At 66.6% G+C, this 54,716-nt stretch carries 55 protein-coding genes (1 of these 55 running past the window's edge); 29 read left to right on the top strand and 26 right to left on the bottom strand.

Annotated features, from left to right (window positions below; all coding sequences use genetic code 11):
* On the bottom strand, positions 1-757 hold the 5' portion of the coding sequence (locus tag AUL36_RS08660) for a DUF1402 family protein (RefSeq protein WP_062219797.1). It extends 209 nt beyond the left edge of the window; the window shows 757 of its 966 coding nt (coding positions 1-757); its start codon is at positions 755-757; its stop codon lies off the left edge, out of view.
* A 142-nt stretch (positions 758-899) separates the two neighbouring features.
* Positions 900-1,361, bottom strand: coding sequence for an Lrp/AsnC family transcriptional regulator (locus AUL36_RS08655; RefSeq protein WP_058602247.1), 462 nt, complete (start codon positions 1,359-1,361; stop codon positions 900-902).
* Between the two features lie 173 nt (positions 1,362-1,534).
* Here AUL36_RS08655 and AUL36_RS08650 point away from each other — a divergent pair, with 173 nt between their 5' ends.
* Together AUL36_RS08650 and AUL36_RS08645 are read left to right on the top strand one after the other, a co-directional pair.
* Positions 1,535-2,287: an aspartate/glutamate racemase family protein gene (locus AUL36_RS08650; RefSeq protein WP_062219795.1), complete on the top strand. Its 753-nt coding sequence runs from the start codon at positions 1,535-1,537 to the stop codon at positions 2,285-2,287.
* A 128-nt stretch (positions 2,288-2,415) separates the two neighbouring features.
* Entirely contained in the window at positions 2,416-3,216 is an 801-nt protein-coding gene (locus AUL36_RS08645) for a class II glutamine amidotransferase (RefSeq protein ID WP_062219793.1), read from the top strand.
* Between the two features lie 59 nt (positions 3,217-3,275).
* Here the strand turns inward: AUL36_RS08645 and AUL36_RS08640 are convergent, their stop codons facing one another.
* Together AUL36_RS08640 and hslU are read right to left on the bottom strand one after the other, a co-directional pair.
* Complete coding sequence (locus AUL36_RS08640; protein ID WP_062219791.1) at positions 3,276-4,586, bottom strand: MFS transporter; 1,311 nt, start codon at positions 4,584-4,586, stop codon at positions 3,276-3,278.
* Between the two features lie 355 nt (positions 4,587-4,941).
* Positions 4,942-6,252, bottom strand: coding sequence for an ATP-dependent protease ATPase subunit HslU (hslU, locus tag AUL36_RS08635; protein WP_058602231.1), 1,311 nt, complete (start codon positions 6,250-6,252; stop codon positions 4,942-4,944).
* Positions 6,253-7,012: 760 nt separating this feature from the next.
* Between hslU and AUL36_RS08630 the strand changes: the two genes are divergently transcribed.
* Complete coding sequence (locus tag AUL36_RS08630; protein WP_244493363.1) at positions 7,013-7,672, top strand: helix-turn-helix transcriptional regulator; 660 nt, start codon at positions 7,013-7,015, stop codon at positions 7,670-7,672.
* A 102-nt stretch (positions 7,673-7,774) separates the two neighbouring features.
* A complete protein-coding gene (locus AUL36_RS08625) occupies positions 7,775-8,383 on the top strand; it encodes an alpha-ketoglutarate-dependent dioxygenase AlkB family protein (protein ID WP_062219789.1) in 609 nt (202 codons plus the stop codon).
* Here AUL36_RS08625 and AUL36_RS08620 read toward each other — a convergent pair.
* A complete protein-coding gene (locus AUL36_RS08620) occupies positions 8,355-9,032 on the bottom strand; it encodes a hypothetical protein (RefSeq protein ID WP_062219787.1) in 678 nt (225 codons plus the stop codon). The genes AUL36_RS08625 and AUL36_RS08620 overlap by 29 nt on opposite strands.
* Before the next feature lie 179 nt (positions 9,033-9,211).
* Positions 9,212-10,771 (bottom strand): glucan biosynthesis protein, encoded by a 1,560-nt coding sequence (locus tag AUL36_RS08615; RefSeq protein ID WP_062219785.1) that lies wholly within the window; start codon positions 10,769-10,771, stop codon positions 9,212-9,214.
* A 227-nt stretch (positions 10,772-10,998) separates the two neighbouring features.
* Between AUL36_RS08615 and AUL36_RS08610 the strand changes: the two genes are divergently transcribed.
* Positions 10,999-12,129 (top strand): epoxide hydrolase family protein, encoded by a 1,131-nt coding sequence (locus AUL36_RS08610; RefSeq protein ID WP_062219783.1) that lies wholly within the window; start codon positions 10,999-11,001, stop codon positions 12,127-12,129.
* Between the two features lie 37 nt (positions 12,130-12,166).
* On the opposite strand, the gene AUL36_RS08605 is transcribed toward AUL36_RS08610, so the two are convergent.
* The 4 genes from AUL36_RS08605 to hisF form a co-directional block, all read right to left on the bottom strand.
* Entirely contained in the window at positions 12,167-12,511 is a 345-nt protein-coding gene (locus tag AUL36_RS08605) for a PilZ domain-containing protein (protein ID WP_062219781.1), read from the bottom strand.
* Between the two features lie 148 nt (positions 12,512-12,659).
* Positions 12,660-13,619, bottom strand: coding sequence for a type I pantothenate kinase (coaA, locus tag AUL36_RS08600; protein ID WP_058635894.1), 960 nt, complete (start codon positions 13,617-13,619; stop codon positions 12,660-12,662).
* A gap of 5 nt (positions 13,620-13,624) precedes the next feature.
* Complete coding sequence (locus AUL36_RS08595; RefSeq protein WP_062219779.1) at positions 13,625-13,954, bottom strand: phosphoribosyl-ATP diphosphatase; 330 nt, start codon at positions 13,952-13,954, stop codon at positions 13,625-13,627.
* Positions 13,955-14,031: 77 nt separating this feature from the next.
* Positions 14,032-14,835 (bottom strand): imidazole glycerol phosphate synthase subunit HisF, encoded by an 804-nt coding sequence (gene hisF, locus AUL36_RS08590; protein ID WP_062219777.1) that lies wholly within the window; start codon positions 14,833-14,835, stop codon positions 14,032-14,034.
* 325 nt (positions 14,836-15,160) lie between these two features.
* Between hisF and AUL36_RS08580 the strand changes: the two genes are divergently transcribed.
* Positions 15,161-15,703 (top strand): DUF4142 domain-containing protein, encoded by a 543-nt coding sequence (locus AUL36_RS08580; protein ID WP_062219774.1) that lies wholly within the window; start codon positions 15,161-15,163, stop codon positions 15,701-15,703.
* A 60-nt stretch (positions 15,704-15,763) separates the two neighbouring features.
* Here the strand turns inward: AUL36_RS08580 and hisA are convergent, their stop codons facing one another.
* The 4 genes from hisA to hisB are packed head-to-tail and all read right to left on the bottom strand — an operon-like array spanning position 15,764 to position 18,249.
* A complete protein-coding gene (gene hisA, locus AUL36_RS08575) occupies positions 15,764-16,498 on the bottom strand; it encodes a 1-(5-phosphoribosyl)-5-[(5-phosphoribosylamino)methylideneamino]imidazole-4-carboxamide isomerase (RefSeq protein ID WP_062219772.1) in 735 nt (244 codons plus the stop codon).
* The gene (hisH, locus tag AUL36_RS08570; protein WP_062219769.1) at positions 16,498-17,151 is read right to left on the bottom strand and encodes an imidazole glycerol phosphate synthase subunit HisH; all 654 of its coding nucleotides are present in this window, start codon (positions 17,149-17,151) and stop codon (positions 16,498-16,500) included. Before hisH ends, hisA begins: the two co-directional genes overlap by 1 nt.
* A 5-nt stretch (positions 17,152-17,156) precedes the next feature.
* Entirely contained in the window at positions 17,157-17,627 is a 471-nt protein-coding gene (locus AUL36_RS08565) for a DUF2628 domain-containing protein (RefSeq protein ID WP_062219767.1), read from the bottom strand.
* Positions 17,628-17,640: 13 nt separating this feature from the next.
* Complete coding sequence (hisB, locus tag AUL36_RS08560; protein WP_062219765.1) at positions 17,641-18,249, bottom strand: imidazoleglycerol-phosphate dehydratase HisB; 609 nt, start codon at positions 18,247-18,249, stop codon at positions 17,641-17,643.
* Between the two features lie 353 nt (positions 18,250-18,602).
* Between hisB and hslV the strand changes: the two genes are divergently transcribed.
* Positions 18,603-19,166, top strand: a complete 564-nt coding sequence (gene hslV, locus AUL36_RS08550; protein ID WP_019994664.1) for an ATP-dependent protease subunit HslV — start codon at positions 18,603-18,605, stop codon at positions 19,164-19,166.
* A 76-nt stretch (positions 19,167-19,242) separates the two neighbouring features.
* Here the strand turns inward: hslV and AUL36_RS08545 are convergent, their stop codons facing one another.
* Positions 19,243-19,878, bottom strand: coding sequence for a LysE family translocator (locus tag AUL36_RS08545; protein WP_062219763.1), 636 nt, complete (start codon positions 19,876-19,878; stop codon positions 19,243-19,245).
* A 416-nt stretch (positions 19,879-20,294) separates the two neighbouring features.
* Between AUL36_RS08545 and AUL36_RS08540 the strand changes: the two genes are divergently transcribed.
* The 5 genes from AUL36_RS08540 (at position 20,295) to AUL36_RS08520 (ending at position 25,924) form a co-directional block, all read left to right on the top strand.
* The gene (locus AUL36_RS08540; RefSeq protein WP_062219762.1) at positions 20,295-21,326 is read left to right on the top strand and encodes an aldo/keto reductase; all 1,032 of its coding nucleotides are present in this window, start codon (positions 20,295-20,297) and stop codon (positions 21,324-21,326) included.
* Between the two features lie 4 nt (positions 21,327-21,330).
* Positions 21,331-22,047 (top strand): SDR family NAD(P)-dependent oxidoreductase, encoded by a 717-nt coding sequence (locus tag AUL36_RS08535; protein WP_062219761.1) that lies wholly within the window; start codon positions 21,331-21,333, stop codon positions 22,045-22,047.
* Positions 22,048-22,296: 249 nt separating this feature from the next.
* Positions 22,297-23,439 (top strand): AAA family ATPase, encoded by a 1,143-nt coding sequence (locus tag AUL36_RS08530; RefSeq protein ID WP_062219760.1) that lies wholly within the window; start codon positions 22,297-22,299, stop codon positions 23,437-23,439.
* 340 nt (positions 23,440-23,779) lie between these two features.
* Positions 23,780-24,685: a GGDEF domain-containing protein gene (locus tag AUL36_RS08525; RefSeq protein WP_244497077.1), complete on the top strand. Its 906-nt coding sequence runs from the start codon at positions 23,780-23,782 to the stop codon at positions 24,683-24,685.
* Positions 24,686-25,102: 417 nt separating this feature from the next.
* Complete coding sequence (locus AUL36_RS08520; protein ID WP_082655722.1) at positions 25,103-25,924, top strand: potassium channel family protein; 822 nt, start codon at positions 25,103-25,105, stop codon at positions 25,922-25,924.
* Positions 25,925-25,966: 42 nt separating this feature from the next.
* On the opposite strand, the gene AUL36_RS08515 is transcribed toward AUL36_RS08520, so the two are convergent.
* A complete protein-coding gene (locus AUL36_RS08515; RefSeq protein ID WP_062219759.1) occupies positions 25,967-28,444 on the bottom strand; it encodes a heavy metal translocating P-type ATPase in 2,478 nt (825 codons plus the stop codon).
* A gap of 190 nt (positions 28,445-28,634) precedes the next feature.
* On the opposite strand from AUL36_RS08515, the gene AUL36_RS08510 reads away from it, so the two are divergent.
* Complete coding sequence (locus AUL36_RS08510; RefSeq protein WP_062219758.1) at positions 28,635-28,835, top strand: heavy-metal-associated domain-containing protein; 201 nt, start codon at positions 28,635-28,637, stop codon at positions 28,833-28,835.
* Positions 28,836-29,272: 437 nt separating this feature from the next.
* Here the strand turns inward: AUL36_RS08510 and AUL36_RS08505 are convergent, their stop codons facing one another.
* Both AUL36_RS08505 and AUL36_RS08500 read right to left on the bottom strand, forming a co-directional pair.
* Positions 29,273-29,809, bottom strand: a complete 537-nt coding sequence (locus tag AUL36_RS08505) for a gamma carbonic anhydrase family protein (RefSeq protein ID WP_062219757.1) — start codon at positions 29,807-29,809, stop codon at positions 29,273-29,275.
* A 181-nt stretch (positions 29,810-29,990) separates the two neighbouring features.
* Positions 29,991-31,181 (bottom strand): M20 metallopeptidase family protein, encoded by a 1,191-nt coding sequence (locus AUL36_RS08500; protein WP_062219756.1) that lies wholly within the window; start codon positions 31,179-31,181, stop codon positions 29,991-29,993.
* A 261-nt stretch (positions 31,182-31,442) separates the two neighbouring features.
* Here AUL36_RS08500 and AUL36_RS08495 point away from each other — a divergent pair, with 261 nt between their 5' ends.
* The 4 genes from AUL36_RS08495 to AUL36_RS08480 all read left to right on the top strand — a co-directional run bounded on the left by AUL36_RS08495 (position 31,443) and on the right by AUL36_RS08480 (position 36,217).
* Positions 31,443-33,113 carry an AMP-binding protein gene (locus AUL36_RS08495; RefSeq protein ID WP_062219754.1) on the top strand — a complete coding sequence of 557 codons (1,671 nt, stop codon included), beginning with the start codon at positions 31,443-31,445 and terminating at the stop codon, positions 33,111-33,113.
* 170 nt (positions 33,114-33,283) lie between these two features.
* Complete coding sequence (locus tag AUL36_RS08490) at positions 33,284-33,988, top strand: GntR family transcriptional regulator (protein ID WP_058635879.1); 705 nt, start codon at positions 33,284-33,286, stop codon at positions 33,986-33,988.
* 259 nt (positions 33,989-34,247) lie between these two features.
* Positions 34,248-35,012 (top strand): GNAT family N-acetyltransferase, encoded by a 765-nt coding sequence (locus tag AUL36_RS08485; RefSeq protein ID WP_062219752.1) that lies wholly within the window; start codon positions 34,248-34,250, stop codon positions 35,010-35,012.
* A 254-nt stretch (positions 35,013-35,266) separates the two neighbouring features.
* A complete protein-coding gene (locus AUL36_RS08480; protein WP_058598872.1) occupies positions 35,267-36,217 on the top strand; it encodes a dihydrodipicolinate synthase family protein in 951 nt (316 codons plus the stop codon).
* Between the two features lie 76 nt (positions 36,218-36,293).
* On the opposite strand, the gene AUL36_RS08475 is transcribed toward AUL36_RS08480, so the two are convergent.
* Positions 36,294-37,337 (bottom strand): Ldh family oxidoreductase, encoded by a 1,044-nt coding sequence (locus tag AUL36_RS08475; RefSeq protein ID WP_062219750.1) that lies wholly within the window; start codon positions 37,335-37,337, stop codon positions 36,294-36,296.
* Positions 37,338-37,588: 251 nt separating this feature from the next.
* On the opposite strand from AUL36_RS08475, the gene AUL36_RS08470 reads away from it, so the two are divergent.
* From AUL36_RS08470 to AUL36_RS08435, 8 genes are all read left to right on the top strand, one after another.
* The gene (locus AUL36_RS08470; RefSeq protein WP_062219748.1) at positions 37,589-38,395 is read left to right on the top strand and encodes an ABC transporter substrate-binding protein; all 807 of its coding nucleotides are present in this window, start codon (positions 37,589-37,591) and stop codon (positions 38,393-38,395) included.
* A 75-nt stretch (positions 38,396-38,470) separates the two neighbouring features.
* Positions 38,471-39,136 carry an amino acid ABC transporter permease gene (locus tag AUL36_RS08465; RefSeq protein ID WP_058598869.1) on the top strand — a complete coding sequence of 222 codons (666 nt, stop codon included), beginning with the start codon at positions 38,471-38,473 and terminating at the stop codon, positions 39,134-39,136.
* A 10-nt stretch (positions 39,137-39,146) separates the two neighbouring features.
* Positions 39,147-39,800: an amino acid ABC transporter permease gene (locus AUL36_RS08460; RefSeq protein WP_062219746.1), complete on the top strand. Its 654-nt coding sequence runs from the start codon at positions 39,147-39,149 to the stop codon at positions 39,798-39,800.
* Positions 39,793-40,515, top strand: coding sequence for an amino acid ABC transporter ATP-binding protein (locus AUL36_RS08455; protein WP_019994681.1), 723 nt, complete (start codon positions 39,793-39,795; stop codon positions 40,513-40,515). Before AUL36_RS08460 ends, AUL36_RS08455 begins: the two co-directional genes overlap by 8 nt.
* 1 nt (position 40,516) lies before the next feature.
* The gene (locus AUL36_RS08450; protein ID WP_062219744.1) at positions 40,517-41,770 is read left to right on the top strand and encodes an NAD(P)/FAD-dependent oxidoreductase; all 1,254 of its coding nucleotides are present in this window, start codon (positions 40,517-40,519) and stop codon (positions 41,768-41,770) included.
* A 45-nt stretch (positions 41,771-41,815) separates the two neighbouring features.
* Positions 41,816-42,817 carry a 4-hydroxyproline epimerase gene (locus AUL36_RS08445; RefSeq protein ID WP_062219741.1) on the top strand — a complete coding sequence of 334 codons (1,002 nt, stop codon included), beginning with the start codon at positions 41,816-41,818 and terminating at the stop codon, positions 42,815-42,817.
* A complete protein-coding gene (gene lhpI, locus AUL36_RS08440) occupies positions 42,814-44,499 on the top strand; it encodes a cis-3-hydroxy-L-proline dehydratase (protein WP_062219739.1) in 1,686 nt (561 codons plus the stop codon). Before AUL36_RS08445 ends, lhpI begins: the two co-directional genes overlap by 4 nt.
* 13 nt (positions 44,500-44,512) lie before the next feature.
* Positions 44,513-45,541 (top strand): trans-3-hydroxy-L-proline dehydratase, encoded by a 1,029-nt coding sequence (locus tag AUL36_RS08435; RefSeq protein ID WP_062219738.1) that lies wholly within the window; start codon positions 44,513-44,515, stop codon positions 45,539-45,541.
* Here AUL36_RS08435 and AUL36_RS08430 read toward each other — a convergent pair.
* Positions 45,538-45,942, bottom strand: coding sequence for a winged helix-turn-helix transcriptional regulator (locus tag AUL36_RS08430; RefSeq protein ID WP_062219736.1), 405 nt, complete (start codon positions 45,940-45,942; stop codon positions 45,538-45,540). The genes AUL36_RS08435 and AUL36_RS08430 overlap by 4 nt on opposite strands.
* Before the next feature lie 73 nt (positions 45,943-46,015).
* On the opposite strand from AUL36_RS08430, the gene AUL36_RS08425 reads away from it, so the two are divergent.
* The 3 genes from AUL36_RS08425 (at position 46,016) to AUL36_RS08415 (ending at position 49,315) form a co-directional block, all read left to right on the top strand.
* Positions 46,016-46,876, top strand: coding sequence for an SDR family oxidoreductase (locus AUL36_RS08425; RefSeq protein ID WP_202814745.1), 861 nt, complete (start codon positions 46,016-46,018; stop codon positions 46,874-46,876).
* A 267-nt stretch (positions 46,877-47,143) separates the two neighbouring features.
* A complete protein-coding gene (locus tag AUL36_RS08420) occupies positions 47,144-48,364 on the top strand; it encodes an MFS transporter (RefSeq protein ID WP_082655720.1) in 1,221 nt (406 codons plus the stop codon).
* Positions 48,365-48,469: 105 nt separating this feature from the next.
* The gene (locus AUL36_RS08415; RefSeq protein WP_062219734.1) at positions 48,470-49,315 is read left to right on the top strand and encodes an MBL fold metallo-hydrolase; all 846 of its coding nucleotides are present in this window, start codon (positions 48,470-48,472) and stop codon (positions 49,313-49,315) included.
* A gap of 97 nt (positions 49,316-49,412) precedes the next feature.
* On the opposite strand, the gene AUL36_RS08410 is transcribed toward AUL36_RS08415, so the two are convergent.
* Entirely contained in the window at positions 49,413-50,075 is a 663-nt protein-coding gene (locus AUL36_RS08410) for an OmpA family protein (RefSeq protein ID WP_058598861.1), read from the bottom strand.
* A 143-nt stretch (positions 50,076-50,218) separates the two neighbouring features.
* Positions 50,219-51,130 carry a DMT family transporter gene (locus AUL36_RS08405; RefSeq protein ID WP_062219733.1) on the bottom strand — a complete coding sequence of 304 codons (912 nt, stop codon included), beginning with the start codon at positions 51,128-51,130 and terminating at the stop codon, positions 50,219-50,221.
* A 290-nt stretch (positions 51,131-51,420) separates the two neighbouring features.
* On the opposite strand from AUL36_RS08405, the gene AUL36_RS08400 reads away from it, so the two are divergent.
* Positions 51,421-52,356, top strand: a complete 936-nt coding sequence (locus tag AUL36_RS08400) for an AraC family transcriptional regulator (protein ID WP_244497076.1) — start codon at positions 51,421-51,423, stop codon at positions 52,354-52,356.
* A gap of 12 nt (positions 52,357-52,368) precedes the next feature.
* Here the strand turns inward: AUL36_RS08400 and AUL36_RS08395 are convergent, their stop codons facing one another.
* The 4 genes from AUL36_RS08395 to AUL36_RS08380 form a co-directional block, all read right to left on the bottom strand.
* Positions 52,369-52,956: a GNAT family N-acetyltransferase gene (locus AUL36_RS08395; protein ID WP_062219731.1), complete on the bottom strand. Its 588-nt coding sequence runs from the start codon at positions 52,954-52,956 to the stop codon at positions 52,369-52,371.
* A gap of 77 nt (positions 52,957-53,033) precedes the next feature.
* Positions 53,034-53,336, bottom strand: coding sequence for a hypothetical protein (locus AUL36_RS08390; protein ID WP_062219729.1), 303 nt, complete (start codon positions 53,334-53,336; stop codon positions 53,034-53,036).
* Positions 53,337-53,543: 207 nt separating this feature from the next.
* The gene (locus tag AUL36_RS08385) at positions 53,544-53,864 is read right to left on the bottom strand and encodes a helix-turn-helix transcriptional regulator (protein ID WP_058636910.1); all 321 of its coding nucleotides are present in this window, start codon (positions 53,862-53,864) and stop codon (positions 53,544-53,546) included.
* A gap of 121 nt (positions 53,865-53,985) precedes the next feature.
* Complete coding sequence (locus tag AUL36_RS08380) at positions 53,986-54,543, bottom strand: helix-turn-helix transcriptional regulator (RefSeq protein WP_156418313.1); 558 nt, start codon at positions 54,541-54,543, stop codon at positions 53,986-53,988.
* Positions 54,544-54,716 lie beyond the last annotated feature (173 nt).

Genomic DNA, 54,716 nt, shown 5'->3' with positions numbered 1-54,716 from the left:
CGCGATACTTGTCGATCGAGGAGCGGATCACCGCCGCCATGTAATGAAGCGACTTGTCGGGGTCCATGATCGCGGCATAGACCTCGCCCGCCCGGTTCATCTCGATGTCGGGATAGCCAGAGACGCGATGCACGATATCGGACACGGCCAGCGCCGTCATCGGGTTGATCTGGCCGAGGCCGAAGGTCTGCCCGGCATAATAAGGCTGGAAGAAGACCGCGCCGAAGCGATTGTCGGGGTAGGAGCGCCCGTCCACTGTCTTGCCCCGGAAGCTCTGCTCGAAGACCTGCTCGCGGCAGCTCCACAGCGCCTCGTCGCCCTTGGCGCGCTGGCAGCGGTTGAACTCGGGCCGCGCCACGAAGCTTTCCACCGGCTCCCCCTTGTAGGAAAAGTCGATGCCGGAGTTCAGATAAGACATGGCCTTGACGTAATAGGTCTGAATCCGGTCCAGCGCGTCCACATTGAACGTGTGCTCGCCCACCAGCGCACCCGCGATATGGATCGGGTCGATTCCGTAGAGTTTTGCGGCCGAGCGGATCTTGTTCTGCAGGTCGCGATTGGTCGCCAGAAGGTCGTGGATCTTCTGATATTTGGACGCGAAATTGCCGCCCGTCGCGGCCGTGCGCGTATAGGAAAAGCTCGGAATGGCGGGCTGCGTGGCGTTGCGATTGCCCGGCGGAACCGTGACGACGGACTGCGCCTGAGCAGGGTGAGCCAGCAGGAAGCCCGCCAGAAGCGCGGCGAGTAAACGGGACATGGATCGACCTTCGATCGGACGGGCCTGCCTATCCGCATGGTTTGCGGCGAGCGTGAGGCGACCGGGCTGTCTTAGATCAAGACGTCGCCGCTCGAAACATTACCCAGCTCTTTTAACGCCAAGCGTGTCACACGTGAAACACTCAGGCATAGCGCGTCGGCACGGCGGTCAGCGATTTCACCGTCTCCATGGAGATGAAGGCCGACATGTCGGCAAGGCTCACCTTGGCGACGAGGCGCTTGTAGATCGTATCGTAATGCTCGACATTGGGCAGCACGATCTTCAGGATGTAATCGACGCTGCCGGTCAGCCGGTGCACCTCGACGATCTCCGGGATCGCGCCGACGGCGGCGTGGAACTCCTCCAGCCAGCCTTTCTCATGCCGCGCCGTCTTCACCAGAACGAAGATCGTGGTTGGCAGGTTGATGCGTTTGCGATCCACCAGTGCGACGCGGCGCGCGATGTAGCCTTCGTCCTTCAAGCGCTGGATGCGGCGCGAACAGGCTGAGGGCGACAGGGCGAGACGCTCGGCCAGATCGGCCACCGAACGGTCGGCATCGTCCTGAAGCAGGGTGAGAAGTTGGTGATCTCGATCGTCCAGCATGGGGCAGGGATGCACGAAGCCGAAGCCTTGCGCAAGAGAAGCGCGCCATTCGGCCATAACGCGCGTTGAATGTGCGCGGATTCGCGTCGATCTCGGAAAGATCGCATCCCGCTTTCGCGGCGGGGGCGTCATCCTGTGTGGCAGGGATCGCACCACCAGACGGGGACGGACATATGAAGCGCATCGGGCTGATCGGCGGCATGAGCTGGGAATCCACCGCCACCTATTATCGCCTCCTGAACGAGGCGGTGCGCGCGGCGCGCTCGCCGCTTGCCTCGGCCGACGTGCTGCTCCATTCGCTCGATTTCTCGGCCGTGGTCGCGCTGCAGAAGGCGGGGCGCTGGGATCTGGCGGCCGAGATGCTGGCCGACAGCGCGCGCCGTCTGGAGCGCGCGGGTGCGGACTGCGTCCTCATCTGCACCAACACGATGCATCTCGTCTCGGCCGAGGTGCAGGCCGCCGTTTCCATTCCGCTGATCGATATCATCCGTGAGACGGGCGAGACGTTGAAACAGGCCGGCCATTCGCGTCCGCTGCTTCTGGCCACGCGCTACACGATGGAACACGGCTTCTATGCCGACCGGATGGAAGCGGCTGTCGGCTTCCGGCCGATCGTGCCGAATGCCGAAGATCGCACGCTGGTGCACCGCGTCATCTTCGAAGAACTGTGCGCCGGCCATGTTGACCCCAACTCGGCCCGTGCCTTCGAGGCGGTGGTGGAGCGCGAACGCGCGGCGGGCGCCGACAGCGTGATCCTCGGCTGCACCGAGATCGGGCTTCTGGTGCGCCCCGACGCGCTCGCCCTGCCGGGCTTCTGCTCCACCGAAATCCACGCGGCAGCGGCGGTGCGCTTCGCCTTGGGCGAGGGTCAGGAAACCGTCATGCAGACGGAGAATGCCAAGCTTCGCGAACGCGTTGCAGCATAGGCTGAAGCGTCACTGACGGCGCGGGGGTCTGTGGCCGCAAGGCCCCGCTTCCCCGCCTTCGGCTGACGGGACGGTTCGGCCGATGCCTCGGTCGAACATCTGCCGCATTCGCCTTGGATTGCCCGCCCATGTGCCGCCTACTCGCCTATGCCGGGACGCCGCTGTTTCTGGAAGATCTGCTGATCCGCCCGGAAGGCTCCCTCGTGTCGCAATCCATGGCCGCGCGCGAGGCGCGCACCGTGGTGAACGGGGATGGCTGCGGCCTTGGCTGGTATGGCGAGCGGGCCGAGCCGGGCCTCTATCGTGGCATTCTGCCGGCCTGGTCGGACGCCAATCTCACCTCGCTCTGCCGGCAGATCCGCTCCGGCCTGTTTCTGGCCCATGTGCGGGCGGCGACCAGCGGCGGCGTGTCCACCAGCAATTGCCACCCCTTCGCCCATGGCCAGCAGCTCTTCATGCACAATGGCCAGATCGGCGGCTATGCGGGCCTGCGCCGGCGCGTCGAGGGCATGATTTCCGACGCGCTATATCCCTCGCGCAAGGGCACCTGCGATTCCGAGGCGATCTTCCTGGCCGCGCTCAGTCGCGGGCTGGAGAGAGATCCCGTCGCGGCCTTCCGTGACACGCTGAGCGAGATCGAGGCGATGCGCGGCGCGGTGTCGGACGAGCCGGTGCGCTTTGCCGCCGTGCATTCGGACGGCGAGCGGCTCTTCGCCTTTCGCTGGGCGAGCGACGACAAGCCGCCTTCGCTCTATGCCCGCAGCGAGGGGGCGAGCCTTCTCGTCGCCTCCGAACCCTGCGGCTGTGATGCGGCGGGCTGGCGCGCCATTCCGCCGGGCAGCGTGCTGGAAGCGGACCGGACGGGACGCATGTTCCTGCGGCCCTTCGATGTCGATGGCCCCCATCAAGGTGCGATCCGGGCCGCCTGAGCGGCTTGGGTTAGACCCGGTCGACCGACCCGAAGGCGTCTGTTCCCGGTTCCTAGGCCTCAGCCCAGCGCGCGGTTGCGCGTCTCGACCCTGATCCGCGTCACCGCGACGGCGGCCAGAACCAGAAGCGCGGCGTAGAGGCCGAGCGCGCCGGCAAAGCTTGCCGCCATGATCGGGGCGAGCAGCGAGGGCGCGACGAGGCCGCCGAGCCGCGCCATGGCCCCGGCGCTGCCCATGCCGGTGGCGCGCAGTTCGGTCGGGTAAAGCTCGGGCGTGATCACATAGAGCGCGCCCCATGTGCCGAGCAGCGCGAAGCTCATGATCAGCGTCGCGCTCGCCACCAGCGCGTCACTGAGGCCGAGCCCGTAGAGCCCGCAGCCGAGGGCGCTGAGAAGCAGGAAGCCGATCAGCGTCGGCTTGCGGCCCCATCGCTCCACGCCATAGGCCGCCAGCGCATAGCCGGGGATCTGGGCGAGCGCGACCAGCACCAGAAACCAATGCCCGCGCACGAAACCGAAGCCTTGTCCCGCGAGCTGAACGGGAAGCCAGACGAAGACGCCGTAATAGCTCATCGATACCAGGAACCAGACGGCGAGAACCGGCAGGGTGACGCCGCGCAGCGCCGCCGAAAAGATCGAGCCGCCCTGGCTGGGCGTGGGCAGGGTCAGCGTGCCGGCGGGAAGCGTGGTGCCGTTGGCGCTGGCGACCTTGTCCAGAATGGCGCGCGCCTCCGCCTCACGCCCTTGTCGTAAGAGATACATCGGCGATTCCGGCACCCAGAAGCGGATGAAGAGCCCGATGATGGCCGGCGCGCCGGTGATGAAGAACAGAACGCGCCAGGGCTCGGCCGCGCCGCTCGACTGCACGGCGAGGGCGGCCAGCGCCACCAGCACGGTGCCCGGCGCCCAGGCCCCTTCCAGCATGACCAGCCAGCGCCCGCGCTTCTGGGGCGGCAGGAACTCGGCCATCATCGCATAGTCCACCGGCAGCGTGCCGCCGACGCCGAGGCCGGTGAGGAAGCGCAGGGCCAGGAGCCAGGTGAAATCGGGCGCGAAGGCCGAGGCGATGCCGAATAGGGCGTCGATCAGGATGGTGAGGATTAGGACGCGCCGCCGCCCGATCCGATCCGCCAGCCGCCCAAAGACGAAGGCCCCGACGAGCATTCCCAGAAAGAACAGCGTGCCGGTTTGCAGCGCTTGCGGCACGGTGAGACCGAAGCTCGCCGCGATCGAAGCGGCGGTGAAGCCGATTGCCAGAACCTGCATGGCATCGGCCGCCCAGACGAGGCCGAAGGTCAGAAGCAGCTTTCGTTGGAAGCGGCCGGTGCCGATGGCCTCCAGCGCGGTTTCGAAGGGCAAGGCTCGGGGCATGGGCTCGGGACCGGGACAAGAGCGCAAGGCGCGCGGGACGGGGCGCTGATTTGGTTCGCCCTTCGCGGCTGCGTCAAGAGACCGCAGTGCAGGAAAAGCAGCCTGCCCCCATCGGTCGAACGTGTGTCTAAGGTCGGGAGGCGGGCTCGATGGAGCATTCAGCCCACCACGCGCCCAGCGAGTATCGTCGTGATTTCGGGCGGTTAGGCTCGGTGCGCACCCGGTCCGAGGTTTGCCTGATATGGGTCGCCAATCTCGTCACAACCGGAAACGCGGCGGGCGATGATCCGTCCTTCAAACACAAAAAAGCCGCGCCCTTTCGGACGCGGCCTGTGAAACAGAAGAACAAACGCCGTCAGAGAATGAAGCGCGACAGGTCGACATTGCCCGCAATGCCGTCGAGCGCCTTGCGCACATAGTCGGCATCGACGCGGAAGGTCTCGCCGCCCTTGTCGGGCGCCTCGAAGGAGATGTCGTCGAGCACGCGCTCCATCACCGTCTGAAGACGCCGCGCGCCGATATTCTCGACCGAGCCGTTCAGCGAAACGGCGAGATCGGCGATCGCGTCGATCGCGTCGTCGGTGATGTCGAGCGTCACGTTCTCCGTCTTCATCAGCGCCACATACTGCTTGATGAGCGAGGCTTCGGTCTCCGTCAGGATGCGGCGGAAATCGTCCTTGGTGAGCGCGCGCAACTCGACGCGGATCGGCAGACGGCCCTGAAGCTCCGGCAGGAGGTCCGAGGGCTTGGCGACATGGAAGGCGCCGGACGCGATGAAGAGAATATGGTCGGTCTTCACCGGCCCGTGCTTGGTGGCGACCGTCGTGCCTTCTACCAGCGGCAGGAGATCGCGCTGCACGCCCTCGCGGCTGACGCCCGCGCCGCCGCCCATGCCGTCCTTGTTGGCGATCTTGTCGATCTCGTCCAGGAAGACGATGCCGTTGTTCTCCACCGCCGCGATCGCGTCGGCAACCAAGGCCTCGTTGTCGAGCAGCTTGTCGGATTCCTCTGAGATCAGAAGCTCGTAGCTTTCCTTGACCGTGGTACGGCGCGTCTTGGTGCGCCCGCCCATCGCCTTGCCGAACATTTCGGAGAGGTTGAGGACGCCGATATTGGCGCCTGGCATTCCGGGAATGTCCATGCCGCCCATCGGGTTGGACGTGTCGGCCACCTCGATCTCGATCTCCTTGTCGTCCAGCTCGCCGGCGCGCAGGCGCTTGCGGAAGCTATCGCGCGTGGCGGGCGAGGCGGTCTTGCCGACGAGCGCGTCGAGCACGCGGTCCTCGGCCCCGGCATGGGCCTTGGCGCGCACCTCGGCGCGCTTCTTCTCGCGCACGAGGCCTATGCCGATCTCCACGAGATCGCGCACGATCTGCTCGACATCGCGGCCGACATAGCCGACCTCGGTGAACTTCGTGGCTTCGACCTTGAGGAAGGGCGCGCCGGCGAGCTTCGCCAGGCGGCGCGAAATCTCCGTCTTGCCGACGCCGGTTGGTCCGATCATCAGAATATTCTTGGGGCTGACCTCCTCGCGCAGCGAGCCCGTCAGCTGCTGCCGGCGCCAGCGATTGCGCAGTGCCACGGCCACCGCGCGCTTGGCCTCGCGCTGCCCGATAATGTGGCGATCCAGCTCGGAAACGATCTCGCGGGGGGAAAAGTCGGTCATGCTTTCAGGGTCTCGTACTGGTCGCCGGAAGGGTCATGGCGGAAGGAAACAGTGCTGCAGATGGGGAGCGCAAGGAGCCTGTGCCAGAGGGCTCCGCGCGGCAAGGCTGACAGCTGACCGCCGTGCCCATCTGACGCACCAAGACCGGGCAGCATCCCCGGCGGAACCCGAGGTCGCTGCCATCCTTGCCCGGCCAATAAAAGAAAACGGACAGACCCAGCGCTTGTGCACGGCACGATCAAGTCTTTCGACAGGGCACGATCAAGGGGTCGCCAGGCTCGAATCGGCGCGTATCCGCCCACGGATTCAACCTCTGCTCATTTTACAGGCGAGCGGATAAAATGAATAGAACGCAATCGATGCGAGTTATCGTATCCCCAAGCTTGGCAAACTTTTCCAACTTCCGAAGCGGAAGATGAGTTTTTTCCGTGACAAATTCCGGCCTATGTTATTTTCCCGGCTCTGGGGGCTGTTCCAACCAATGGTTGTTTGTCATTTAAATTTAATTAACCAAACTGTATGTGCCTGCCCAATTTTATGACCCCACGGGGGTCGAATGGTGGCGAATTTGCGGTTAGATGAATTTGAGAGCCGGTGCGCGCGGCCTCGTCGCCCGGCTTACGCGGTAGTCTGCGGAAGGAATGGCCATGGTTTGTAACTCCTCGTTCTCTCGCCTGTTGATGGTGGACGCGCTGGCGTAATGAAGGATGGGTTCAGCTTGATGCTCGAAGGAGCACCGCGACCATGGACGTTGGAGGGATTGGCGAGCAGTCTTGAAACCATCGCCGTCCAGCATGGATTTACGACGTTCGCTCTCCTTTCGATCCCCTCGTCCGACGATGCGGGGGCGGAGATGCGGCTTGTCCTGTCGAATTGGAGCGAGGAGTTCCGGCGCGGCTTCGAGCGCAATGGCCTCAACCGTTTCACGCCCGTTCTGCGCGCGCTAAAGGGCGGCGTGCTGCCGCTCGTCTGGGACGCCGAAACGCTCTACGGCTATGATCCCGCTGACCCCGACATGCTGCCCCAGGCGCGCTTTCTGGGCGCGACGGGCATGTTGTCGGGCGTCTACTGCCCGGTGCATGGGCTGACGGGCTTCAATGGCGTTCTCTGCTTCTTCGGCGCCGGTCCGCCCATCTCGGAAGAGGTGGCCGACGCGCTGCATCTCGTGGCTTTCAGCGCCTTCGGAATGCTGAGCTGCATCCGCTTCGAAGAGAACCGGCGCAACAATCCGCTGACCGGGCGCGAGCGCGACTGCCTCAAGCTCGCCATGCTCGGCAAGACCTCGTCCGAGATCGGCACCATCCTGAAACTGTCGGAACACACGATCTCGCAATATCTGACCTCCGCGACGCGCAAGCTCGACGCCTCCAATCGCACCCATGCGGTCGCGCTCGCCGCGCAGCTCGGCTATCTTTCGTAAGTCAGCCGCCGCGCTCCCCCTCTTGAGCCGCTCGGGCTTTCCGGGTGGCGGAGCGGTGGCTCGGCGCCTATGTCCTTTGGGATGATAGAAAGCAGACCGACGATGGAGCTTCAGCCGGGCGTGCGCTTCTGGCCGGGCTTCTTCGGGCGCGCGGCGCAGGAAGAACTGGTGGAGACCATCCGCGCCGTCGTTGCAGAGGCCCCGCTGTATCGCCCCGCCATGCCCCGCACGGGAAAGCCCTTCTCGGTACGCATGACCAATTGCGGCTCGCTCGGCTGGGTGTCGGATCGCGCGGGCTATCGCTACCAGCGGGACCATCCCGAAACCGGCGCGCTCTGGCCCGCCATTCCGCCCGTGCTTCTCCAGCTTTGGGACGAGGTGTCCGCCTCGCCCGCGCCGCCGGAAGCTTGTCTGGTGAACTTCTACGACGGATCCGCCAAGCTCGGTCTGCATCAGGACAAGGACGAGGCGGACCTTGCCGCGCCCGTCGTCTCCGTTTCGCTGGGCGACGAGGCGCTGTTTCGCTTGGGCGGGCTGGAGCGCAGCGACCCGACGCGCTCGTTTCGCTTGAAGTCCGGCGATGTGCTGGTGCTGGGCGGCGCGAGCCGCCTCGCGTTCCATGGGGTGGACCGCGTTTATCCCGGCACCTCGACCTTGTTGCCCAAGGGCGGGCGGATCAATCTCACGCTTCGGCGGGTTCGGCCCGCCTGACGGGCGCTTCGCCCCGCCAGAGCGAGGCGACGGGCTCGGTCGCGAGATCAGGCTTGGCGTCGCCGATGAAGACCAATACCGGGCCGGGGCGCTGATTGTCCGGGTCGTAGAAGTCGAGAAGGCCGGGATGACGATGCTGGAAGAAATCCGGCACCAGGCCCCGCTGGCGCAGAAGATGGTCGATGACCACCTGATCGCCATGCACGGCGTTCGGCACCGGCCCGCAGGAGCCCGGCCGCATCCAGCGCTCGGGGTCGGCGCGGAAGGCGTCGTGGACGAAGCCGAGTTGATCGCCCTCCCAGCGCAGAAGCGCGCTCGACAGGCGCGTCTTGTGGAAGTGATCCTCCATGGCGCAGAGGCCGGGTTCGGCGAGCGGGGAGGCGTCGCCCGAAAATACCGTGTCGAGATCGCAGAGAAGCGTCGTGCCCTCCACGAGCCCGGGGCGCAGCGCCTCCATCTTGGACCACCAGATCGGCCATGTCTCGCGCAGAGGCACACGCTCGACGCCCTCGATGGCAAACTCCATGTCGGTGAGGCAGAGGCAGCGTGTGAAGCCCGGCGCGTGACGCCGCGCGCCCGCCCAGAGCCGCTCCACCCAAAGCGGTGTGTAGCGCCCGCCACCGCGCAGCACCGTGACGAGGGTCGCCATCAGCGCCCGCTCACGATCGTCTGAACCCGGCTTATTCTTCGCATCCCAACCCCGCCTGCTCGTCGTGAGAAGGGCGGACATAGGGCAGGGTCCGGCCCCTTTCGTCTGCGACAAAGCGGCCGGAGCGTTCCACGAAAAAGGCCGGCGCATCGGCCGGCCTTCGGAGTTCTGGCAGAACCTCAGCCGGCTTTGGGCAGCGGCAGGAACTGGTAGGCCCAGGTTTCGGTCAGGATCGTGTCGCCCTGGCGCAGGAAGAGGCGCAGTTCCACCGGCTCCGTGCCCTCGGCCGCGACGTCGAAGGTCACGCGCCAGGCGGTGCCGACCTTGACCGAATAGGCGTCCACATTGCTGATCGTGCCGCGCGACGCGGTGACGACGGGCTTCACGTCCTTATCGAAGCGGCCGAGCTTGGCGACCAGCCCACCGTCGAAATCGACGACGATCTTGGTGACGCCGGCGGGGCGGGCTTGACCCGCGACACCGCCGCGCCCCAGGCGCGTGGAAACGACCACGCCGACATCGCCGGGGAAGGGCTGCTTGTTGGCCCAGTAGAGATCGTAGTCGAGGCTGATCGCATCGCCCTTCTTCACGGGCTTGGCCGAGAGCCAGTAGGCTGCGATATTGTCGTGGATCTCGTCGTCGGTCGGGATTTCGACAAGCTGCACGGCGCCCGGACCCCAGTCGCCCTTGGGCTGAACCCAGACGCTGGCACGGCGCTCGTAGAACACGCCGTCATCCTCGTAGTTCTTGAAGTCGCGGTCGCGCTGGAGAAGGCCGAAGCCCTTGGGCGAGTCCGAGGTGAAGGTCGAGGTCATGACGTTGTTGGGGTTGTTGAGCGGACGCCAGATGCGCTCGCCCGTGCCCGTCCAGAGCGCCAGACCATCGGAATCGTGGACTTCCGGCCGCCAGTCGATGCGGCGCTGCTTGTCGGTCTCGGAATACCAGTACATCGAGGTCAGCGCCGCGATGCCGAAGCGGGCGATGTCGTCGCGCGCGAAATAGCGGGCCTGGATGTCCATGACGATCGGCCCGCCCTTCTTGACGTCCATGCGCAGGACGCCGGCCACGCGCGGCGAGTTCAGAAGGCAGGTGATGACGAGCTGCCCGTCCTTCGAGGGCTCCAGGAAGAAGTCGATGAAGCGCGGGAATTCCTCGGGCGTCGGCATGGCGACATCGATGGCGAGCGCGCGCGCCGACATGCCGAACTGATTGTCCTCGCCGGACGTGCGGAAATAGGCCGCCCCCAGGAAGGCCAGCCAATCGGCCTCCGAGCCGGGCTCCAGCACGCGGAAGCCGGCGAAGCCGATATCGTCGGGCAATTCCTTGGCCGGGCTGTCATCGGGGATCTGGAACAGATTGGGGTCGTAGCGCAGCGTGCGCGCCTCGCCGTTCTCCACCACATGGATGCCCACCGGCAGCTTGAAATAACGGCCGAGGAAGAAGAAGCGGATCGGCGCCTTGCCGTTGTTCAGCTCCAGCGTGTCTTCCGACTTGAACTTGATGCGCCAGTGCTGATCGAAGTCGATGCGCTCCAGAATATCGGCGGCGCGGGGCACTTCGGGCACGTAGGGCTCGGCGGCCATCTGGCGTGCGCGCTCCACCAGGCGGTCGAACGAGAAGGGCTGGGGCGCGTCGAAGGTCAGCCCCTTCTCCTGCGCCAAGGCCAGCTTGGTCTGGCCCGCAAGGCCCAGCGCGGCAAGGCCCATCATCAGGTCACGGCGGGTGAGGTCGATCGTCATGCGCGGTCAGATCCCTTTCGAAGTCGGGCGGCAGTAGGAGCCATCATGCGGTCCTGTCAACTGGACGCCAAGCCTTTCCGCTCTGCAACAGCGAGGCGGCGGGGATATGGCGGGGCTGGCATGGTTGGCGGAGCGAGACCCCGGTGCGGCAGCGCACGCTCTTTTTCGTGCAACCGCCCTGCGGTCGTCGGCGTCTTCCTTCCGAAGACATCAGCGGACCAGACGCCATGACCCCGTTCGAAGTGAGTTGGACGCCCGAACTGTTCGAGCGCGTTCGCGCGCGTGTCGCAGCCTACGAGTTCGCGCCCGCGCCGGAGGGCGAAGGCTGGAGCATGGGCTGCGATCCGGCTTTCCTGCGCCTAGTCCAGCGGCATTGGCTGGAGGGTTACGAGCGCGAGGCGGTGCTCGCGCGGCTCAACCGCTTCCCGCAAGTCCGGGTCGAGGTGGAGGGCGTCGGGCTGCATGTCGTCCATATCGTCGGCGAGGCGGAGGGGCGGCGGCCGCTCCTGATGAGCCATGGCTGGCCGGGCTCCTTTCGCGAGTTCTGGCGCGTCGCCGAGCCGCTCGCCTATCCCTCGCGCTTCGGCGGCCGGGCGGAGGACGCGTTCGATCTCGTGATCCCCAGCCTGCCGAATTTCGGTTTTTCCGACCATCCGGCCGAGACCGTGGATCAGGCGCGGACGGCCGATCTCTTCGACGCCTTGATGCGCGATGTCCTGGGATACAGGACATACCGCGCCCATGGAGGCGACTGGGGCGCGCTGGTCACCTCGCTTCTGGCGCTGCGCCATCCCGGCTCGCTGGAGGGCATCCATCTCACCATGATGTTTCCTCATCCCGCCGATGAGCCCGACAGCGAGGAGGATCGCGCATGGAAGCGGCGGATGGCCCAGATCGAGGCGGAGATGGGAGCCTATCGCCATCTTCAGGGCTCGCGGCCGCAGAGCCTGTCATGGCTCGTCGGCAACGATCCGATGCGTCAGGCGAGCTGGATCATCGAGCGCTACCATGACTGGTCGGATCGTCGCTCGCGCCCGTTCGAGGCGATCTTCACGCTGGACGAACTGGTCGACACGGCGATGATCTATCACACGACCGGGGCGTTCCACTCCTCCATCCGCTACTACAGCGCGGCGGCCAAGGCCGGTTTCCGCCAGTTGAAGCCGGGGCAGCGGGTCGAGGTGCCGACCGCCTTTGCCTGTTTCCCCGACCCGCTCCACCCCTGGCCCTCGCGCGCCTTCGTGGAAAAGGGCTTTGCCGTGTCGCGCTGGAGCGAGATGCCGGAAGGCGGCCATTTCACCGCGCTGGAAGCGCCGGATCATCTGGTGGCGGATTTGCGCGCCTGGGCGCGGGGGTAAGGCGCTTCGGATGGCAGAGCGCCCGATCGGTCGCCTGTCAGAGCGTCGGCTGCGCTTCAAGCCAGCGGGCCAGCCTGGAATCGTGATCGTCGGTCGGCGTCTCGGTCTCTACACTACCCGGTTGATGCGCCTCCGGCGTGCGAAAGCGAAGGCCGTAAAGCTCCATGGAGCGCCAGACCACCTCCGCCTCCTGAACCTCGCCCGTGCGATCCACGCGGAAGGCGATCTCGCGGCCGGGAAGAGCGCCGTCTGCGACGCGAATCTGCGCGCCCGTCGCGGACACGTTGCGCACTTGAACGGGAATGATCGCATGGGTCAGACCGGAGGTCACCGATCCATGAAGGCACACACGCCGCCGCTTGGCCTGTCTCTTCTCCAGCATGTCCGCTCCTTCGGTTTCATGGAAGAGGGTGTTTCCACAACCCCTAAATGAAACATGAGCCGACATCGGGCAAGCTTAACAAATGTTTAGGGTTAACGGCATTAGCCCGCGTTAAGGGCGACGGACAGACGGCCCATTCTGCGAGCCGTCAGATGTTGCGCAGCGCCACTTCTTCGACCAGATGATCGCCGCCCTTGCGCAGGATCAGGTCGGCGCGCGGGCGCGTCGGCAGGATGTTCTCGAACAGGTTGCGCTGATTGATCGTGGTCCAGAGCCGGTTGGCCACCTCCAGTGCTTCCTCGTCCGTGATCTTGGAATAGCGATGGAAGAACGAGGCTTCCTCGCGGAAGGCCGTTTCGCGCAGGCGCATGAAGCGCGCGACATACCAGCGGTGCAGGTCGTCGATATCGGCGTCGATATAGATCGAATAGTCGAAGAAGTCCGACACGAAGGGGATGAATTTCCCGTCCTTGGGCATGTCGCGGACCTGAAGCACGTTCAGCCCCTCGAAGATGAGGATATCCGGCTGGTCCACCGTCACTTCCTCGCCGGGCACGACGTCATAGACGAAATGTGAATAAACGGGCGCCGAGACATGGCGCGCCCCGGCCTTGATGTCGGAGAGAAAGCGCAGGATCGCGCCGACATCGTAGCTCTCGGGAAAGCCCTTGCGCTGCATCAGCCCTTCGGCTTCCAACACGGCGTTCGGGAACAGGAACCCGTCGGTCGTCACCAGATCGACCTTGGGCGTGCCCGGCCAGCGGGCGAGCAGCTCCTTGAGGATACGCGCCGTCGTGCTCTTGCCTGCCGCGACCGAGCCGGCGATGCCGATGACGAAGGGTGTCTTGGTCTGGTCGGAGCCGCGCAGGAAGCGCCGCCGCTGGCGAAACAGCGTCTGCGAGGATTCCACATGGGCGTAGAGAAGGCGCGACATGGCGAGATAGATGCGCTCGACCTCTTCGAGATCGATCCGATCGCCCAGCGAGCGCAGCCGTCGCACCTCGTCCGCGCTCAGCGTCAGCGCCTCCCGGCCGCGAAAGGTCGCCCATTCGGCGGCGGTGAAGAAGCGATAGGGCGACGAGGCGGGGTTGGGCAAGCGGCTGTCCATCGTGCTCAGCTCGCCCCCTGTGGCCGCGAGGCTTTTTCCTGAAGACCCGTCTGGGCCGTGCGGCGCTGAAGCTCGTCCATCACGGCCGACAGGGGCAGGCCGCGCAGATGGAGAACGACGAGGAGGTGATAGAGAAGATCCGCCGCCTCGCCGGTCAGCGCCGCGTCGTCTTCGGTGAGCGCCGCGATCACGGTTTCGACGCCTTCTTCGCCGAGCTTCTGCGCGGCCTTCGAGAGGCCGCGCGCGGCGAGTTTGGCGGTGTAGGAGGTCGGATCGTCCGACCGGGCACGGGCGGCGACGATGGTTTCGAGATCGGCCAGCGTGAACATCGTCATCTCAACTATCGTCATCTCAGTTCGGGCGAAGAGTTCGAACCGCTGGCGGATCGCGGGGGGCGGTCCACCGGGCGGGGTCAGTGAGCGCGAGGCGCGGCGGGGGCCGCGTCGAGGCGCATGGGAATGCCGGCTTTGGCCATATGCTGCTTGGCCTCAGCGATCGTATAGGTGCCGAAGTGGAAAATCGAGGCCGCCAGAACCGCCGCCGCGCCGCCCTGCAGCACACCGGCGGAGAGATGGTCGAGCGAGCCGACGCCGCCCGACGCGATCACCGGCACGGACACGGCGTCCGACACGGCGCGGGTCAAGCCGATGTCGAAGCCGGCCTTGGTGCCGTCGCGGTCCATGGAGGTGAGGAGGATTTCGCCGGCACCCAGCGCCACGACGCGGCGCGCGAATTCCACGGCGTCGATGCCGGTCGGCGTGCGCCCCCCATGGGTGAAGATCTCCCAGCGCGCCGTGCCTTCGGGGCTTGCCACGCGCTTGGCGTCGATCGCCACCACGATGCACTGGTTGCCGAACTTGTCGGCGGCTTCCGCCACGAATTCCGGCCGCTTCACGGCCGCCGTGTTGATCGACACCTTGTCCGCGCCCGCCAGAAGCAGCTTGCGGATATCGGCGACCTCGCGCACGCCGCCGCCCACCGTCACCGGCATGAAACAGGCTTCGGCCGTGCGTGCCACGACGTCGAAGATCGTCTCGCGATTGTCGGACGACGCGGTAATGTCGAGAAAGCAGAGTTCGTCCGCCCCGGCCGCATCATAGCGGCGCGCGGCCTCCACCGGATCGCCGGCATCCACCAGCCCCTCGAAATTGACGCCCTTGACCACGCGGCCGTCCTTGACGTCGAGACAGGGGATGATGCGGGCCTTGAGCGTCATCAGGCGAACCTTATCCAGTCCGGCGGGCCGGCAGGGAGAACGGGAGGCGCGGTACGCCTCGTCGCGGTGCTTATCGCCGCAGGCGCGCCGCTTCGCAAGTCGGTGAAAGTATGAGCGCCGACCTGTCTCACGTGAAACAAAGTGACGCCGCAGCGGCATTCGATTCCATCACGGAAACAGGAGCTGGTCCATGAGCCAGAATAACACCCCCGTATTCTTTGGCAAACTGAAGATTAAAGCGCCTGACGACCGGAACGGGGCCTTGGAAGGATCGTTGACTCCCCGACAGCCGACCAGCCCGTCGGCTCTTTCCATCGAGGACATCATGAAAAAGACCATCGCCGTCATGGCGCTTTCCGCCCTGTTCGCCATGCCGATCGCCGCGCAGGCCCAGCAGGCCGTCACGCCCGCCACCGGCACGCCGACCAAAATGAAGGCGGCAACCACGCAGGGCGATTTCGTCACCATGGCCGTCTCGTCCAACATGTTCGAGATCGAATCGAGCCGTCTGGCGCTCGAAAAGTCCCAGAATGCCGAAGTGAAGCGCTTCGCCCAGAAGATGATCGACGATCACACCCAGGCGGGGGCCAATCTCGAGGCCGCTCTCGCCGCCGGCCCGAAGAGCGAGATTCCCACGCGCCTCGACCCGAAGCACGAGCGCATGCTGGAAGAGCTTCGCGCCGCCTCGGGCGCGCAGTTCAACGCGCTCTACCTCCAGCAGCAGCTGGCCGCCCATGACGAGGCCGTGGGCCTGTTCCAGGGCTATTCGATGAATGGCGAGGCCGGTCCGGTGAAGGAATTCGCCGCGCAGACGCTGCCGACGCTCGAAATGCATCGCACGATGCTCGGCAAGGTCAGCGCCTCGTAACCGAAGCGGGGTTCAGGGGGCAGGGGCCATGACGGCTCCTGCCCTTCTTTTTGACGAAGCTCAGCGCGCGAGCCGCGCCAGCGCGGCCACAGGGTCGATGCGCCCGTCATAGAGCGCGCGGCCGCTGATCGCGCCTTCCAGGCTCGCCGCGTCCGGGCTCGCCAGCCGCTCAATGTCTTCCATCGAGGCCAAGCCGCCGGAGGCGATCACCGGAATGCGGACGGCGCCGGCGAGTTCGATCGTGGAGTCCCAGTTGATGCCGGCCAGGATGCCGTCCCGGTCGATATCGGTGTAGATGATGGCCGAGACGCCCGCGTCCTCAAAGCGCCGCGCGAGATCGATCGCCGTCAGGGTCGAGGATTCCGCCCAGCCTTCCACCGCGACATAGCCGCCCTTGGCGTCGATGCCGACCGCGACGCGCCCGGGAAAACGCCCGGCCGCCTCGCGCACCAGATCGGGATCGCGCACCGCCACCGTGCCGAGGATGACGCGCGACAGGCTCTTGTCCAGCCAGCGCTCGATATCCTCCATGCGCCGGATGCCGCCGCCGAGCTGCACCTTCATCTCAGCCCCGACCGCGCCGAGGATCGCGTCCACCGCGCCGGCATTCACCGCGCGCCCCTCGAAGGCGCCGTTGAGATCGACGACGTGAAGATGCGTGAAGCCCTGCGCGCGGAAGGCTTCGGCCTGATCCGCCGGATCGGGATTGTAGACCGTCGCCTCCTCCATCAGCCCGAGCTTCAGGCGCACGCATTCGCCATCCTTCAGATCGATGGCGGGAAAGAGAATGGGCATCAGGGCTTCCACTTCAGGAAGTTGGCGATCAGAGCCAGACCCAGCGTCTGGCTCTTTTCGGGATGGAACTGCGTGCCGGCCTTGTTGCCATTGGCGACCATCGCCGTGACCGGACCGCCGTAATCGACGGTCGCGATCACCTGGGTCTCGTCGCGCGGCACGAGATGGTAGGAATGGACGAAATAGGCGTGCAGCCCGCCTTCGCCCGTCGGAATGCCCTCTAGAAGCGGATGCGGGTGGCGAAGCTCGATCGTGTTCCAGCCGATCTGCGGCACTTTCAGCTTGGCATCGCTTGGCACGATCGGTTCGACATCCCCGGAAATCCACCCGAAGCCTTGCGTGATCGTCTTTTCCAGCCCGCGCTCGGCCATGAGCTGCATCCCGACGCAGATGCCGAGGAAGGGCCGCCCTTGCGTTTCCACGGCATGGAGCAGCGCGTCTTCCATGCCCGGAACCGCATGCAGGCCCGCGCGGCAATCGGCATAGGCACCGACGCCCGGCAGCACCACGCGGTCGGCCCGGCGCACGACCTCCGGGTCGTCCGTCAGGCGAATGTCCATGTCGAGCCCGGCCTCGCGCGCGGCGCGCTCGAAAGCCTTGGTGGCCGAGCGCAGATTGCCCGAGCCATAGTCGATGATCGCAAGTGTCGGCATCAGCTTCAGTCCGAAAGGGGGGAGGGCGCTGGCCCGAAGGGGCGGCTTTCGTCAGAATTCTGGGGCGCGGCGGGTGACGTGTCGTGGGTTCGAATCTCGCTCCCTCCGCCAGCTTTCATGCCCGCATAATAGCGGATTTCGGCCTCGGCCCGGTCGCTCGCCATCAGGGCCGCCGTCTCGCGCCAGCCCTGCCGCCGGAGCTTCCAGGCCTTGAGGCTCGGACCTTCCAGCGCGACCAGAAGTCCGATCAGAAGCGGCAGCGCGGCGGCCGCCAGTCCGAAACCCTTCGTGCCCGCCTGCCAGCCGAACAGGACATCCAGCGCGAAGACCGCGATGGCGGCCAGAAACAGGCGGTGCCAAAGCAGCCAGAGCGCGGGCACGAGCAGCGCGACCAGCGAAAACCCGTCGCGCACGAACAACGCCTTCTCGCTGGCCTCCACACTACCCGGCGGCTCGAAGACGCGAAACCGCTTCATGACCGCTCGTCCGTCACGCCAGAATGCCCTTGGTGGAGGGCACGAGATCGGCCTGCCTCGGGTCGATCTGCAAGGCGTCGCCCAAGACCCGCGCCACCGCCTTGAAGCAGGTTTCGGCGATATGGTGCGAGTTCTCGCCGTAGAGCGTCTCGATATGCAGGGTCAGCCCAGCATTCATCGCGAAGGCCTGAAAGAACTCGCGCACCAGCTGCGTGTCGAACGTGCCGATCTTCTCGGTTGGGAAGCGCGTGCGGAACACGAGGAACGGCCGGCCCGACACGTCCACCGCCGCGCGCGTCAAGGTCTCGTCCATCGCCAGATCCAGCGAGGCATAGCGCCGGATGCCGCGCCGCTCGCCCATCGCCTGCCGGATCGCCTGACCCAGCGCAATGCCGACATCCTCCACCGTGTGATGGTCGTCCACATGCAGGTCGCCCTTGGCCTCGACCCGGATGTCCATCAAGGAATGGCGCGCCAGATGATCCAGCATATGATCGAAGAAGCCGACGCCCGTCTGCACGGTTGCCCGGCCCTGCCCGTCGAGATCCACGTGAACGCGGATCTGCGTCTCCTTCGTCGCCCGATCCACCGCCCCGTCGCGCCGACCCGCCGTCACGCCCATGTTCCTGACCCTTCGTCTTAAACTCACGGGCTTCATACAGGCGCAAGGTCCTGTGCGCCAAGGGGCGTGATGGTGGATGTGAAAGGCGGGGCTGCCGCCCCGAGCCCCGCTCAGGAAGGACTTCCCGAACCCTTCCTGTCTTTTGGGACCTTTTCCGAGATCGGGGAGGGCCAGCGGCCCTCCCCGATCTCGGACACGATCCAAACGAACGAGGGGTGCAGGGGAAATCATTTCCCCTGCCGGGGTACAGGGGCAGCGCCCCTGCTCTTCGCCATCCGCCATCGCGCCCCCTTGGCGCACCGGCCTTGCGCATCCCATATGGGGCCGGAGTTCGAGACAAAGGGCATGAGACCATGATGGAGCGGCACGATCCCGCGCAGATGTATTCCACGACGATCGTGACCGTTCGCAAGAACGGCAAGGTCGTGGTGGCGGGCGACGGGCAGGTTTCGCTGGGCAACACGGTGATGAAGGGCAACGCGAAGAAGGTGCGCCGGCTCGGCAAGAACGGGCAGGTGATCGCGGGCTTCGCGGGCGCGACGGCCGATGCGTTCACGCTTCTGGAGCGGCTGGAAGCCAAGCTGGAGCAGTACCCGGACCAGCTGACGCGCGCCTGTGTGGAACTGGCCAAGGACTGGCGCACCGACCGCTATCTGCGCCGGCTGGAGGCGATGATGATCGTCGCCGACAAAAGCGTGACGCTGACGCTGACGGGGAATGGCGATGTGCTGGAGCCGGAAAACGGCGTGATGGCGATCGGCTCGGGCGGCAATTATGCGCTCGCGGCGGCGCGGGCGCTGGCCGACACGGATTTCGGCGCGGAGGAGATCGCGCGGCGCGCGATGAAGATCGCGGGCGAAATCTGCATCTACACCAATGGCAATGTGGTGCTGGAAAGCCTCGACGCGGACGCGTGAGGCGTAAAGCGCAAGTTCGAAACGCTACCTCATGGATCAGGCCGGTTGGAACGTCGGTTCCAGCCGGCCTTGTCGATCAGGCGGCCGACCGGCGCCACCCGGCGGCGAGCAGGCCGGCACCGATCATGAGCGATCCGCCGACGCGATTGACCGTCCGCTGGACGCTCGGCCTGCGGATCGTCTGGCGCGCCATGGAAGCGAGGATGCCGTAGAGCGCGGCGTTGATCGTGGCGAGAACCAGAAACGTCACCTCGAAGATGATCATCTGCTGGAGCACCGGCCGCGTCGTGTCGAGAAACTGCGGCAGGAAGGCGACGAAGAAGATGATGCTCTTGGGGTTCAGCGCCGTGACGACATAGGTGTGCAGGAAGATGCGCAGCGGCTTCTCGTTCGGCACTTCTGCGGCGTCGTTCACGACTCCGGTCGAGACTGGCGCGCGCCAGAGCTTGATGCCCAGATAGATCAGATAGGCCGCGCCGATCCATTTGAGCGCGGTGAAGACAGTGGCCGAAGCGGCCAGAAGCGCGCCGAGCCCCAGCATGGACGCGGTCATGGCGGTGAAGTCGCCGAGCGCCACGCCGGCGACCGTCGAGGTCGCGACCTTGCGGCCATGGCCGAGGGCATAGGAGATGACCAGAAGGATGGTCGGTCCGGGGATGGCGAGAAGAACCGCCGACGCGGCGACGAAGGCCAGCCAATGCTCGAGAGACATGCGATTTCTCCGGTTGGACGCCGAAGCAATCCATCGATTCGAAGATTTGGCAAGAGTGTTGCCGGCTACGATTCGGCCGACGAGATGGAGCCCGGTGAGGCCGGTCTACAAGGGGAAGGGATCGGCGAACGCCTCGGGTACGACCGAGGGGGTCCGCGTAAGCCCTAAGACGAGCCGAGGCTGGCTCGATCGCACGAACCGACCGCGTTTCTCGCCCCAGCGTGGCCCAGTCCACGGGCTGCCTCGCGTCGACCGGATGGGCCTCGACGGTGCTCGGGAGTCTATGAGCTAGCTTCAGGTTCCAGCCTGCCATAACCCAACCCTCACCCTTTCCCGCCGCGCCCCCGGCGCTAAGTCGGCCTTGCCAGCGCCGGGCGGATGAATTCGCAGGCCGGCCCGGAGCAAGGAGTTTCCCCATGGAGTATCGGCGGTTCGGACAATCGGGTCTCAAAGTGCCCGTTCTCAGCCTGGGAACGGCGACCTTCGGCGGGTCGAACGAGTTCTTCCAGCGCTGGGGCGCGACCGATGTGGCCGATGCCTCGCGCATGGTCGATCTCTGCCTCGATCATGGCGTCAACTTCTTCGACACGGCCGACATCTATTCGGGCGGCGTGTCGGAGGAGGTGCTGGGGCAGGCGCTGAAGGGCAAGCGCGAGCGCGTGCTGATCTCGTCCAAGGGGACGTTCCGCAACGGAGAAGGCCCGAACGAGGTCGGCTCTTCGCGCCACCACCTGGTGCGCGCCTGCGAGGCCAGCCTGAAGCGGCTGGAGACCGACCATATCGACGTTTACTTCATGCACGGGTTCGACGCCTCGACCCCGGTGGACGAGACCTTGCGTGCGCTGGACGACCTGATCACGGCCGGCAAGATTTCCTATATCGGCGCGTCCAACTTCTCCGGCTGGCATCTGATGAAGTCGCTGGCGACCTCCGAGAAATACGGGCTCGCGCGCTATGTCGCCTATCAGGGCTATTACTCGCTGATCGGGCGCGACTACGAATGGGAGCTGATGCCGCTGGGGCTCGACCAGGGCGTCGGCCTCATGGTCTGGAGTCCGCTCGGCTGGGGCCGCCTCACCGGCAAGATCCGGCGCGGGCAGGAGAACAAGGGCGGGCGCATCGCCTCGGGCGGCGCGGTCGGCGGGCCGCCGGCCTCGGACGACTACGTCTATGATGTCGTGGACGCGCTGGACGCGGTGGCCGCCGAGACGGGCAAAAGCGTGTCTCAGGTCGCGCTGAACTGGCTGCTGCAACGGCCGGGCGTGTGCAACATCGTGGTCGGCGCGCGCAACGAGGAGCAGCTTCGCCAGAATCTCGGCGCGGTCGGCTGGAGCTTGACCCCGGGCCAGATCGAGCGACTGGACAAGGCCTCGCATCGCGAGCCCGTCTATCCCTATTGGCACCAGAAGGATTTCGACGAGCGCAACCCCAAGCCGACCCGCTGGTAAGCTGATGAGCGCTAGCGCGTTTCACCGGGCCGTCGTCATCGGGGCCTCCGGCGGCGTCGGCGGCGCTCTGGCCTTCGCGCTGGCCGAGAGCGGGGCGGAGGTCGAGGCCTTCTCGCGCTCCGGCCGCGCTCCGGGTCATCCTGCGATCCGCGCTGGCACGCTCGATCTTCTGGACGAAGCTTCGATCGCGGCGGCGGCCGCGCGCGTCAAGGCAAGCGGCGCGCCCGATCTCGTGATCGTGGCGACCGGGCTTCTGCATGGCGAGGGCGTGCAGCCGGAAAAGACCTGGCGGCAGATCGAGCCGGACGCCTTCGCGCGCCTCTTCGCGGTGAACGCGACCGGGCCGGCGCTGGTGGCCAAGCACATGCTGCCGCTTCTGCCGCGCGAGGGGCGGGCGGTCTTCGCCGCGCTCTCGGCCCGCGTCGGCTCGATCTCCGACAACAGGCTCGGCGGCTGGGTCGGCTACCGCGCGTCCAAGGCCGCGCTGAACATGATCGTGCAGACGCTGAGCCTGGAGTTGAAGCGCACCCATCCCGCCGCCCTCTGCGTCGCGCTGCATCCCGGCACGGTGGAAACCGCGCTGAGCGATCCGTTCTCGCGCAACGCCGTGCGCGTGACGCCCGAGGCGGCGGCCGGCAACCTGCTGCGGGTCCTCTCTACTCTTGCGCCGGACGACAGTGGCGGCTGCTTTGCCTGGGACGGGCAGCGCATTCCCGCGTGAACGGTTTCATCAGGTGGTGTTCGAGCCGTCTGAAAAGACGCGGCCCCGATCCCACCGCAAGGGAGTGGGGCTCCTCTACAACGGGCTGAACAAGGGGGGTGGAGCCCCTCGCGCCAGCGGCCCACGTATCGGCCGACATCAGGAAACCCGAACGCTCTTCGGCCCATCCGGCGGACCGCGTGGGGCCATGCCGGGCGCGGGCATTGGTGCTAGAAAGCCGGCTCGGACGGACGGGCACGAGGTCCCCTGATGCTCACCACATTGGCTGTCGCCAACTATCGGTCCTTGCGCGATCTGGTGATCCCGCTCGGGCGGCTGACGCTGGTGACGGGCGCCAATGGCAGCGGCAAGACCAGCCTCTACCGCGCGCTGCGGCTGCTGGCCGAGACCGCGCAGGGGCGGCTGATCGCGACGCTGGCGCAGGAGGGCGGCTTCACCTCCACGCTCTGGGCCGGGCCGGAGACGATCAGCCGGACTATGCGCCAGGGCCGCGTTCCCATTCAGGGCGGCCCGCGCTCGAAGCCGATCAGCCTGGCGCTGGGTTTTGCGGGCGATGCCTATGGCTATGCGATCGATCTCGGAATGCCGAGCCCGGAGAACCCGTTTCCGCTCGACCCTGTCATCAAGGGGGAGGCGATGTGGACGGGCGAGCGGCTGTCGCGCAGCTCGCTCTTTGCCGAGCGCCGTAATGCCCTGGTGCGGCTGCGCATGTCCGACAGCGGCGTCTGGCGCGAGGCGATGGATGCGCTGTCGCCCTTCGATTCCATGGTGACGCATTGCGCCGATCCGGCCGACGGGTTCGAGCTTCTCTCCATGCGCGAGCGGATGCGCGACTGGCGCTTCTACGACGCGCTGCGCACCGACCCGGACGCGCCGGCCCGCCGCCCCGGCATCCACACCTATACGCCGGTTCTGGCGAGCGACGGAGCGGATCTCGCCGCAGCCCTCGCCACCATTCGGGTGATCGGCGACGCGCGGACGCTGGACGAGACGATCGAGGCGGCCTTTCCGGGATCGCGCCTCCTGGACGATCCGGCTGGCCTCCGGCTTCGCCAGCACGGGCTCCTGCGTCCGCTCGGGCCTACGGAACTCTCCGATGGCACGCTGCGCTTTCTCCTGCTCGTCGCCGCGCTTCTCTCGCCCCGCCCGCCCGAGCTGATGGTGCTGAACGAGCCGGAGGCGAGCCTCCACCCGTCGCTGATGCCCCCGCTGGCGCATCTCCTGAAGACCGCCGCGCGGCAGACGCAGATCGTGCTCGTCAGCCACAGCGCGGCGCTGATCGCGGCGTTGCGTGAGGTCGGCGGCTGTGAGGAGGTGCGGCTGGAAAAAAGCTTCGGCGAAACGGCCGCCCCGGACTGCGAAGGCCCTGCCTGGACCTGGCCCAAGCGATAGGGGCAAGGGGGAGGCTGGCCACTTCATCCTGCCTTCGAGACATCGAACCGGCTACCGTCTGTCCTTGTCGCCCCGCAGAACCATGGCTCGCTCCGGCCGCAAAGGAGCGAACAGGTTTGGAAGAGGGTCGATGCGGCCGGTGCCGCATTTCAACAGGGCGCAGCGCTGCTCGGCGCATGAATGTCTGAAATCTTCGCTGAGCGTCCCGGACCGGCCGTGCGACATGGTGACTGGCGGCAAAGAGCATATCGGCCGTTAGGAAGGACTTGATCTGTTTCCGGCTAAGAGCCCACAGACAGGCTCAGTGGCCCAAAAGGCCATGGCACCGAACGGAACAGGGATGCAGGACCTGACCCCAGACATTTGGGCTCTTCTCGGCCACACGCAGGCTTTGATAGGGATCTACGATCCCTCGGGGCGGCTGGTTTACGCGAACGAGGCCTTTTGCACCGCCTTCTTCATCGAGCCCGGCGAGACTCCCCTTTGGTGCGACCTCATGCGCCGGAACTATCATGCGGGCCGGGGCGTGCGGATTTCCCATCCCTGTTTCGAGGACTGGTTGCAGTCCACCCTGTCGCGCCGCGGCAAGGTGGCGAGCCTCAGCGCGGAAACCGACCTGATGGACGGTCGCTGGCTCTGGATCGTGGAATCCACCATGCCGGACGGCTTTATGCTGTTCGTGGGAACCGACATCACGCGCCAGCGCTGCTCGCAACGTGAACTGCGCCAGGAGCGCGACATCGCCGTTCGGTTTTCGCAGACCGACCCGCTGACCAGCATCTCCAACCGGCGGCATATCATGGATGTGTTGGAGACGGTTCTGGTGACTGACGTCCCGCCTTCCCGCCCTCTCGGCAGCCTTTGCATTCTCGACATCGACCTCTTCAAGACGGTAAACGATCGCTTCGGCCATGTGACGGGCGACAGCGTTCTGGTGGATGTCGCCAGGACCCTGCGCGCGGGGCTTCGCACCTGCGACGCGCTCGGGCGGCTGGGCGGCGAAGAGTTCATGGTGATCCTGCCGGGCGTCGGCGCAGAAGCGGCACAGCCCATCTTGAACCGGCTGCTCTCTCTCATCAGTCACTCCTGCAAGATCGCGCAGGACCCCGATTATGTGCTCACCTGCTCCGCCGGCGCGACGGAGCTTCAGCCGGGAGAGCGATCGGACACGGCCTATTCGCGCGCCGATCGGGCGCTCTACGACGCCAAACGCGGCGGGCGCAATCGCCTGATGCTGGCGTCATAGAGACGGACGAGGTATCGGCTGGCGTCAGGGCGGGTACGATAGGCTGGCCGCGCGGTTCGAGGCAAACCGTTTGCGCCCCCCTTGGTTGGCGCACGAAGCCTGGCGCTTCGCTCGCCTTTCGTGCCCATGACAATGCGGCCGACACGGGCTGCGTTTGAGGGAAACGAAGTATTTTCGTGCCCTCGGTGTTGAGAGCCGTCGATCAGCTTTTCACGTGAGCAAGGAGGCGAGCGCTTCGACGACTTCCCGCCCTCTGGGTACGATCGGAAGCCGCGACGCTTCGATCTGAGCGCCGAACGGCGCGAAGCCTCGGCAATTGCTCAACTCTCTGTCCCTATCCTCCCGCGACGCTTCATGATCAAACCCGCGTCGGGACGGGAGCGGACAGTCTCCGGTCGTCATCTCTCTTGGAAGACCATGGTCAAGCCGCTTACCCACCGCCCGTCCTCCACGCCGCCCGAACCGGCCATTCGCCATGCCGCCTGGCGCGAGACGCTGCGCGCGCTCTATGTCGGCGACGAGCCCCGAGCCGTGCGGTTTCAATGGGCGGTCGGGATCGTGGATCTCGCCATCATCGTCTTCTTCATCTTCGCCCCGGTGCTGGAGCAGGAGCCGAGCTTTCTCTGGATCGACTATTCCGTCGCCGCGCTTCTGATCCTCGATCTCGGCACGCGGGCGCTCGCCGCACGCTCCTTCCGGCACTGGATCGCCCGGCCGACGGTCTGGGTGGATTTCATCGTCCTGGCGACGCTGCTTGCCCCGCTCTGGCTGGCCAATCTCGGCTTCCTGCGCATCCTGCGTCTTTGGACGCTCTCGCAGAAGGATCTCTTCTGGCGCTCGCTGCGCCGGCGCGGCTACCCGGAATGGGAGGATGTCGGGCGGGCGGCGATCAATCTTCTGACCTGCCTCTTCCTGATCACCGGCTTCATCTACACCGCCTTCGCACGCGAGGGATCGGGCATGGAGGGCTATGTCGACGCGCTCTACTTCACCGTGGCGACCGTGACGACGACGGGCTTCGGCGACATCACCCTGCCGGGCACGGCCGGCAAGCTGACCTCGATCGTCACCATGATCGTCGGCATCTCGCTCTTCGTGCGCTTGGCGCAGGCCTTGTTCAAACCCTACAAGGTCTTCTTCCCGTGCCCCCAATGCGCCCTGCAACGGCACGAGCCCGATGCGGTGCATTGCAAGGCCTGCGGACACATGCTCGCGATCCCCGACGAGGGAGCGCAGTAGGCACCCTTTGTTTCACGTGAAACGTCAAACCGGTCTGAAACGTCAGACGCCCCGGCCCGAACGTAGACCATTGAGCAAAACCAGCGTGCTCGACAGGCCCATGGCCGCCGCCGCCCAGACCGGCGAGAGCAGAAGGCCGAAGGCGGGATACAGTGCGCCGGCGGCGACCGGGATCAGCAGCACATTGTAGCCGAAAGCCCAGCCGAGATTCTGGCGGATGTTGCCGAGCACGGAGCGCGACAGGGCGATGGCGCGGGGCACATTGCCCGGCGAGGGGGCGACGAGCACGATATCGGCCGCCTCGATGGCGACATCCGTCCCCGAGCCGACGGCCATGCCGATCTCGGCGGCGGCGAGCGCGGGCGCGTCGTTGATCCCATCGCCCACGAACAGAACCGGCCCATGATCGCGCTGAAGCCGCCGGATGGCCTCGACCTTGCCCTCGGGCAGAACCTCGGCCACGGTCTCGTCGATGCCAAGCCTGCGCGCGACGGCCTCGGCCGTGCGCCGATCATCGCCGCTGACGAGCGCCGTGCGCAGGCCCTCGCGCTTCAGCGCGGCGACGGCCTCGGCCGCGTCCTCTCGAATCGGGTCGCTGACGGCCAGAAGCGCGGCGAGCTGGCCGTCCAGCGCCAGGAAGAGCGGTGTTGCGCCGCCTTGTGCCAGCGCCGTTGATTCCGCATCGAACGGGGCTGGGTCGAGCCCAAGCCGCTCCATGAAGCGCCGCGCGCCGATCTCGACGCGCCGCCCCTCCACCTCGGCGCGCAGGCCGAAGCCGGGCAGAGCCTCCGCGCTTCTGACGGGTGCGAGCGCGAGGCCACGAGCCTTGGCAGCCTCCACCAGCGCATGGGCGATCGGATGCTCCGAGCGCGCCTCCGCGGAGGCGGCCAGACGCAGCGCCTCGTCCGTGTCGAAGCCCGGCGCGGTCCGAATCTCTCCGAGCGCGGGGCGGCCGATGGTCAGCGTCCCCGTCTTGTCGAAGGCGACGAGGCGGGCCGTGCCGAGCGCCTGCAAGGCTTCGCCGCGCCGGAACAGAATGCCTTGGCGCGCGGCGCGCCCGATGCCGACGAGGATCGAGGTCGGCGTGGCCAGACCCATGGCACAGGGGCAGGCGATGATCAGAACGGCGACGGCGGCGCTCAACGCATGGGGCAGGGCGGGTGCGGGGCCGAGCGCCAGCCAGAGCGCGAAAGTGGCGAGCGAAGCGGCAATGACGGCCGGCACGAACCAGAGCGTCACCCGGTCCACCAGCGCCTGGATCGGCAGCTTGCCGCCCTGCGCCTCTTCCACCATGCGCAGGATGCCCGACAGAACCGTGTCTCCGCCGACCTTCTCGACGCGCAGGGTCAGCGCGCCCGCGCCGTTCACCGTGCCGCCCGTCAGCGCCGCGCCCGGCTCCTTGCGCACCGGGGCGGGCTCGCCGGTCAGCATGGCCTCGTCCACGAAGCTCGCGCCCTCCTCGACACGACCGTCGGCCGGCACGCGCTCGCCGGGGCGGATGGCGACGAGATCGCCGGGGCGAAGAGCGGAGATGGGAACGCGCTGGGTCTGGCCTCCAGAGTCGATCCGCTCGGCCTCGGCCGGCTGAAGCTTGGCGAGCGCGCGGATCGCCTGACCCGTCTGCCCTCTGGCGCGCGCTTCCATCCAGCGGCCGATGAGCACCAGCGCGACGATGGTGCTTGCCGCCTCGTAATAGACATGCACGGCCTCGGCCGGCAGGAGCGCGGGCGCGAAGGTGGCGACCAGCGAATAGAGATAGGCCGCGAGCGTGCCGATCGCGACCAGCGAGTTCATGTCGGGCGCGCCCTTGAGGAGGAGCGGCAGGCCGATGCGATAAAAGCGCAGGCCGGGGCCGAAGAGCACGAGCGTCGCCAGCGCGGCCTGGATGCGCCAGCTCGTCTCCATGCCGATCGCGCCCTTTATGGTGTGATGCAGGGCGGGCACGAGATGGCCGCCCATCTCGACAACGAAGAGCGGCGCGGCGAGCGCCAGCGCCAGAAGCGCGCGATGCTTGAGGCCATCAGTTTCGGCGTCGGCGCGGGCCGCGCGCTCGTCCCGCCTCGCTTGTGGCGGCGTGTCGCTGTCCAGGCGCGCGTCGTAGCCGGCCTCCTCCACGGCCGCGACGAGATCGGCCGGCGCGAGCGCGGGAGACGCCGTGACATGCGCCTGCCCCGTCGCCAGATTGACGGACGCCTCGGTCACGTCAGGCAGGGCGCGGAGCGCGCGCTCGACGCGGCCGACACAGGATGCGCAGCTCATGCCCTCGACGGAGAATGTCATGCGGCGCGGCGGCACGTCGTAGCCGGCGTCCTCGATCGCCCGAACGGCGGCAGCCGCATCGGCCGGGCCGGCAAAGCGCAAGCGGGCCTCGCCCGTAGTGAGATTCACCGAGGCCTCGGTGACATCGGGCACCGCGCGAAGCGCGCGCTCGACGCGCCCGACACAGGAGGCGCAACTCATGCCCTCCACCGGCAGGGTGAGACTGGAGGACATCAAACGGGCAGGAAGGATCTCGTTCATGGCTGGGCGTCCGACATTGTCGCGATCGCACGCTCTCAAAAAGCGCTGCCTTCCTCAAATGGAAGCCTCCCGCGCGGGAAGGTCAAGGCCGGACCTTGTCGAAAACAGACCGGCCTTGCCAAGCCCGGCCGTCCAGCCCCATGTCATGGGAAATTCCCGCCCCTATCGACAGGCCTCAAGGAGACGGATCATGAAACTGCGGATCGACGATATGACCTGCGAGGGCTGCGCCCGCGCGGTGACCCGCACCATCCAGCGCCTCGACCCCGGCGCACAGGTACAGGTGGACCGGCCGAGCGGCACAGCGGATGTGACGACGCAGGCGGAAGGCGAAGCGCTGGTGAGCGCGCTGGCGAAGGCCGGCTATCCCGCGCAGATCCTGCCGGCGTAGCACGCTCGGCGAAGGCTGGGTTTGGGGGCTGGAGGCGACAGCCTCAAAGGCAATGAATGGTCTCTATTCGCACCGTTGCAAATGATCCTGCCTTCGCGTTCGAGTATGAGATCATACGCGCAATGTCGCAAGAGCAGGATGGCCAGCTCAGCCGGATGGTATCGGCTGGCCGCTTGGCTGCCTTTTTGTGCTGATGGCAGGCGTCGGCCGCGCTGCAAGCTGGATAAGAGGGGACCTCTATCGCCGGCCTCTCCCGGCGCTGTCTCGAGCTGACTCCCGGGAGGCTGATGCGGCGGTTGGTTTGGGTTGGTGGATCGCGAGCCGTCCCAGGATGGCTCTTTCAAGATCAATCGCCCGCACCCCCACATCATCGCAGCGCTACGCAGAGGCCCGAGCGGCGTTCAGCGCAGGGCGGTGGTTGCCCGCGCGCCCCGCCCTCAAAACCCCTCGACCACCCGCAGGCCCCCGCGAAAGCGCCGGGCGTTTTCGACATAGGTCTCGGCCGAGCGCTTGAGGCCTTTGAGCGTCGCCTCGTCCAGCAGGCGCACGGCTTTCGCCGGGGCGCCGATGATGAGCGAGCCTTCGGGGAACTCCTTGCCTTCCGTCACCAGCGCGCCCGCGCCGACGAGGCAGTTGGGGCCGATGCGCGCGCCGTTGAGCACCGTCGCGCCCATGCCGATCAGCGTGTTGTCGCCGATGGTGCAGCCATGGACGATGGCGTGATGGCCGATCGTGCAGTCCGCGCCGATCGTGAGCGGAAAGCCCGGATCGACATGGAGCATCGCTCCCTCCTGAATATTGGTGCGCGCGCCGACCGTGATCGTGTCCCGATCGCCGCGCAGCACCGCGCCGAACCAGATGCCGACATCCTCGCCCAGCGTGACGTCCCCGATCACATGCGCATCGGGCGCGATGAAGAGGCGGTCGGGCGCGGGGAGGCGGGGCGTCAGATCGTCGAGGGCATAGACGGGCATGGGAACCTCCCTTTAGAGCGCCTAACAATACCTCGCGGGGTCGGCTTGTCGTGTCTTTTCGCCAGCCGCTTTGTCCCGAATGCTCGCCGATGCCGCCAGCATCGACTGCGCTTCGCTCCGCGCGGACTGACGAAAATCCCTCGACCAGCCTCCGCCCGGAGGTTTTGTTAGGCACTCTTAGTCAGACGCTGGGGCTCAGCAACTCGCAGGCGGCGAGCGACAGGGCAACGACGCCGTTGCGGATGGCGCGCTCGTCCGGCTGATAGTCCGAATTGTGAAGCTCGTCCCGGCGTCCCGGCGTCATGGAGCCGATGCCGAGCTGGAAGGCGGGCACCTTCTCGCCAATCAGCGCGAAATCCTCCGCGCCGAGCGAGGGGCTGGCTTCCAGAAGCGCCTCGCGGCCGAAATGATTTTCCACCGCGCGCATCGTGGCGCGCATCACGCGCTCGTCGCTGACGAGCGGCGGCGTGCCGCGCTCCCAGTCGAGACGGCATTCGAGCCGGAGCGAGGTGGAGACGCCCTCGCAATGACGCCGGATCGCCGCTTCCATGGCCGTGCGGTCGGCGTCCAGATGGGTGCGCACCGTGCCGCGCAGGCGCACCGCGTCGGGAATGATGTTGGGCGCGAGCCCGCCCTCGATGACGCCGATGGTGAGGACGATCGGGCGCATCGGGTTCATCTCGCGCGAGACGATGGTCTGGAGTTGCAGGACCAGCGTCGCGGCCCCGACGATCGGATCGGCGGTCAGATGCGGGCGCGCGGCGTGGCCGGAGCGGCCCGAGACGGTGATGGTGAACTCGTCCGACGAGCCGCCCGCGACGCCCGGCACGAAGGAGAAGCGGCCGACCGGCTCGCCGGGGTAGTTGTGGAAGCCGAGCGCCAGATCCACGCCCTCCAGCGCGCCGTCGCGCATCATCTTCGCCGCGCCGCTATCCGACACTTCCTCGGCCGGCTGAAACATCAGCTCGATGCGCCCCGAGAGATCGGGCGCGATGCGCTGGAGCACTTCGGCGACGCCGATCAGCGTCGCGGTGTGGAGATCGTGTCCGCAGGCATGCATCTTGCCGGGAATGGTCGAGGCATAGGGCAGGCCGGTCTGTTCCTGGATCGGAAGCGCGTCCATGTCGGCGCGCAGGAGCACGGTCGGGCCGGGGCGGCCGGTGTCGATCGTCGCCATGACACCCGTGCCACCGACCTTGGTGCGATGGGGCACGCCGATGCGCGCGAGTTCGCGCGCCACCACGCCGCTGGTGCGCACTTCCTCATGGGCGAGTTCGGGATGGGCGTGCAGGTCGCGGCGGATGTCGATGAGGGCGGGTTCGATCTCGCCGGCGATCGCCTCGATCCGGGGTCTGATATGATTGCTGGTCATCGGCGTCTCTTCAGTCCTGTTCGTACTCGCCTATGGGCTCGCATCCCCGCCGGGCCATGACGGCACCGCGCTGGGTCTCCTTCTCTCTTGTCCCGCGTTTCGCGCGCGCTTTCCAGTGCGAAGCGGCAGAAGGAAGGAAGCCATATCACGAGAAAAGGAGATGACATTGACGTTTACGGAAGAGTAGTCTGTTCGCGCTTGCCCCGCCTCATGTCTTTGGGAGAAGACGAGAGACGGAACGGGGCATGGGAGGAGGCGGATATGAACAAGCCATGGCTGGCGCGTTATCCCGAGGGTATGCCGGCGGAGCTCGGCCCCGTGCCCTACGAGACGCTGGCCGATCTCCTGAACGAGGCGTTCCGCAATTTCGCCGGGCGTCCCGCCTTCCGCCTCATGGGCGTCGATCTCACCTATTCCGACCTCGACCGCGCCTCCACGCGCTTTGCGGCCTATCTTCAGGGCCTCGGCCTTCAGCCCGGCGATCGCATCTCGCTGATGATGCCCAATATCTTCCAGTATCCCGTGGCCGTAGCGGGCGCGCTGCGGGCGGGTCTGGTCGTCGTCAACACCAACCCGCTCTACACCCCGCGCGAACTGGCCCATCAGCTGAACGATTCGGGCGCCCGAGCCATCGTCGTGCTTGAAAACATGGCCCATACGCTGGAGCAGTGCCGCGCCGAGGTGCCCGCGCTGGAGCATGTGGTGGTGACTTCAGTCGGCGACATGCTGCCGGGGCTGAAGGGACATCTCGTCAATTTCGTGCTGCGCTACGTCAAGCGCGCCGTGCCGGCCTATCGCCTGCCGGGCGCGGTTCGCTGGCGCCAAGCGTTGAGCCAGGGCGCGGGCGGGCGCTTCATGCCCATCCGGCGCACGGCCGAGGAGCCGGCGATCCTGCAATATACCGGCGGCACGACGGGTGTCGCCAAGGGCGCGGTGCTGACCAACCGCAACATCGTCTCCAACGTGCTCCAGTCCGAACTCTGGAACCGGCCGGCGACGCGCCTCGTGCCCGCGAGCGATCAGGTGGTGACCGTCTGCGCGCTGCCGATCTATCATATTTTCGGCTTCACCGTGAACATGATGCTGTCGCTGCGCCAGGGCGGCTGCAATCTCCTGATCCCCAATCCGCGCGATATTCCCGCCGTCATCAAGACGCTCAAAAGCGGGCCGTTTCATCTCTTTCCCGCCGTCAACACGCTGTTCGGCGCGATCGCCCGGCACAAGGACGCCGCCAGCGTCGATTGGAGCCATATGGTCATGTCGCTGGGCGGCGGCATGGCCGTGCAGAGGGCGACGGCGGAAAAATGGCTGGCCCTGACGGGCAAGACGATCTGCGAGGGCTATGGCCTGTCGGAAACCTCCCCCTCGGCCGCTTGCAACATCGTGACCAGTCGGGACTATACGGGCACGATCGGCTATCCGCTGCCGTCCACCGAGTTCTCCATCCTGTCGGACGACGAGACGCATCTGCTGCCGGGCGAGGCCGGCGAGATCGCCATTCGCGGGCCGCAGGTCATGATCGGCTACTGGAACCGCCCGGAGGACACGCGCCGCGCCTTCGCACCCGGCGGGTGGTTCAAGTCCGGCGACATCGGCATCATGGACGAGACGGGCGCAATCCGCATCGTGGATCGCAAGAAGGACATGATCAACGTTTCGGGCTTCAACGTCTATCCCAACGAAATCGAGGATGTGGTGACGCGGATGCCGGGCGTGGCGGAGGCGGCCGTGGTCGGCGTGCCCGACGAGAATTCGGGCGAGGCGGTGAAGCTCTTTCTCGTGCGCTCCGACGATGGCTTGAGCGCGGAGGCGGTGAAGCAATATTGCCGCGAGAACCTGACCGGTTACAAGCGCCCGCGCGAGATCGAGTTCCGCGACGAACTGCCCAAGAGCGGCGTCGGCAAGGTGCTGCGCCGGGCGCTGCGCGACTGACATTTTCTGCGCAGGCCGGCCGAGGACGGGGCTGACGACGCACCTGGGACTTTCTTTCATCCATTGGATAAGGTTTGTATGCAGGCGCCGAAGCGGCTATCGCGGAATGGGCCTTGCGCGCCGGTTCGGCGGGGAGCCGCCCGAAGCGACCCGCCACACGAGGACCTGTCATGAGCGAGCCAGCCGACACGCCCGCGCCCGAGCGCAAGCGCGGCTCCGGCGTGAAAATGGTCTACGACCTCCTGCGCGACGAGATCCTCGACCTCGTCCTGCCGCCGGGGAGCCCGATCGACGAGGTGCAACTGGCCGAGCGCTTCGGCATGTCGCGCACGCCGATCCGCGAGGCCCTGGTGCGCCTCTCGGGCGAGGGGCTGGTGCACACGCTGCCCAACCGCTCGGCCGTCGTCGCCCATATCGACTTTCTGAACCTGCACACGTTCTTCGACGCTCTGGTGCTGATGTACCGCGTCACCACGCGGCTGGCCGCCGAGCATCATCGGCCCGAAGACCTGGAGCCGATCCGCGCGCGCCAGGCCGAGTTCGCCCGCGCGGTGGCCGATCAGGACGCGCTCGCCATGATCGCCACCAACGCCGCTTTCCATTCCGCGATCGCGGAAGCGGGGCGAAATCCCTATTTCCTCGGCCTGTTCAACCGCATTCTGGACGAGGGGCGGCGCATCCTGCGCATCTACTACAATTCCTACGAGGACCGCCTGCCGCAGCAATTCGTGGACGAGCACGAGGAGATCATCCTCAAGATCGCCGCGCGCGATCAGGAGGGCGCCGACCGCCTCGCCCGCATCCACGCCGAGCAGATCGTGCGCCAAGTGCAGACGCTGTTTTCGCGCGGCGGCCAGCTCGACATCGCGCTTTGAGCCGATCGCCCCGTCGAGACTGAGGGAGCGCGAGCGGTCGTGGCTCGCGCCGTCAACCGAGCAGCATTCGTGCGCCGGTATGCGCGAAGGCGTCCACGCTCCGTTCGAAGGCGACACGGCGTTGGGCTCTTCGGGCGACGTCGTTACCTGGAAGCCGGCAGCAATTTGATGATACTGACATCAGACGCGACACTGGGGGGCGACGGCCGGAATTTCGATGAGAGATCATCAACAAGCCGCATGCGGGCACGGAACGCGGTTGGATGCACTCGCCGCTCCCGGCGCGTCCCGGCAGGCTCTGGATAGGGCCGCGTCCGATATCTTCGCCCTGTTCCTCCAGCGCGAGGCAGAGTTCGGCGTTCATCCCTCCGTCGCCATCCACTATCCCGACCTGACCGACCTGTCGGCTCATGGGTTTCTGAGGGATGCGGCAGGCCATGTCGCGCGGCAGGCCGATGCCATGGCGCAGGACGGCGTGCCCGCCCGGCGGATCGTTATCCTGACGACCTACGGCGACATTGTTACGTCCTCGTTGGAGGCTGTAGGCTATCGGGTTTTGCCGATCGATATGCCAGCCAGGCCGGACGGCACGTGCGCGTTCCTGCTGGACCCCGACGAACCGCCCGAAGGGCTGCGAACGCTCTATGTCGAGGCGGTGAACGAAGCGGACGAGAAAATCCGGCCGACCTTCGTTCTCACCTTGAAAGACGACGCCGGCACGTTGCTCGGCGGCGCGTGCGGCTCGGTTCACGAACGGGACGGGCGGCGCTACGCCTATCTCTCGACATTGACGACCGCATCTCATGCGGCCAAGGGCACCGGGACGATGCTGGCGGGCGAGCTTCTGCGGTTCCTGAAACGGGACGGGGTCCACGCCGTCCATCTGGGAACCCAGACCGCCGCCCGCTTCTACCAGAAGATGGGCTTTCGCACCGACCACCGTCTGGTGCAGGGGATGCGCACCCGCCTGGTGAACGGGCAGGAGATCCGGGACGATCTGGTGATGTTGTCGATGGAACTGTGACGCCGCGACCCGGCGCGAGGAACAGTGTTTTTCGGTTGGCCGAATGCGAGGACGTGCGTCTGTCGCCGACCGATATGAGTCCCGCTGGAGGGCAAAGGCCGTCTCGTGCTGCGGGGCGGCCTTTTCGTTTTCGGGGAGACGCGCAACCCATCAAAATCTTGTCGACAAATAAAATGCAATGCGCGATAGTCTGACGAGAACGGCGGGAACGATGGCTTGAAGCTCACCGCTGGGGTCCCACGAGGAGTTTACAGGTGAAGGCTCAGATCTTTTCCGGCGTCATTCCCGCCCTGATGACGCCCTGCAAGGCCGACCGCACGCCCGACTATGACGCGCTGGTGCGCAAGGGTCAGGAGCTGATCGCGGCCGGCATGTCGGCCGTGGTCTATTGCGGCTCTATGGGCGACTGGCCGCTCCTCACTGACGAGCAGCGCATGGAAGGCGTCGCGCGCCTGACCGCCGCCGGCATTCCGGTGATCGTCGGCACAGGCGCGGTCAACACCGCCTCGGCCGTCGCCCATGCCGCCCATGCGCAGAAGGTCGGCGCCAAGGGCCTCATGGTGATCCCGCGCGTTCTCTCGCGCGGCTCGGTGATCCCGGCCCAGCGCGCGCATTTCAAGGCCATCCTCGCGGCTGCGCCCGATCTGCCCGCTGTCATCTACAACAGCCCCTATTATGGCTTTGCGACCCGCGCCGATCTCTTCTTCGCCTTGCGCGCCGAGCATTCCAATCTCGTCGGCTTCAAGGAGTTCGGCGGCCCGGCCGACATGCGCTACGCCGCCGAGACGATCACCAGCCGCGACGATGGCGTCTCGCTGATGATCGGCGTCGACACGGCCGTGACCCATGGCTTCATCAATTGCGGCGCGACGGGCGCGATCACCGGCATCGGCAATGTGCTGCCGAAGGAAGTGATCCAGCTCTGCACCCTCGCTCAGAAAGCGGCCACCGGCGACGCGCTGGCCCGCCGGCAGGCCAAGGAGCTGGAAGAGGCGCTCGCCGTCCTCTCCTCCTTCGACGAAGGCCCGGACCTCGTTCTCTACTTCAAGCACATGATGGTGCTGAAGGGCTTTGCCGAATACACGCTGCACTTCAACGAGAGCGACGAACTCAGCGAAAGCCAGCGCGGCTATGTCGAAGCGCAGCTGAAGCTCTTCGACACATGGTATGCCGACTGGTCGAAGCGCGAAGGCCTCGCGGCCTGATCGCCGCTGCACCGTGAATTCAAAAGGGCGGGTCTCGCAGGAGACCCGCCCTTTTTGTGTTTCGCTTGCGTTTGCCTCAGAGCGCCACGGCCTCGAGCCCTTCGGCTTCGAGCCGGTCGAGCTGGGCGCGTTCGCTGGATGAGAGCGTGATGCCGTCCCGCTCCGACACGGCGCGCGCGGCGAAGCGGCGCTGCGAGGGCAGGCGCGCGCCCTGGCCGACGATCGCCTCGAACAGCGTTTCGGCCCGCGCGAAGGGATCGCCCTCGCGCCCCGCCGCGAAACGCTCGGGCGAGAAGGCGAGGATCAACTCGCCATGGCTGGGCGAGAGGTTGGTGGAGCCGAGCTGGCGCAGCGATTCGAGGCTGGTCAGATCGCCGATCATGATGCCGGCCAGAAGCTCGATCATGGTGGAGATGGCCGAGCCCTTGTGCCCGCCGAAGGTCAGCATCGCGCCGGCGAGCGCGGCTTCCGGGTCGCGCGTCGGCTGGCCGGCTGCGTCGAGCGCCCAGCCCTCGGGCAGCGTTTCGCCGGCGCGCCGCTTCAGCTCGATCTCACCGCGCGCCGCCACCGAGGTTGCGAAGTCGAAGACATAGGGCTCGGCGTCCCGGCGCGGCCAGCCGAAGGCGAGGGGATTGGTGCCGAGCAGCGGCTCCTTGCCGCCCGTCGGCGCGACGGTGGCATAGCTCGGGCACAGCGCCAGCGCGGCGAGCCCATGCGCCGCGACCGCCTCCACCTCCGGCCAGAGCGCGGAAAAATGCGTGCAATCGTTGATCACCAGCGCGGCCATCCCGAGCGTTCGCGCGCGCTGGGCCAGATGCGGCAGGCCGAGTTCGAAGGCCGGGTTAGCAAAGCCGCCCTTGGCGTTGACCCGAAGGATCGCCGAGCCATCGTCGGGCATGAGTTCGGGCACGGCATCCGCCTGCACCTTGCCGGCCTTGACTGTGCGCAGCGCGCCCTCGATCCGGTAGATGCCGTGAGATTTGCAGGCGTCGCGCTCGCCGGCCACGATGACGCGCGACAGCGCGCCGGCCTGCACGGCGTTCAAACCGCCCTTGCGAAAGATCGCCTCGACGCGGGCGAGAAGCGCGGGGACGGACAGGGCGTCTAGGCTTGCGGTCATGGGCCGATCCTTGGCGTCTGAGGCCGGACATGGGGCCGGCGGATAATTTTGCATACAGCAAGAATTTCGAAAGCGGGAGCTTTCGCCTCCTGTGCACTGCACAAGAACCCACCCTGCCGATTTCCTTCGCAAGTGCAAAAAATTCGAGCAGGGAAGGGGTCTTGCACACTTGTTGTATTTTCTGTTTGATGGCTCCATTCGGGGGCCGGCGATCCGCAGCGCCTGAGGCCGACACAACAAGGGGACAGCGCATGAAGACCAAGGCCATCGTACTCAGCCTCTTGGCTGCCACTGCCTTCGCTGGCGCGGCCAAGGCCGACAAGCTGGACGACATCATCGGTTCGGGCACGCTGCGCTGCGCGGTGGTTCTCGACTTCCCACCCATGGGCTCGCGCGACGCGGCCAACAACCCGGTCGGCTTCGACGTCGATTACTGCAACGATCTCGCAAAAGCCCTCGGCGTCACCGCCGAGATCGTCGAGACCCCGTTCCCCGAGCGCATTCCCGCGCTGATGTCGGGCCGCGTCGATATCGGCGTCGCCTCGACCTCCGACACGCTGGAGCGTGCCAAGACGGTCGGCATGACGATTCCCTATTTCGCCTTCGAGATGGCCGTGACCGCCAACGACAAGTCGGGCGTCAAGTCCTTCGAGGACATGAAGGGCAAGACCGTCGGCGCGACCGCCGGCACCTACGAGGCCATCGCGCTGGAAAAGCAGGTGAAGGCGTGGGGCACGGGCACGTTCCGCCCCTATCAGACGCAGGCCGACGTCTTCCTGGCGCTGAGCCAGGGCCAGCTCGACGCGACCGTTTCCACCTCCACGGTGGCGCAGGCCAATGTGAAGACCGGCAATTTTCCCGGCATCTCGGTGGTCGGCAAGGCGCCCTTCGACATCGACTATGTCGCGCTCTTCACCAACCGCGAAGAATACGGCATGATCAACTACCTGAACCTCTTCATCAATCAGCAGGTTCGCACCGGCCGCTACAAGGAACTCTATGAGAAGTGGGTCGGCGGCGAGGCTCCGAGCCTGACCGTGCCCGGCGTTTACCGCTAAGCTCTTGCCTCTGCCCGGCGGCGCGTGGGGGCCTCCCCCTCGCGCCGCCGGCTTTTTCCCGAGGGCGCGACGGCCATGTTCAACTATTCGTTTCGATGGAATCAGGCCCTCAAGGCCCTGCCGCAGATGCTGGACGGCGCGCTGGTCACGCTGCAGGTGGCGCTCCTGTCCATGGCGATCGGCCTCGCCTTCGCCATTCTGCTGACCCTGTTTCGCCGCTCCGACAGCCGCATCCTCAAGGGCTTCGCGACGACCTGGGTGGAAGTGGCGCGCAACACGCCGGCGCTGTTCCAGATCTACATGGCGCATTTCGGCCTCGGGGCCTTCGGCATCCATCTCAGCCCCTATCTCTCGCTGCTCGCCGGCATCGCCTTCAACAATGCCGGCTATCTCGCCGAGAATTTTCGCGGCGCGCTGAAGGCGATCCCCGAGACGCAGGCCCGCGCCGGGCGCTCGCTGGGCATGAGTTCGCTTCAGGCCTTCCGCTTCATCGTCCTGCCGCAGATGCTGCGCATCGCCTTCCTGCCGATCACCAATCAGATGGTCTGGGCCATTCTCATGACCTCGCTCGGCGTCACCGTCGGCATGAACACGGATCTGGCCGGCATCACGCAGGAGCTGAACGCGCGCTCCTTCCGCACCTTCGAGTTCTTCGCCATCGCCGCCGTCATCTATTACGTCATCGCCAAGGCCGTGACGCTCGCCGCGCGCCTCGTCGCCTGGCGCCTGTTCCGGTCCTGAGGGTCGCGCCATGTTCGATACGGCTCTGACCCTCAACGACCTCCTTTTTCTCGCCCAAGGCGCGGGCATGACGCTGGCCGTCACCGGCGTCGCCGTCACGGCCGGCACGCTGCTCGGCATTCTCTTCGGCGTCCTGCGCTTTCAGCTGGGAGCCATCTGGTTCGCGCCGCTGACCTTCGTCCTCGACATCTTCCGCTCCGTGCCGCTCCTGATCCAGCTCGTGCTGGCCAACGCCTTCCAGTCCATCGCCAAGCTCGGCTGGCCGCCCTTCACGACCTCCTGCGTCGTGCTCTCGCTTTATGCGGCGGCCTATTGCACCGAGATCGTGCGCGGGGCGATGGAAGCCGTGCCGCCCACCACGCGCCGCGCGGCGCGCTCGCTGGGCATGACCTGGGGCCAGGACCTTCGCTATATCGTCGCGCCGCTGGCCACCCGCGTCGCGCTGCCCTCCTGGATCGGGCTGACGCTCGGCGTCATGAAGGATTCGGCGCTTGTTCTCTGGCTCGGCCTGATCGAGCTTCTGCGCGCCTCGCAGATCCTCGTCACCCGCCTTCAGGAACCGCTGTTCATTCTCATGATCTGCGGCCTCATCTACTTCCTCCTGAGCTTCCCCGTCGCTCGGCTCGGGGCCTATCTCGAAAGGCGCTGGTCTCCCCATGATTGAGATCCGGAACGTGCGCAAATCCTTCGGCCCCTTGGAAGTGCTGAAGGGCATCGACCTCACCGTCGCCAAGGGCGAGGTGCTGACCATCATCGGCGGCTCGGGCTCGGGCAAGTCGACGCTTCTCACCTGCATCAACGGGCTGGAGCCGATCGATTCCGGCTCCATCCATATCGACGGCACCGAGGTTCACGCCAAGAGCACCAATCTCGACAAGCTGCGCCAGAAGGTCGGCATCGTGTTCCAGCAGTGGAACGCCTTCCCGCATCTCACCGTCATCGAGAATGTCATGCTCGCGCCGCGCAAGGTTCTGGGCCTGTCCAAAGCCGAGGCCGAGGCCATCGCGGTGAAGCAACTCGGCCATGTCGGCCTGGGCGACAAGCTCAAGGTCTATCCCGGCCGCCTGTCGGGCGGCCAGCAGCAGCGCATGGCGATCGCCCGCGCGCTCGCCATGAGCCCGGAATATATGCTCTTCGACGAAGTGACCTCGGCGCTCGACCCGATGCTGGTCGGTGAGGTGCTGGACACGCTGCGCATGCTCGCCTCCGAAGGCATGACCATGATCTGCGTGACGCACGAGATGAAGTTCGCGCGTGAAGTGTCGGATCGCGTCGCCTTCTTCCACAAGGGCGTCATGGCCGAAATCGCCCCGCCGGAGGAGCTGTTCGGCGCGCCGAAGAACCCGGAAACGCAGACCTTCCTGGCGGCGACGCACTGACATGACCTCATCCCCTTCCGCCCAGCCGGATGTCACGGTCATCGGCGCGGGCGTCATCGGATTGTCCATCGCCCTGGCGCTCCAGGCGCGGGGCCTCAGCGTCACCGTTCTCGACCGCGAGGGGCCGGCGGCCGGGGCTTCGGCCGGCAATGCGGGCGCCTTCGCCTTCACCGACATCCTGCCGCTCGCCTCGCCCGGCATCCTGAAGAAGGCCCCGCGCTGGCTGCTCGACCCGCTGGGGCCGCTCAGCGTGCCGCCGCGCTATGCGCTGGAGATCACACCCTGGATGCTGCGCTTCTGGCGCGCCTGCCAGCCGGACCGCGTGGAGGCCGCGACGGCGGCGCAGACCGCGCTGATGGATCTCTCCAAGGCCGAGCTGGAGCCCTTCCTGGAGGCGACGGGCACGCTCGGGATGCTGCGTAAGGAAGGCAACCTTCAGGTTTATGAGTCCCAAGCCGAACTGGATGCCTCGCAGCCCGGCTGGGACGCGCGGGCGCGGCATGGGATCGAATTCCGGCATATGAACGCGGCCGAGATGGCGGCGATCCAACCCGGCCTGTCACCGCGCTTCACGCATGGCACGTTCACGCCCGGCTGGTTTTCCATCGCCGATCCCAAAGATTATGTGCTGGCGCTGGCCGAACGGTTTCGGGCGGGCGGCGGCGTGATCGAGCGCGCGAGCGTTTCGGCGGTGAAACCCGACGCGGCTGGCGTCGCGATCGAGACCGAAGGCGGCTCCCGGCGCGCCGGCCATGTGGTGGTCGCGGCCGGGGCCTTCTCGCATCGCATCGCGCAGACGCTCGGCGAGCGCATCCCGCTGGAAACCGAGCGCGGCTACAACACGACGCTGCCGGCGGGCGCGTTCGACCTGCGCACGCAAATCACCTTCGGCGGCCATGGCTTTGTCGTGACGCGCCTGTCCTCCGGCGTGCGCGTCGGCGGCGCGGTGGAGCTCGGCGGCCTGTCGCTGCCGCCGAACTTCAAGCGCTCCGAGGCCATGCTCGCCAAGGCGAAGGCGTTCCTGCCCGGCTTGCAGACGGAGGGCGGACAGCAATGGATGGGCTTTCGCCCGTCACTGCCCGATTCGCTGCCCGCCATCGGCCCGGCGCGCGCTTCGCGGCACGTTACCTACGCCTTCGGCCACGGCCATCTCGGCCTCACCCAGTCGGCCGGCACGGCGCGGCTGGTGGCCGATCTCGTCTCGGGGCGTCCGTCCGCCATCGATCCGACACCCTTTTCGCCGCAACGCTTCTGATCCGCGCGCGGCGCGCCCGACACATTATCGATTGAGGTCCGGCCCATGGCCAACCATACGTTTTCCTGTCTCGACGGCCACACCTGCGGCAATCCCGTCCGCCTCGTGTCGGGCGGTGGTCCGCTTCTCAAGGGCGAGACCATGCTGGAGAAGCGCGCGCATTTCCTGGCCGAGTTCGACTGGATTCGCACCGGGCTGATGTTCGAGCCGCGCGGCCATGACATGATGTCGGGCTCGATCCTCTATCCGCCGACGCGTCCCGATTGCGACGTGGCCGTGCTCTTCATCGAGACCTCCGGGTGCCTGCCCATGTGCGGCCATGGCACGATCGGCACGATCACCATGGCGATCGAGAACGGGCTGATCCAGCCGCGCGAGCCCGGCAAGCTCTCCATCGACGCGCCCGCCGGCAAGGTGGATATCACCTACCGCCAGGAAGGCCGCTTCGTGGAGGAGGTGCGCCTCACCAACGTGCCGGGCTTCCTCTATGCCGAAGGGCTCACGGCCGAGGTCGAGGGGCTGGGCGAGATCGTGGTGGATGTCGCCTATGGCGGCAATTTCTACGCCATCGTCGAGCCGCAGACGAATTTCCGGGACATGGCCGATTTTACGGCCGGCGAGCTGGTCGGCTTCTCGCCCAAGCTGCGCGCCGCGCTCAACGCCAAGTATGAGTTCGTCCATCCCGAGCACCCGGAAATTCAGGGCCTCAGCCATATCCAGTGGACGGGCGTGCCGACGGTCGAGGGCGCGCACGCGCGCAACGCCGTGTTCTATGGCGAAAAGGCGATCGACCGCTCACCGTGCGGCACCGGCACCTCGGCCCGCATGGCGCAACTCGCGGCCAAGGGCAAGCTTCAGGTCGGCGACGAGTTCGTCCACGAATCCATCATCGGCTCGCTCTTCAAGGGCCGCGTCGAGGCGGCGGTGAGCGTGGCGAACCGTCCGGCCATCATTCCGTCCATCGCCGGCTGGGCGCGCCAGACGGGCATCAACACGATCTTCATCGACGACCGCGACCCGTTCGCGCATGGCTTCGTGGTGAAATGAGCGGCGCGGCCCTCGCCATCCTGGACGGCCGGGCGGATGGCACGATCCTGGCGCTCTCCGAGCCCCTAAGCTTTTGGGGCGGGGTGGACCCGGCGACGGGCCGCATCATCGACGTCCATCATCCCGCCCATGGCGCCTCAGTGTCTGGCGCGGTCCTGATGATGCCGACCAGCCGGGGCTCCTGCACCGGCTCCGGCGTGCTTCTCGATCTCGTGCTGGAAGGGCGCGCCCCGGCGGCGCTGGTGTTCTCCGGGTCGGAGGACGTGCTGACGCTGGGCGCGCTGGTGGCGGGCGAACTGTTCGGCCGATCGCTACCGGTGTTCCGCCTGTCCGAGGCCAATTTCGCGGCTCTCGCGAAAGCCTCGTGCGCGCGGCTCGGACCGGAGGGCATCGAGGCCGAGGGGCTTCGCCTTGCGGTCGAGCCTTTGTCCGCCGCGGACCTCACCCTCAGCGACCATGACCGATCCTGCTTGGCGGGCGAGCGGGGCGAGGCGGCGCGGCAGGCCATGCGCATTCTCTGCGCGGTGGCGCGCCAGCAGGGGGCCGAGGCGCTCACGAATGTCTCGCGCGCCCATATCGACGGCTGCATCTATGCCAGCCCCGCCAACCTGACCTTTGCCGAAAAGATGGAAGCGCTTGGCGCGCGCGTTGCCATCCCCACCACGATGAACGCCATTTCGGTGGACCGCGAGAACTGGCAGCGGCAGGGCGTGCCCGATGCCTTCGGCTTGCCCGCCGCGCGCCTCGCCGACGCCTATGTGCGCATGGGGGCTAGAGCGAGCTTCACCTGCGCGCCCTATCTGCTGCCCGATGCGCCGGAGGAGGGCGAGGCCATCGGCTGGTCGGAATCCAACGCCGTGATCTATGCCAACTCGGTGCTCGGCGCGCGCACGGCCAAGCACCCGGACTTTCTCGATCTCTGCATCGCGCTGACCGGCCGCGCGCCACTCTCAGGGGTCTACCTCCGCGAGCATCGCCGCGCCCGCCGGGTTCTCCATGTGGACGCGCCGGATGGGGCGGGCGGGGCATTCTGGCCCGTGGTCGGCTATCTCGCGGGGCTCGCCTCGCCCGACCGCATTCCCCTCCTGACGGGCCTTGCATCTCTTGCGCCGACGCCGGACGATCTGAAGGCGCTTTGCGCCGCCTTCGGCACGACATCCGCCGCGCCCATGCTGCATGTGGAAGGCGTGACGCCCGAGGCCGAGGGTGCCGCGCTGCCCGAAGCCGATCACCTCACCATCACCCGCGCCGATCTGGCGACAGCCTGGGAGCGCCTGAATGGCGGCCCGGCCACAATCGATCTCGTCGCGCTCGGCAGCCCTCATGCTTCGATCAATGAGTGCCGCACCTTGGCCGAAGCGCTGGACGGGCGGCAGCGCGCGGACGGTGTGTCGGTGATCGTCACGGCCGGGCGCGACACGATCGCGGCCGCCCGCGCCGACGGCACGCTGGCGCGGCTCGCATCGAGCGGCGTCGAGGTCCTGCCCGATCTCTGCTGGTGCTCGATTTCGCGGCCGGTCTTTCCCGAGCGGGCGAAAGTGGTGCTGACGGATTCCGGCAAATACGCCCATTACGGGCCGGGCCTGTCGGGCTGCACCGTCCGACTCGGCACGTTGCAAGACTGCGTCGAAGCCGCGCTGACCGGCCGCGCCCTGCCGCGCCTGCCGGCTTGGTTGAATTGAGGGGAGCGAAGCGATGCGCAGCATCAAGACGGTTCACGTCATCTCGGCCCATGCCGAAGGAGAGGTCGGCGACGTGATCGTCGGCGGCGTCGCGCCTCCGCCGGGCGACACGCTCTGGGCGCAGAGCCGCTTCATCGCCAGCGACAACAGCTTGCGCAATTTCGTGCTGAACGAGCCGCGCGGCGGCGTCTTCCGCCATGTGAACTTGCTCGTTCCCCCGAAGAACCCTGAGGCGGATGCCGCCTTCATCATCATGGAGCCGGAGGACACGCCGCCCATGTCGGGCTCCAACTCGATCTGCGTGGCGACCGTGCTGCTCGACGGCGGCATCATTCCCATGACCGAGCCCGAAACGCGCCTGTTGCTGGAAGCGCCGGGCGGGCTCGTCCCCGTGCGCGCCGAGTGCCGGGACGGCAAGGCGCAGCGCATTTTCGTGGAAAACCTGCCGAGCTTCGCCGACAAGCTGGACGCTTCGCTCGACGTGCCGGGCCTTGGGCCCCTCCGCGTCGATACCGCCTATGGCGGCGACAGTTTCGTGATCGTGGATGCCGAAGCGCTGGGCTTCAAGCTGGTGCCCGAAGAGGCGCATGAGATCGCGCGGCTCGGCGTGCGCATCACAAAGGCCGCCGACGAACAGCTCGGCTTCCACCACCCGGAGAACCCGGACTGGCGGCATTTCTCCTTCTGCCTCTTTGCCGGGCGCGTGGAGCGGACGGCGGAGGGCCTGCGCGCGGGCGCGGCGGTCGCCATCCGACCCGGAAAGGTGGATCGCTCGCCCACCGGCACCGCCCTCTCGGCCCGCATGGCCGTGCTCCACGCGCGTGGAGAGATGACGGAAGCGGACAGCCTCACGGCGGTCTCACTGATCGGCTCCACCTTTACGGGCCGCATTCTGGGTCCGGCACAAGTGGGTGGGCGTCCCGCCATCCGGCCGGAGATTTCCGGGCGCGGCTGGATCACGGGCATCCACCAGCACATGCTCGACCCCGCCGACCCCTGGCCGGAAGGCTATCGCCTGACGGATACGTGGGGCGCGCGCTAGGCGCTTCGCCGCCCCGACTCATCCCGCGCGCCAAGGATCGCGGGCAGACTGGTTTCCACCCAGTCCACCAGATCGCGAACGCGACGAGCGGCCTGTGCGCCCAGATCCGTCAGCGAATATTCGACATGCGGGGGCACCGTGTCGAAGGACGTGCGGCGCACCAGGCCGTCGCCTTCCAGCGCCTTCAGGGTCTGGGCCAGCATCCGCTCGCTCACGCCGTCGATCCGGCGGCGCAGCGTGCTGAAGCGGAACGTGCCTTCTTCCAGAACGATCAGAATCAGAACGCCCCATTGGCTGGTGAGATGACGGAGCACCGCGCGGGAAGGGCAGGCGGCGGCCAGGACATCGCCGCGCCTGATCCTGTCGGACAGGGTGGAGCCGGCCTCGGAGGAAATTTCCATACGAACCTTTTTGTGCGTACTTATCTTTCGTAAGCATCCTGTTTAGGTCTTGGCGATCGATCCAGCAAGGAGATTGATCGTGAGCATTGCCATCACCGGCGCCACCGGCGCGCTCGGACGCCTCGTCCTTCAAGACCTCGCCGCCCGCCGCCCGAACGAGACGGTGCTCGCCCTCGCGCGCTCGCCCGAGACGCTGACAGAGGCCGGCATCGAGGCGCGCCGCTTCGACTATAGCGACCCGCCGACGCTGGCCCCGGCGCTGGCGGGCGTGTCCACGCTGCTGCTGATTTCCTCGAGCGAAGTCGGCCAGCGCGAGGCGCAGCACCGCGCGGTGATCGCGGCGGCCAAGGCGGCCGGTGTCGGGCATATCGTCTATACGAGCCTGCTCCATGCCGACCGCTCTTCCCTGTCGCTGGCGGGCGAGCATCTGGCGACGGAAGCGGCGCTGCGGGACTCCGGCCTCCCGCACACGATCCTACGCAATGGCTGGTACACCGAAAACTACATGGCCTCCGTGCCCCCGGCGCTGGCGCATGGCGCCTTCATCGGCAGTGCGGGCGAGGGGCGCATTTCCTCGGCGGCGCGGCGGGATTATGCCGAGGCGGCGGCCGTGGTGCTGACCGAGAGCGGCCACCAGGGAAAGGTCTATGAACTCGCCGGCGACGAAGCCTATACGCTCAGCGACCTCGCGGCCGAGCTGTCCCGCCAGTCGGGGCGCAGCATTCCCTATATCGACATGCCGGAGGCCGATTACGCCGGCGCCCTGACCGGCGCGGGGCTGCCTGCCGCGATGGCAGAGGCTTTCGCGAGCTACGACGCCAAGGCGGCAGAGGGTGCGCTGTTCGACGATGGGCGCGCGCTGTCGCGCCTGATCGGCCGCCCGACCACGCCGCTCTCCGCCAGCGTGGCGGAATCGTTGCGACAGGCTGCGTGATATCAATCGCGGCGCGGGGCGACATCCTCGCGCCGCGCCCACCGCGAAGGGTTTCACGTGAAACAGCGCGGCGACGGATCGCCGCAGACAGGGGGCTCCGTTCTTCGGCTTCGATCCAGCGGTGCTCATATCGCCTCTTTGGTAAGGTTGGCGAAGTTTCAGCTCCGCCACGTCCTGTCTGCATGGCAGGCTTGCAGTTTTCGGGGTCGTCAAGGCGGCGGCGCCATGGTGTCGCTGAGAGACGCGAACCCTATCAGGCGGCATTTCATGGACCTTTCCGTTCCCTCCTCCGTGCGGGAGGGCGGCGCGGCGGCTTCTCCCGCGCCGCGCGCGGGCCTGACGCTCGCCGCCCTTTCGCTCGGCTCCTTCACCATCGGCTGCGGCGAGTTCGGCATCATGGGCCTTCTGCCCAACATGGCCGACGATCTCCAAGTCACCATCCCGCAGGCCGGGCTTCTCGTGACGGGCTATGCGCTGGGCGTCGTCTTCGGCGCGCCGCTGCTCGCCGTCCTCACCTCGCGCTGGGAGCGCCGGCGGGCGCTGATCCTCCTGTCGATGGTCTTCGTGATCGGCAATCTCGCCTGCGCGCTCAGCCCGACCTATGGCCTGCTCATGGCCGCGCGCGTCTTCACGGCGCTGGCGCATGGCACGTTCTTCGGCATCGGCGCGGTGCTGGCCACCGAGATCGCCCGGCCGGGGCGCGAGGCGCAGGCCATCGCCATGATGTTCGTCGGCATGACGCTCGCCAATGTCTTCGGCGTGCCGCTCGGCACCTTCATCGGCCAGGAATATGGCTGGCGCGCGCCCTTCTTCATTGTGACGGCGCTGGCTCTTCTCACCTCGCTGGCGCTCTTTCTCTTCGCCCCGCAAAGCCATCCGCGCTCCGGTGTGCGCTTCAAGGACGAGCTGCGCGCGCTCGGCCGGGGGCCGGTGCTTATGGCCATGAGCCTCAGTGTGCTCGCCTCCAGCGCGCTGTTCACGCTCTACACCTATATCTCGCCGCTTCTCTCGGAGGTGACGGGCATCACGCCCGAGCGCGTGCCCTATCTCCTCCTGATCTTCGGCGTCGGCATGACCTTCGGCAATGTCATCGGCGCGCGGCTGGGCGACTGGAAGCTGATGCCTGCCATTATCGGCATGTTCGCCGCCATGAGCCTCGTTCTCGTCGCCATGCATTTCTGGGCGGCCGACACGGTGCCCATGCTGACGCTGCTTCTGATCTGGGGCGCACTGGTCTTCGGGCTGGCCTCGCCCATCCAGATGCGGATCGTCGCGACGGCGAAGGGCGCGCGCAATCTCGCCTCCACCGTGAACCAGAGCGCCTTCAACCTCGGCAACGCGTTCGGCGCCTGGATCGGGGCCATGCTGATCGCCTACGGCATCTCCTACGCCATGCTGCCGGTGGCCTCGGCCATTCTGGCCGGCCTCGCGTGCCTCATCGCGATCATCAGCCACCGCGCCGACAAGCGCGGGACCATGGAGGCTTGAGCCTCCATCGCTTGGCCGGCTGAGAGATCAGCCGGCCAAGGGCGGGAGCAAAGGGGCGGCCGCTCTCGTTGCGCCGGGGTCATCCCTCGAACGGAGAGACCCGGCATGGCCGTCCAGATACCGCTTGGCGAGGAAGCGCGCGCGCCCGAACGAGTGCTGGCGAACGACGTGCGCGAGGTGCGCCCCGACCTCGCCTATCTCAGAACCATCCTCGTCAATGTCGCCTTTGTCGGCCTGCCCGAGGCGGGCGACCGAGCCTGGGTGCTGATCGATTGCGGCATCATCGGCACCAAGGGGCACATCAAGGAGGCCGCCGCCGCGCGCTTCGGGGAAGGGGCGCGGCCCGCCGCCATCCTCCAGACCCACGGGCATTTCGACCATATCGGTGCGCTGGAGGATCTGGCCGCCGAATGGGACGCGCCGGTCTTCGCCCATCCGCTCGAAGCGCCGTTCCTGACCGGGCGCGAAAGCTATCCGCCGTCGGATACGAGCGCCGATGGCGGGATCATGCCGAAGCTCGCGCCGCTCTTCCCGCGCTCGCCAGTCGATATCTCCCGCCATCTTCGTTTGTTGCCGGATGATGGCAGCGTGCCCCCTCTGCCGGGCTGGCGCTGGCTCCATACGCCGGGTCATACGCCCGGCCATGTCTCGCTGTTTCGCGACGAGGACGGGACGTTGATCGCGGGCGATGCCGTGATCTCGACGGGGCAGGAATCGGCCTATGAGGTGGCGGTGCAGGCGCTCGAGATGCACGGGCCGCCGCGCTACTTCACGCCGGACTGGACGGCCGCGCGGGACTCGGTGCGCAAGATCGCGGCGCTGCGGCCGGAGCTGATCGTCACCGGCCATGGGCGAGCGCTGGCAGGGGCTGCGATGCGCGAGGCGCTGGACCAACTGGCCGATCGGTTCGACGCGATCGCGCCGCCCGAGGCGCGGCGAACGGCCCTTTGACGCCTGACGCGCGCATGAAAAAAGGGCCGCCCGGACGGGCGGCCCTTTGGGATCGAAGCAGCGGGCGAAATCGCCCGTCCAAGGCCAAGACTTGGGCTTAGCCAGCGCGGAGCGGCGAGATGGAGATTTCGACGCGGCGGTTCTGGGCGCGGCCCGCTTCCGTCTGGTTGGAGGCGACCGGGCGCGACATGCCGTAGCCCTGCACGTTCAGGCGGCGCGGGTTGACGCCCTGGCTCTGGAGGAACTGCGCGACCGAGCCGGCGCGGCGCTGCGACAGGGCGAAATTGTAGCTCTGATTGCCGACATTGTCGGTGTTGCCGGCCACATCCACGATCGACTGATCATACTTGTTGAGCACGATCGCGACCGACTGGAGGGTCGGGTAGAACTGCGAGCGCACCTGATCCTGGTTCGTGTCGAAGGTGATGTTGGAGGGCATGTTGAGGATGATCTGGTCGCCATTGCGCGTGACCGAGACGCCGGTGCCCTGGAGCTGGGCGCGCAGGTCCGCCTCCTGGCGGTCCATATAGGCGCCGATGCCGCCGCCGCCGATGGCGCCGATGCCGGCGCCGATCAGTGCGGCGCGGCCGGGATCGGTGCCCGTCGCGCGGCCGACGAGGTAGCCGCCGAGCGCGCCGGCGCCCGCGCCGATGCCCAGACCCCCGGCCGTGTTGGAGAGCTTCTGCTCGCCGGTATAGGGATCGGTGGTGCAGCCGGCGAGGAGGGAGCCGGCGGCGAGCACGAGGAGAAGCTTCTTCATGGAAATTCCAGCCTTCCGATGGTCGGGGCCATTCTACGGGCGCCCGTCAGGATCGTTCGGAATGCGCTAGAAAACAGTCTGGGCTTGATTGGGGCTGACGCTCCGGTTTTTCCACAGGCGTGGCCGAAGCGTCACAGGCTCCATCAAGCGAGTTTTGCGCGAGGGGATGGGGGCGAAACGGGCGCGGAGACCTTCGGCCCGGAGAAGATCACGGCATTGCCGGCCAGCGTCAGCGCGAGGCCGATCAGGCTCGTCAGCGTCCAATGATAGGACTCGAAGACGCTGGAGAGCGTCAGCGCGACGATCGGAAACAGGACCGTGGCATAGGCCGCCCGCGCCGAGCCGATGCGCGCGACCAGCATGAGATAGGTCGTGAAGCCGATCACGGAACCGATCACAGCGAGATAGGCCAGCGCCGCGACATAGCGGCCGCTTGGGGGGGCGATGAGCGGAGTGCCCGTCAGAGCCACGAGGGCAAGCAGGATCAGCGCGCCATAGGTCATGCCCCAGGCATTAGCGGTGACCGGGGCAAGGCCCGCGGCGCTGTTTCGCCGCGACACCATATTGCCGAAGGAGAAGAACAGCGTGCCGAGCGCGGCGAGGCCGACGCCCTTCAGCGTCTCGGCATCGAAGCTCACGAAAATGTCCGGCCCGAACAGAACGAGAAGGCCGGATGCGCCGAGACCCGCCGCGAGCAACGCACGGGGCGTGATCGGGTCACCGAAGAAGAGCCGCGCGTTCACGGCGTTATAGACCGTCGCCAGCGAGAAGATCACCGAGATCAGCCCCGAGGGCACGTAAGCCGCCGCCTTGTAGAAGCAGAGGAAATTGCAGCTGAAGAGGCAGAGCGCCTGGAGGAGGACGAAGGGCTGATCGCGCCGCTTGGGGATCGTCAGCCTGCGCATGGCGGCCAAGACGGCCAGAAGGATGAGCCCGGCCAGCGCGAAGCGATAGAAGACGGAGACCGGCACGGGCACCGGCCCGACCTGAAAGGCGATGGCGATCAAGGTCGTGCCCCAGATCAGGACGGTGGAGAGAAAAAGCGCGGCGTTCATGGTGCGTCTCCGGTCGCAAAGAATGGGAGCGTCCCAAGGAGCCGCGTGGTTCGCAGGGCGGGTTGGCGGGTGCGGGGGGCGCCTGCCACGCGGCGAAACTGGCCGCCCGCGTCATCAGGCTGGAACCGGTTCCGCACGCAGCCCATGCCTGCCCGTTCGTGTAGGACGGCACGGCCCTGCTCGGCCCCGGCTCAACCTCGCCGCCACCGCCCACCCTTGTCCGTTCACACGGGGGCGACCGTTCGGCGCTCTCATTCGCCATCTCCTTACGCGCTCCGCACTCGACGCTCTTGCCGTTTCTTGCGGTGGAACGAGCTTGCGAAGACCCGCTGCTCGCGCGCAAGATCGGCGCTAAAGCCCCTTCAGGAGGGGATCGCCCGGACACTTTCCATGCCGCTCTCCGCCCCGCCTTCCGTGTTCGACGCGCTTTCGGCCTCGCCCAGCGCCCGCGCGACGCATCGGCTGCGATCTGGACCAATGCGCGCGACCGCGTGCGCTACGAGCGGCCGCAGGGGCATACGATCAGCCTCTATCTGCGGGGCGGCGAGGGGACGCGCCGTCTCGGCCGTCAGATGGCAAGTGGTCGGCCAGGCGCGGTCTGCGTCCTGCCGCAGGGCCATTCCTCGGAATGGGAGATTTCCGACACGTTCGAATTCGTCCATCTCTATCTGCCGGACGCGGAGGCGCGCCGCTACTTTGCCGAAGCGTTCGAGCGCGATGCGCGGCTGATGGTTCTGCCGGAGGCGACCTTTTCCGACCAGCCGCGTCTGGCACTGGCCATGGAGCGTCTGGCAGGCGCGGTCCGCTCTGGCGAATCTCTGGCGGCCGAGGAAGCGATGGGCGAAGCGCTGGGCCTCTGCCTGTCGGCCGGTGTGGGGGCGCGACCGTGTTTGAAAGGCGGCCTCGCACCGCATCTCCGCCGGCGCGTTATCGATCATGTCGAGGCGGGGCTGGAGGACGCGCTGCGACTGGACGATCTGGCCGACGCGGCCGGGCTCAGCGCCTTCCACTTCCAGCGCATGTTCCGCGAAAGCTTCGGCGTTTCACCCCATTCCTATGTTCGCCGGCGGCGGGTGGAGCGGGCGCTGCACCTCCTTGCGGGCGCGGGCGCGATCGCCGAGATCGCCTTCGCCTGCGGCTTCACCAGCCAGAGCCAACTGACGCGTGTCTTCAAGGCCGAGACGGGCTTGACGCCCGCCTGTTATCGCGCGGCAGCCAAAGCCTGATGAACAGAATGATCAGTCGAAGATCGGGACATGGGGCGCGGCATCGCGCGGCAGCGCGCCGTTGAGGCGTGGATCGTCGGCGATCTCCAGGCTCTGGCCGATGGGGACGAAGCCGCTGCGCTGGTAGAAGGCGAGGGCGCGGGGGTGGTCGATCGTGTTCGTGTGCAGCCAGAGACGCTGCACAGACCGGGCAAAGGCGGTCTCGATCGCGTGGTTCATCAGCGCGCGCGCCGCGCCCGTTCCCTGCTGGCTCTCGGAGACACCGAAATATTTGATCTCGCAGCTTTCCGGCTCGGAAAAGTCGAGTTCCAGAAGGCCCTCGTCTTCGCCCGCCACACGCCAGGAGAAGATCGCTGTCGCCGGGTTCTGGAGCACGGCATCGAGTTCGGCTTGGCTCATATAGAGGCGCGAGAACCAGAGATGCGGGGCGCCGACCTTGCGGTAAAGGGCGAGATAGGTGTCGGCATCGGGCTGCGTCCAGGGGACGATCTCGCCCATCAGCGCTTCAGGTGTGGGCCGCAAGGGCGGCCGCTGCCGCATCTCGAGCGAGGTCGCGATGGCGGCGATCTTGCCGCGTCCGATCTCGTGAAACCGTTCCATGCCTGTGGCGCTCCCTCGACTGCGGCTCGATGAGCGCAGGTCGCACAGGCTGACAGCGCCGACAAGCCCAAAGCGGGTCAGATGAACAGGAAGGCCAGAACCAGATAGATCGCCTGAAGCGCAACCACGAACACGGCACTCAGCAGAAAGGCTTCGCCCCAACTGTCCGACACGAGGAAGATGGCCGGCAGTCCGACGGCGAGCGCCAGAAGGAAGCGGCGAAGAAACAGGCTGACATGCCAAGGCGAGCGCTCCAGCGGCTCGCCCTCGGCCAGGGGGTCGCGCGGCCGCGCCTCACCCTGCTTCGCTTGGGATCCGAGTTTCGGCGTCGAGGCGGCCGATCCGAGGACATGGGGTCTATCGTCCAGACGGGGTGACATGCTCTTCGGCTCGCTTCACGAGAAAGAAAGACGGATTGGAACGCAGCGCCACGGAATCATAGCGATCGGTCCTTTGCTAATCGTAAGTGTAACTTGCAGAAATGAAGCCGCGCCTTCAAGTTGAAAGTCCAAAAGGTCGCAGGCCGCCGGCTCGGCGATCGGCATGCGAAACAGGCGGCGTATGAGCGTGAAGGGCGAAAGGAGCGCTCAGCTTTCCGAAAAGGACGCGAGCAATGTCACGACGTCCGCTTGTCGCTTGGTTCCGGTTTTGATGAAAACGGATTTGACCTGCGTGCGGACGGTTTCGTAGCCGACGCCGATGCGCCGGGCCGCCGCTTTCAGGCCACGCCCTTCCTGCAGGACGATCACGAGCCGAAGCTCCGCCATGGTCAACTGGTAACGGTCGCCGAACGCGCGCAGCTTTCGAGCAAATCCCTCATCGATTTGAAACGTTTCAAAGGTCTTTCGATGTTCAACCTTGCGACGGGTGAAGGCAACCCTCTGTTCATCGTTGGGGGCGGCATCCATTATGGCGTCCTTACATATGTAACTATCGGAAAAGACCTATAACATGTTGTGCACGCCGGAGGTGAATGCGTCGTCACCCAATCGGGTGAAATGTTGTTCATGGTTGAGCTTTGAGTTTTCTCTACGTTCCGGAATTCAACCATAGGCTTATGATCAGCGTTAGTTCGGCCTGTCGTTGTGTTCCCGTCTTGGCGAAAACAGCCTTGAGTTGGCTACGCGCGGTCTCATAGCCGATACCCAACGCCTTGGCCGCTACGGGAAGAGGAGCGCCATCCCGCAAAGCTTCCGCCAAACGCAGTTCGGAGGGCGTCAGGTGGAAGTGCGCCCCGAACGAGGAAAGATCAGGAGCACAATTTCGTGATGTGGCCCGGAAGGTCAAGACGGCCGTCTCCGCCGAAGAAAACCTCAGGAATGCTTTCCGGCCACGGGTTGCCGCTACGAAAACCTGATAGGGAAACTGATTGTTCGGTCTGCGGATCGTCAAGCTGGTGTCGGGCGAGGCCAAGCCATGGAGCGGCATCGTGACCCGATGAACAGCCTGGCGAAACGCGATGGCGTCTTTCGGGTCCGTCGGCTCGATATGGCCCTGACGGGACCTCAATCCATCCTCGCGGCGCAGCACCTCCTCGGCCAGCGCATTGGCATCGCGGAGCTTCATCGCGCGGTCGAGCGTGAGCACCGCCACCCTTTGGATTTCGAGAGCCTGATGAGCCAGCGCGAGTTCCGCTTGCGCCTCGCCGAGGCGCTCGGCTGTGCGAATGGCCGAGAGTACGCTGCGCGACAGGCGGTGGAAGCGCCGCTGCTCATCCAAACCATAGGCTCGCGAGCGCTGGCCCCGGTTCAACCAAAGGG

The organism is Aureimonas sp. D3, from assembly GCF_001463805.1.
GTDB classification, from domain to species: domain Bacteria; phylum Pseudomonadota; class Alphaproteobacteria; order Rhizobiales; family Rhizobiaceae; genus Aureimonas; species Aureimonas ureilytica_A.
The sequence above is the reverse complement of the archived record's forward strand: the minus strand, read 5'-3'. Positions and strand labels throughout refer to the sequence as shown.

Bases quoted from the DNA above. Each gene is read 5' to 3' on its own strand.
- AUL36_RS08655 (WP_058602247.1), bottom strand. From the start codon at position 1,361: ATGCTGGACGATCGAGATCACCAACTTCTCACCCTGCTTCAGGACGAT.
- AUL36_RS08650 (WP_062219795.1), top strand. From the start codon at position 1,535: ATGAAGCGCATCGGGCTGATCGGCGGCATGAGCTGGGAATCCACCGCC.
- AUL36_RS08645 (WP_062219793.1), top strand. From the start codon at position 2,416: ATGTGCCGCCTACTCGCCTATGCCGGGACGCCGCTGTTTCTGGAAGAT.
- AUL36_RS08640 (WP_062219791.1), bottom strand. From the start codon at position 4,586: ATGCCCCGAGCCTTGCCCTTCGAAACCGCGCTGGAGGCCATCGGCACC.
- hslU (WP_058602231.1), bottom strand. From the start codon at position 6,252: ATGACCGACTTTTCCCCCCGCGAGATCGTTTCCGAGCTGGATCGCCAC.
- AUL36_RS08625 (WP_062219789.1), top strand. From the start codon at position 7,775: ATGGAGCTTCAGCCGGGCGTGCGCTTCTGGCCGGGCTTCTTCGGGCGC.
- AUL36_RS08620 (WP_062219787.1), bottom strand. From the start codon at position 9,032: ATGGCGACCCTCGTCACGGTGCTGCGCGGTGGCGGGCGCTACACACCG.
- AUL36_RS08615 (WP_062219785.1), bottom strand. From the start codon at position 10,771: ATGACGATCGACCTCACCCGCCGTGACCTGATGATGGGCCTTGCCGCG.
- AUL36_RS08610 (WP_062219783.1), top strand. From the start codon at position 10,999: ATGACCCCGTTCGAAGTGAGTTGGACGCCCGAACTGTTCGAGCGCGTT.
- AUL36_RS08605 (WP_062219781.1), bottom strand. From the start codon at position 12,511: ATGCTGGAGAAGAGACAGGCCAAGCGGCGGCGTGTGTGCCTTCATGGA.
- coaA (WP_058635894.1), bottom strand. From the start codon at position 13,619: ATGGACAGCCGCTTGCCCAACCCCGCCTCGTCGCCCTATCGCTTCTTC.
- AUL36_RS08595 (WP_062219779.1), bottom strand. From the start codon at position 13,954: ATGACGATGTTCACGCTGGCCGATCTCGAAACCATCGTCGCCGCCCGT.
- hisF (WP_062219777.1), bottom strand. From the start codon at position 14,835: ATGACGCTCAAGGCCCGCATCATCCCCTGTCTCGACGTCAAGGACGGC.
- AUL36_RS08580 (WP_062219774.1), top strand. From the start codon at position 15,161: ATGAAAAAGACCATCGCCGTCATGGCGCTTTCCGCCCTGTTCGCCATG.
- hisA (WP_062219772.1), bottom strand. From the start codon at position 16,498: ATGCCCATTCTCTTTCCCGCCATCGATCTGAAGGATGGCGAATGCGTG.
- hisH (WP_062219769.1), bottom strand. From the start codon at position 17,151: ATGCCGACACTTGCGATCATCGACTATGGCTCGGGCAATCTGCGCTCG.
- AUL36_RS08565 (WP_062219767.1), bottom strand. From the start codon at position 17,627: ATGAAGCGGTTTCGCGTCTTCGAGCCGCCGGGTAGTGTGGAGGCCAGC.
- hisB (WP_062219765.1), bottom strand. From the start codon at position 18,249: ATGGGCGTGACGGCGGGTCGGCGCGACGGGGCGGTGGATCGGGCGACG.
- hslV (WP_019994664.1), top strand. From the start codon at position 18,603: ATGATGGAGCGGCACGATCCCGCGCAGATGTATTCCACGACGATCGTG.
- AUL36_RS08545 (WP_062219763.1), bottom strand. From the start codon at position 19,878: ATGTCTCTCGAGCATTGGCTGGCCTTCGTCGCCGCGTCGGCGGTTCTT.
- AUL36_RS08540 (WP_062219762.1), top strand. From the start codon at position 20,295: ATGGAGTATCGGCGGTTCGGACAATCGGGTCTCAAAGTGCCCGTTCTC.
- AUL36_RS08535 (WP_062219761.1), top strand. From the start codon at position 21,331: ATGAGCGCTAGCGCGTTTCACCGGGCCGTCGTCATCGGGGCCTCCGGC.
- AUL36_RS08530 (WP_062219760.1), top strand. From the start codon at position 22,297: ATGCTCACCACATTGGCTGTCGCCAACTATCGGTCCTTGCGCGATCTG.
- AUL36_RS08525 (WP_244497077.1), top strand. From the start codon at position 23,780: ATGCAGGACCTGACCCCAGACATTTGGGCTCTTCTCGGCCACACGCAG.
- AUL36_RS08520 (WP_082655722.1), top strand. From the start codon at position 25,103: ATGGTCAAGCCGCTTACCCACCGCCCGTCCTCCACGCCGCCCGAACCG.
- AUL36_RS08515 (WP_062219759.1), bottom strand. From the start codon at position 28,444: ATGAACGAGATCCTTCCTGCCCGTTTGATGTCCTCCAGTCTCACCCTG.
- AUL36_RS08510 (WP_062219758.1), top strand. From the start codon at position 28,635: ATGAAACTGCGGATCGACGATATGACCTGCGAGGGCTGCGCCCGCGCG.
- AUL36_RS08505 (WP_062219757.1), bottom strand. From the start codon at position 29,809: ATGCCCGTCTATGCCCTCGACGATCTGACGCCCCGCCTCCCCGCGCCC.
- AUL36_RS08500 (WP_062219756.1), bottom strand. From the start codon at position 31,181: ATGACCAGCAATCATATCAGACCCCGGATCGAGGCGATCGCCGGCGAG.
- AUL36_RS08495 (WP_062219754.1), top strand. From the start codon at position 31,443: ATGAACAAGCCATGGCTGGCGCGTTATCCCGAGGGTATGCCGGCGGAG.
- AUL36_RS08490 (WP_058635879.1), top strand. From the start codon at position 33,284: ATGAGCGAGCCAGCCGACACGCCCGCGCCCGAGCGCAAGCGCGGCTCC.
- AUL36_RS08475 (WP_062219750.1), bottom strand. From the start codon at position 37,337: ATGACCGCAAGCCTAGACGCCCTGTCCGTCCCCGCGCTTCTCGCCCGC.
- AUL36_RS08470 (WP_062219748.1), top strand. From the start codon at position 37,589: ATGAAGACCAAGGCCATCGTACTCAGCCTCTTGGCTGCCACTGCCTTC.
- AUL36_RS08465 (WP_058598869.1), top strand. From the start codon at position 38,471: ATGTTCAACTATTCGTTTCGATGGAATCAGGCCCTCAAGGCCCTGCCG.
- AUL36_RS08460 (WP_062219746.1), top strand. From the start codon at position 39,147: ATGTTCGATACGGCTCTGACCCTCAACGACCTCCTTTTTCTCGCCCAA.
- AUL36_RS08455 (WP_019994681.1), top strand. From the start codon at position 39,793: ATGATTGAGATCCGGAACGTGCGCAAATCCTTCGGCCCCTTGGAAGTG.
- AUL36_RS08450 (WP_062219744.1), top strand. From the start codon at position 40,517: ATGACCTCATCCCCTTCCGCCCAGCCGGATGTCACGGTCATCGGCGCG.
- AUL36_RS08445 (WP_062219741.1), top strand. From the start codon at position 41,816: ATGGCCAACCATACGTTTTCCTGTCTCGACGGCCACACCTGCGGCAAT.
- lhpI (WP_062219739.1), top strand. From the start codon at position 42,814: ATGAGCGGCGCGGCCCTCGCCATCCTGGACGGCCGGGCGGATGGCACG.
- AUL36_RS08435 (WP_062219738.1), top strand. From the start codon at position 44,513: ATGCGCAGCATCAAGACGGTTCACGTCATCTCGGCCCATGCCGAAGGA.
- AUL36_RS08430 (WP_062219736.1), bottom strand. From the start codon at position 45,942: ATGGAAATTTCCTCCGAGGCCGGCTCCACCCTGTCCGACAGGATCAGG.
- AUL36_RS08420 (WP_082655720.1), top strand. From the start codon at position 47,144: ATGGACCTTTCCGTTCCCTCCTCCGTGCGGGAGGGCGGCGCGGCGGCT.
- AUL36_RS08415 (WP_062219734.1), top strand. From the start codon at position 48,470: ATGGCCGTCCAGATACCGCTTGGCGAGGAAGCGCGCGCGCCCGAACGA.
- AUL36_RS08410 (WP_058598861.1), bottom strand. From the start codon at position 50,075: ATGAAGAAGCTTCTCCTCGTGCTCGCCGCCGGCTCCCTCCTCGCCGGC.
- AUL36_RS08405 (WP_062219733.1), bottom strand. From the start codon at position 51,130: ATGAACGCCGCGCTTTTTCTCTCCACCGTCCTGATCTGGGGCACGACC.
- AUL36_RS08395 (WP_062219731.1), bottom strand. From the start codon at position 52,956: ATGGAACGGTTTCACGAGATCGGACGCGGCAAGATCGCCGCCATCGCG.
- AUL36_RS08390 (WP_062219729.1), bottom strand. From the start codon at position 53,336: ATGTCACCCCGTCTGGACGATAGACCCCATGTCCTCGGATCGGCCGCC.
- AUL36_RS08385 (WP_058636910.1), bottom strand. From the start codon at position 53,864: ATGGATGCCGCCCCCAACGATGAACAGAGGGTTGCCTTCACCCGTCGC.